The following is a 56293-nucleotide window of genomic DNA, read 5'->3' as shown; positions in this document are numbered from 1 at the left end:
GGCTTCTCTGATCGCTCAGAGCTGATTCGAGTTACTAACAACCATCTCCGTACTTCGGTTAATATCGGCTGCCAGCGCACAGAACGGATTCTGTGGTTCAAAAGCAAGGAGAAGCTGATGCCCAGACAGGCCCGGGTGTAGTAGCCCGGTTTTCACCGCCAAATTTAAAGCTCTGCTTTTTCCCCGGCCGTTTTTTGTGGCATCAGAACATGATGGTGCCGCCTACGGAGATGCCTGAGATTTCAAAGTCATCTTTGTCCAGGTATTTCATATATTCGGCATTGACGAGAAACCTCTCGGTCACAAAAAAGTCGGCGCCAACACCATAAGACAGGTCCGATTCTGATTCCGAAATGGACGCAGAGCCTCCCGGCCCGCTAACAGAAGCAGTTAATTCACCTTTGGTATAACCAATGACTACGTATGGGTAAAAGGGGGTTTCGTTAGGAATGCCTCCAACTGCGTACCCTCCAACCAGATAGTCCAGCTCAAGTTCTCCAGTAAAACCATTAGCACTTACAGATTCGTCAGCAACGCCAAATCCTGCTCGCAATTCAGCCGCGAAATACGGTGTTAGCTTGGCACCAGCTTTTCCCACGAGGGCGCCCAGATCAAAGTCCTCGGAAAAGCCGTCTTCTTCATAGGTCAGAAAAATATAATTGGCGCCAAGATATCCCTGGTCAATCGGTTTTTGCGCTTGGGCAGGGCTCACCGAAAAAATTATCGCTGAAGCAGAAATGGCGATGAAAATTCTGTTCATATTACCTCCATGTGAATAGGTCTGCCTCTGCAACTGCTGACAGCGGTCGTTTAATGAGGCGAGAAAGATTAACGGTAATTCATTTTTAGGCGAAAGGCACGCGGGAAAGACGCGGATAAAAAAAGCAATAAAAACCGGCACAGATTTATTTTCCACCGGTTTTCCGCATGTTGTTGCTGAGTTTTGGGGAAGTGGGGGTAGACTCGTCTTTGGCACTGCCGCGATGTCGGGAATCTGGAAAGGCTGGAACTGAGAAAACAGGGAAGCATCAAGTGAATCAGAAAGGCGCACTCACCTCATGGAACGACGCGAAGGGCTTCGGCTTTATTACGCCGGAAAGCGGTGGTGAACGTGTATTCGCTCACATCAGCGCCTATCAGGGGCGGGGCAGGCCCTCGGCCAGTCGCAGGGTGGTTTACGCCCAGACGAAAGACAGCCAAGGGCGGTTACGGGCGGCCCGGTTCCAGTATCCCGGTGCTGTACGGTTGGGCTCAGCGCTGGCGCCTGGTGTCTGGATCGCGTTGCTGATTGCGGCCGCTGTTGTGTGTGCGCTCTCAGTGCTGTTTGCCCAGGGCTATGTGCCCTTGTATTTGCCGGGCGCCTACGGGGTGATGAGCCTGATTACCTTCCTGATGTACGCGGTAGACAAAGGCGCAGCCGAGAGCGGCAACCGGCGTGTGCCTGAGGGGCGCCTGCATCTGTTTGAGCTTCTGTGCGGCTGGCCGGGGGCTCTGGTGGGCCAGCAATTCTTTCGCCATAAAACCCGCAAGACCTCCTTCCAGGTCTCGTTCTGGTTCAATGTGATTCTGAATCTGGCGGTGCTCGGCTGGTTACTGGTGTGGCCAGATGCCGAGTTTGCCCGGCAGGCGCTGGGGATTGAGCCCGTCATGCTTATCAGGATTTGACTGTGAAAAACGTCTGCTCAGAAGAAGCCTTATCGGAACTGCTAGAGTCCAGCCCGGCTGTTCTTCTGCTCTTTGGCGGATCGCACTGTGGCGTCTGTCAGGCCATCAAGCCTCAACTGGAAAAACTTGGCAGCGAGGAATTCCCGAAACTGATGACCGCTTACATCGATTGCCAGGGCGCCGCCGGCCCGCTATGCGCTGCTCGCGGTATCTTTTCTTTACCTGTTGTCCAGCTGTGGCTTGAAGGGCAACGATTCTCGGAATTTGCGAGGGTGTTCTCCATTGGCGATGTGCGTGCTGCGCTGGTGCGGCCTTATGGGCTTTTGGAGTGAAAGAAAACCGGGGCAGATCTATTTTTTTTCGGATCTATTTTCCGCGCGTAAGCCGGGGCGGCCGGCAGCTGAAAAATAGATCTGTCCCGGTTTTCCAGGAAGGTTCGGTTGTGGTCGGGGCTCAGGGCACAGCGGCTGCTTGAATTGCAACCGCCGGAGGATCAGATTTTACCATTCACGCGATCCCAGAACTCCTCACGGTGATTGGTTCGGGGAAAATCGTTGGCCGGAACCGGCACTTCGAGAAATTCGCAGAGCGGGTTCCAGCCGTCTTTCACATTGAAAAGAAGTAAACGGTTGGCGGGGATGGCTTCTTTCACCGCAGCATTGTGCGCGATAAATGCCTGGATCAGTTGCTCGCGATCCAGACCGGCGGGAAACCCGGTTTTGGCGACGACGTCAGTGGACATGTCGAGCCAGGCCTGCATATTATCAGGTGCCTCATCTCGGTCAGAAAGCAGCCTGTAGATGGTTGTGCCAAAGCTATCCGCCCACTTTTCCGGGTCCCGCTGTGTTAAAACAAACCTGGATGATGGAAACTCCTGCACCAACTCGCGGAAAAAACACGCGGTTGGCCAGTCCACGGCACTTTGATAACCGTCGTAGATCCGGCTCCAATCCGCTTCGCCCGCAGTCGCCGCCGACCACAGTGGCACCTGCTCCGGCATTTTATGGAGAACCTCTTCCATATGGTGACAGGGCCCGAATCCAAGTTGATTGATTGCCAGCTTTAATGAGTAGGTGCCGGTGCGTCCGACGCCTGCTCCAATGACCTGCATGCTCATCTATAGCGCCCCTGAAGGTTGTGTTTTTTCGTGGATTATCCAAAGCTCGAGGGCCGCTCTGGGTCAGACGCTTAGACTATATCTATTACACCGATTAATTCTGCGGCTCAAGTAATTCTGAAAATCAAGCGGTGTGTTTTGTCTTTTTGGTCCCGATCTTGAGTGTTCCGCTGAAGATACGTGTCATGCCCGCTAAGGTAAGGCAAAGCGCTCGCCATTATTACCTGGATTAACCCGGCCTTGTCGGCGTGGGTGTAATGTTGATCCGACATTCAGCGGGAAAGGGAAGGCACCAGGAAAACCGGGACAGATCTATTTTCTATTGGTTGCGATCCTACCTGGTTTCTCGGCGAATTCGCCAATTCATGGACAGGCCTGAACGTCGTCCCCAAGGGCAATGTTACCCCCTTCAATCACCCGCGTCGTAATGCCCCATGCCAGCGCATGGCGTTGTAACCGCCGGGCCCCAGCGACGTTTCCATTGTGCTGAAGGGGTGGCAAAGGCCGGTGTATTCCAGCACCACATTTCCAATTCGGAATCGCTGATACCGCCTTCGATCATCAGGTCGTCACTCATCTCAAAGCCCTCAATGGTGCGGCCCACGTCGTATACGATGCCCGTGTAAAACCCGGGACAAATCTATTTTCCGCGGTTTTCGGAAACCCTGGCCGGGCTCGTTTCATGATGATCTATTCTTCGGGTATCTGTTCAAACAGTCGGCCCAGCCCCGACTGGGGCGCAAGCTTTCCGCACAGTCGAAGGGCCTCCCAGAAGCTGACCTGATTGGCGGTTAACACGGGCTTACCGGTTGCCTGCTCCAGATCGGTAAGCCAGGCGGCAGAGTGGAGCGCCGTGTCAGGAATAAGCAGCGCATCGGCATCTTCCCTTACGTTTGCCAGGGCAAAGTCGATAACCTCTTGCTTCTGAAGCAGGCCGACCTCCGCCGCTGTTACAATACCGCGGCTGGCAAGATGCACCACCTCAATGTCGAAATGGTCGAGAAACTCCCGGAATCGATACGCGACGTCCTCCGGATAGGTAGCCGCAATGGCTACCTTCTCGGCACCAATGGCCTTGATGGCTCTGGCAAACGCCATGGCGGTTGTTGAAGCCGGCACGCAAAGGATTTTCTCCAGTGTTTCTATCTGTTGCCTTATGCCATCCAGGCCAAGCACAAAGCTGGCGCTGGTAGAGGTCCACATCACCGACTCAATCCCTGAGCCAGCCAGGGCTTCCGCACCTTTTGAAAGTCGGCTGAGGCTGCCCATCTCACTGAGAGCTTCAACAGTGTGAGCGTCTTCGATGAAGTCCGTATGGACAAGGGTAACCTGGGCTGGTGGTTTTACCATGGAGCCCATCAGGGGGTAATCGTCTTCGGCGGCGTGGCCCGGGTAGAGGAATCCAGGTCTGGCTGGAGCTGGCGCGTGGCTCATTGATCGCTTCCTCTCTTGCAGTGGTTGACGTGCCTCTACAATAGACCAAAACTGGGCACCCCACGTAAGACGCGAGACCGGGAGAGATTCGTTTATGCGTCATCGTTTTGATCAAACACCTTTTGCCCGGATCCCGAAATGATCAAGCCTGGTTGTTACAGCTGTCGGAAAAAGTTTGAGCCATCTGCGCTGAGGATTTCTTACTCGAAAAACTATTGTGAGGGCTGCGGCGTCGGGCTGTTTGGGGAGGATTACTTCAGTTTCGCCAGAAAGCCCGCCCCAACCACCCATAAGAACCTGGCTGTGCATTTTGCAGTGCTTCTTTTTGGGGTTGTCTGCCTGTCGTTATGGTTATGGTTTTGGTGAAAGCGGACAGACTTATTTTCCGCTTTCCCTTTGCTTGAGTTCTGACGGGGATGGAGTAGCATTAATTTATGAGGCTCAACAGCCCACTGCAGCGCGGCTGCCAGCGTGACAGGGTTCTGGGGCGCCTCTGATTCCTCTGTTAGAGCCCGGTTTCCTTGCGATGACGCTCTTGCCGTCAGGGAATCCTCCGAACGTTCAGCTCAGTGCTGTTAAGGAGGGTTGTCGCCATGAGTGAAGGCATAAAAATCCACACCAGTCTTGTTGTTGTGGCGGTGCTCGTCTTCGCCGCTTTTTTTACTTACATGATGCTGAGCAATTCCGGGCCGGGTGTCTTCAAGGTGGAGACTGAAGGCGGCAATTCGCTGGTTCTTGATTTCAGCGGTCGGGAATACGAGCTGACCAGCCTCTTTGAAAATGTGATGGCGGACGAAGAGCAGGCGGACATCGTGCGGGCGATGCTGAGAAAGCGATTCGGCCTGTATAACGTTCAGAGTACCGAGTTTGTGGATTACTTGCGCAGGCTCTCGCCACAGGACGAGGTTTCCAAAGAGATCATTGGCCTGCTGGTGGATGGTGCAGGCCCGTTTGATCATCAGTTCCACACCTACCGGAACATTCATACGCTGAGTGCCGCCCTTGAAATCATCGAACTGGATTACGATTCCCCGGCCGCTGCGCGCCTGAGGGATGCTGCGACCCGGCAGGAGGGCATTTTCCGGCAGGTTGGCATACCGGTTCAGCTAACCTTTGTCCCCGTCTCTCAGCTTTCTGATAATTACGCTGCCGTCTGTTCCGCGCGCCCGCACAAGTTCATCGGCCATGACCTGCTTCTGACCAGTGGCGAGCGGGCGCAGAGAATGGTGTCCGTGTACGCGGAGAAACCCTTTCACTGCACCCCGGTACCCGAGCCGGATGCCAGGGAAATCATCATGATCAATACCAGGACCGCTGAGGCACTATTCGGCAGTGCTGGGGAGGCGCGGCCCCAGCAGGCCATACTCTACATCGTCCCCCTGGGCTATCAGGTAAAAACGATCATGAGCCAGGACACGGTTGTTTCAATGGTTTTAACCGGCAATGGGGGTGAAAAATGAGAGCACTTATTCTGGTGGCAAGCTTCTTTCTCGCATCCGCGGCACTGGCGGACTGTGTCTATAACGGCCAGACCTACCCGGTCGGCACAGTGATCGGACCTCTCGTGTGTCAGCCGGATGGCACCTGGAAATAGTTATCCTGTGTGATAGTTATTCTGTGTGAATGTGCAGGGAGCTGGCATGAGAACCGGGGCGGATCTATTTTCGCAGCTTCTCTGATGCCCAGACAGGCCAGGGTGATAGTGCCCGGTATTCATAACACACGGACGACTCATGCTCTGGATTATTGCTGCCATTATTCTGTTTATCGTTGCTGCAACCCTGCTTTTGTTCCGGCTTGAGGATCTGTCTCACCTGGACCGGGATGATTACCCGGTAAAGGATACAATACCAAGCGAGGCGAACCGGGAAGTGCTCGGGCGTATCCGCGAGCTGGGACAGGCCTCCCGTGGGCTGCGTGGCAAGGCACGGCTGACGGCTCTGCGCAAGCATATGGATGGCCTCAGCGAGGGGGTGGAGCTGGCCTCCGAATTCCGTCCCTGTGATTCACCCCGGGGCGAATGGGTGATCGCACCGGGCTGTGATAGCCGCCGTCGGGTACTCTATATTCATGGCGGCGCCTGGGCGGCCGGCAGCCCCAGAAGCCACAGGACGATTACCGACCGGCTTGCACAAATCACCGGCGCAGCCGTGTTCGCCGTGGACTACCGGCTGATGCCCGAAAACCGCTTTATGGACGGCGTGCGGGATTGCCGGCAAGCCTATACCTGGCTTCTGAACCATGGCCCGGACGGTGCCGAGCCGGCTGATTTCATGGTGGTCGCCGGGGATTCTGCCGGCGGCAGCCACGCTCTGGCATTGATCGCCTGGATTCGGGATAACGGGGTGCGCCAGGCAGACGCCGCCATCGCTTTCTCACCGTCCACCGATCTGACCCTGACAGCGCCGAGCAACCGCAACAATATCGGTACTGACCCTCTGCTTGGCCCCGCGTTCGGTGGTCTGTCGAAAATCCCCCTGCCGGTCATCTGGTGGGCCACTCTTGCGGCATTCCGGGTCTCACCTGCCAGCCCTGTTGCCTCACCACTGCGGGGCAACTTACAGGACCTGCCGCCCACCCTTATTCAGGCCAGTGATAGCGAGATGCTGCTGGACAACGCCCGGCGATACGCGGCACGGGCCCAGGCAGCAGGCTCCCCGGTCACCCTGCACACCTGGCCTGGCATGGTGCACGTATGGCAGATATTCGTGCCGCTGCTTCCGGAAGCGCAGGAGGCCTTCAACGACATTGAGGTTTTCCTGGAGCGAGTGGAGTCCCGGGCCCGCACACAGGTTTCAGCTTGAGCCCTCAAGCCTACTCATAGACATCCCGCAAGGAAAGCAAGGCAAAGTCTGGTACCACGCCGAGCCCCGGGCGATCACTGAGCCACATTCGGCCGTTCGCCACTTCCGGGGCTGCCGTGTCTGTTGAAAGGGCAACAACCGTGGTTTCAAAACCCTGATGGGAGCGGCCGCCACTGAGAGACGCCCAGAAGCTCAAGGCAGACGCACTACTGGCAGGTGCAGGATTCTTCCACGCGGATTATTAACGTTCGCTCACTATTTTGGGCGGGTGTATTGCAACGCCCTCGACATGGACTTGCAAATAGGGAGCTGCCAATATGAGTGAATCAATACGGGACAGAAATCATGGATCTGTCAACCAGCTTTCTGGTTTACGCTACCCTCTTCCGGTTGGCAGTTATTGCTGCCGGCGCCCTGATTATTGTGCTTGGCTATCGCTTATTCCTGCAAGGTCTGGCGTCCGGGGATCAAACCGATGCCTCCCTCGAGGGTGGCGGGTTCAAACTGGCTCTGAAAAATGCAGCTCCGGGTACCAGTTTTGCTCTGTTCGGGGCGGTGTTGATTTCGGTGATGGTTATTCAGGGCAGTCCGGAGCTGGATATCACTTCCACTGCGCCTGGCTCTGCTGCAGTTCCTGTGGAACTGCAGCAGAGCGCCGGAAGTTTGCGCTTACGGGGTGACGGCAGCGGCGCGGTTGTGCCGCCTGCACAGCCGGAGGTGGGTGATCAGTTGCCTGCACTGGCCGCTTCGGCCAGTGAGCAGTTACTGCAAGCCGGTATCCAGAGGGAGCTGCAAGAAGACTTTTCAGGCGCGCTGGAGGCTTACCTCCTGGCGTTGTCGATGCCGGGTCTGCCACTGCCACATCTGGCTAGCCCGCTCAACCAGATGGCCTGGGTTTACCACCAGCAAGCCGAGCCCGATCTGGCGTTGCCCTTGGCGCTCCTCGCCCATCAGATCAATCCAACCAGCATTGTGGTGATGGACACTCTGGCACGGGTTTATGTGCAACTGGAACAGTTCGACAAGGCGCAAGCACTGTTGAACCGCGTGTTGCAGATCGATCCTGATAACAGCGATGCCAAAGCAATAGCCAGGTTGATCAACCAGAAAAAGGCCCGCTAGCAGCCGGTGGAGGTTTCCCGTCCCCCTTTCGCGACAACTCTAGTGCGGGAAAAATACAAAGTCGCCGGCTTCATGACCCGCCATGTGAATGGGTTCGTAGGTGGGTATCTGTCTTACATTCAAATCGAACGCGGCGCCGGATACGCGTTCGCGGATGGCGAGAAACAGGCGCTCGGTTTCGAGAACCTGGCCATTTTCCTGCAGTACATCAAGAAAGACCTTGGTAAACACCGAGTGACCACTTCCCCCGGAATCAAGCACTGGTTGTACGCCTCCGGAGGTGAGCGCGGTGCGCACCCTTGAACCGGCAAAGGACTGCAGTAATTGCAGACGCTTTTCGTTGGAGATGCCAGGCTTCAATCGGGATAGCGAGCCGCGGGAGATTGTGCCCGCGTAACAGGAGTCGGCCACCACAAGGACATGTTTGGCAGACATGATTTTCAGTTGACCGGTGATATTACGAGTCGAAATCCACTCTGTGTTGTCATCCTGTCTGGCATCCACTGGAATCCAGTAGCCCTCATCCAGTTGCTCTACCAAATGCCCATGGCCCGCGTAATAAATGAGTAAGTTATCTTTTTCCGTCAATTGCTTCCGCAGGTTGTTGATGGTCGACAGGATGGCCGACCGCTCGGCATTGTAGAGCTCGGTGACCTCGAAATCGTAGTGTTGTTTTAGTAGTTGCGCTACCGCGCGGGCATCGTTCACCGCATTCTCGAGTGGTGTCCAGTAGAGGTACTTGTCGTTACCGATGACCAGTGCATAGTACCGACCGAAGCCTTCAACGAGTGAATTAGGGCTCGATAGCTGTGCCTCGCCCCGAGACCCCGCGGTGACAATTATCCGCAATGTGGCGCGCTGGTTGTGGTTGTCGATGGCGGCAATTTGTAAGCTGATCTCGTTTCCGCTACTGCGGTATTTGGGCAGCTCGGTCTTGAAGAAACCATTTTCGGAGGTGGGTACGGATTGGCCGTTTACCGTTAGCGACTGCAGTCCAGCTGGAGCGATCACCCGGCCGGAAATCTGCTGGCGTTCGCCCTCGGGGAGCGCTAAGCGGATCGACCCTCCACTAATGGTCAATGGTGGGTCAATCAGGTCGATGATCGGTGCGTCAACCGTTCCAGTTGACCGCCTTGTTGCGCCAATTCCGTCGTGCGAGGTGTTTTCCGGGTTCTGAGTCGTGCTTTCAGCGCCGGCCAGAGCGGCCTGTTCCACTAATAATGCATCACTGTTTTTGTCCAGCCCGGCTGCCTGTTGGTAAAGACGCACGGCTTTTTCTACATCCTGTTCAACGCCCAGGCCTTGCTCGTAAAGTCGACCGAGGTTAACTGCGGCGCGCTTATAGCCCTGGCTGGCCGCTTTTTGATACCAGGCGGCCGCCAGTTGGTAATCCGGCTTCTGACCGGCCAGTCCCTTTTCGTAAATCTCACCGGTGTAATATTGCGCCTCGGCGTCGCCTTGATTGGCGGCTTCCTGCCAGATACGCAGCGCCGTCTGATAGCTCGCCGGTTCATCAAGGACGTACTCACCCCCACGTAATTTGCATTCACCAACGGTTGTTTTTAGTGGTTTCCGTTGGCCTATGTAGGTCATACCTCCCAGCCGGCGGATCTGACCGGGCAGTAAACAGTTAACTACGGAGTATTCCTCTGCGTCATCAGCGTGGGCAATCGATGGGGAGATGACTCCCTGTCCATTGGAATCGAATTGTGAGGGGGTCCCGCAGCCGATAAGCAATAACATTGCAAAAATACAGGACCCGGATCGAAGCAGAGTCGTTAGGAAGAGTTGGAACATAATCGTTACATTCCATGAATAAAGGGTATAAGAAAAAAGCCCCCGACAACTAAAAATATTCGAATAACGGTCTGGTATATGACTATCTCAACTATACTCTATAAACATGCATAAGCTATATAAGTAGGGTTTTTAGCTGATTGCCATACGTCACAGCAGAGCCGTTCACTACTGTCGTCCGTTGTAGCAGGAGAGCGCACACCCGGCTTTTCAAGGGAAGGCAGATCCTATGAATGTCATCAACGCTCCCAAAATACCTCGGCAAGCGGTTACTACCGGTCCTGGACTTTGCCCGGACATCTGCGCACTGACACAGGACGCGGTGCGCGGCAGCAGGCTGACGCTTTGCATAGCCTTGCTGGCTCCGTCACTCATGCTCGCGCCAGCGGCATTTTCAGCGCAAAGTCTGGATGCTGCGGTCAATAGCGCCGTGGAGTTTGGCTGTGGGAACCTGGATCCGGTGAGCGCTAATCTGGCTTCATTTTGTAGCAATGGCGGTGCGGCGGATTCAAGTACTGGTGGCACTACAACCTCGCAAATCGGCACCGTTGCATTGGATAAAGTTGCATTGGATAAACAAGGTGCCACCCGGGACGATTTGGCACGAGTGGACCTCGGCCCTGTAAGCGCGTTTCTGTCGTTGGACTTCGAATTTCACGAGAAAGGCGCCACCGACATTGAAGGCCGGGGGTTCGAATCAGATGGAACTGCGGTATTGGCGGGTGTGGATTACCAGGTCAACGATAATTTCAGCCTTGGTGTCGCCGTGAATTACGCCACCGTTGATGGCGACTTTGATGGTGAGATCCAGGACGAGGACAGCGGCGGATTTGATAACACCAGGTATGGATTGGCGGTTATTGGCGAGTATGGTTTTGCAACCAACGCCTACATGGGGTGGTCGCTGGGCTACAACAACCACGAATACGAAACCGATCGGTATTCAACCGTTACCATGGGCGGCGGCGACGCCAACGGTGTGCTGGAAAGTGAAACCGACGCGAGTGAAATCAATGCCGGATTCGAACTCGGCTACGATATGCCAATGAGTGCCCTCACTGTTGGCCCGCGTTTCGCGCTGCGGTACCGGAAAACTGATATTGATGGTTACACGGAAAGGGTGAAAAGCAACAATCCATCAGGCACTGATGATCCGCTGGCGTTAATCGTTGACGAGCAGACTGAGAAATCTCTCACGTCGCATTTGGGCATGCAGCTTTCGAAGGCGATTAGTTGGGACTACGGCGTTTTAGTGCCACAGCTGTACCTCGATTATGTGCACGAATTCGAGGATGATCAGCGCGACATTAAGTTTTCCTTCGTGGGTGACGATCCCAGCGCGGGAAATACGTTTATTTACAACAACGATGCTCCTGATCGCAATTACGGTCATGTGCTTGTAGGCCTGGCGAGCGTATCTGCGGGTGGCCTGCAATCGTTTATCAGTTATGAGCGCCTGTTGGCTTACAGCGATCATGACAACGACAGATTCAGCGTGGGCGTAAGGCTGGAATTTTGAAAACCGGGCCAGATTTGTTTTCGTGAACACCTGAGAGGTTCAGGATGAGCGACAGATTGTTTGGCGAGGATGTGCTTTTCTTTCAGCGTCTGCTGAAGTCAGAGGGTTTTTATCGCGGCGCGTTGGACGGATTGTGGGGGCCGATCTCCGAGGCCGCCGGCAACGCCTTCGATACCGAATACGAAAAGCTGAAGCACGAATTCGGCACGTTTGACCGGCGTACAGAACAGAAGATTTCTTCCCTGTCCATCCGGGCTCAACAGGAGGCTCGTGAGTTCATGGCTCGGGCATTAAGCCAGGGTGTGAATGTGAAAATCATCTCCGGAACCCGCACTTATCATGAGCAGAATCAGCTCTTTCGCCAGGGGCGCTACGGCAATCCCGGCCCGGTTGTCACGCGAGCGCGAGGTGGGCAGAGCAATCATAATTTTGGTATAGCCTGGGATATTGGTATTTTCAGAGAGGATGGCTCCTACTCAACGAATCAAAGCGATTACGACGCCGTTGCTGAATATGCCGCCGGACCACTGGTGTGGGGCGGTAACTGGCGCTCGTTCAAGGATTCACCACACTACCAGCTGGCGACCGCCAAAACCCAGATTGCCTGGGTGCGGACGCGCTTTGAGCAGGGTGAAGCCTATGTAGTCTGACCAGGAAAACCGGAGAAAGCCCGGACAGTTCCAGTTTTTGGCTACAGTTAACAGTAACGGCATCTGCTAATATGGCCGTCTTTTCCTCCTGAAAACGATCAAGCCCTGCAAAATGAATGCTCCCTTCAAACTGCGGCCTTACCAGCAGGAAGCGGTCGATGCCACGTTGAGGCATTTTCGCAAATCCGATGATTCTGCCCTTATTGTGCTGCCAACCGGTGCCGGTAAGAGTCTGGTCATTGCCGAGCTGGCGCGCCTTGCCCGGCGCAGGATTCTGGTGCTGACCCACGTAAAAGAGCTTGTGGAGCAGAATCACGCCAAATACCAGAGTTACGGGTTAACGGGCGGCGTCTTTTCCGCCGGGCTGAAGCGCAGGGAAAGCGAGCACCAGGTGACTTTTGCCAGCGTGCAGTCGGTATCGGCAAATCTGGATCAGTTCCGGGATGAATACTCGCTGGTCATCATCGATGAGTGTCATCGGGTCAGCGGTGATGAAACCAGCCAGTATCAACGGATCATCGAACTGCTACGGCAGCAGAACGACTCCCTCAAGGTGCTCGGGCTCACCGCCACACCCTATCGTCTGGCCATGGGCTGGATCTATCGCTACCACTACCGGGGCTTTGTCCGAGGGTCTGGTGAAGAGCAGGACAAGCCCTTTCAGCACTGCATCTATGAACTGCCCTTGAGTTATATGATCAATCGGGGGTATCTCACCCGACCTGAGCTGGTGAACGCGGCGGTGGCGCAATACGATTTTTCTGCGCTGCCTCAGGACCGCTTTGGTGAATACGCCGAGAAAGACGTCAACCAGCTGCTGGGCAAACACAGGCGTGTGACCCGCGCCATCATTGAGCAGGTGATGGAGCTGGCCGTCGAGCGCCAGGGGGTGATGATCTTTGCGGCCACGGTGGATCATGCGCGGGAGATCACCGGCTATCTGCCGGAACATCAGACAGCACTGGTGACCGGCGCGACCGATCTGAACGAGCGGGCGTCGCTTATTCAACGCTTCAAACAGCGGCAGTTAACGTATCTGGTAAATGTGTCCGTGCTCACCACGGGCTTTGATGCGCCTCATGTGGACTTTATTGCCATTCTTCGTCCTACCCAGTCGGTCAGCCTGTACCAGCAGATCGTGGGCCGCGGTCTTCGTCTGGACGAAGGCAAACAGGATTGTCTGGTGATTGATTACGCGGGCAACAGTGTGAATCTGTATCACCCGGAGGTGGGGGAGGCGAAACCGAATCCCGGCACTGAGCCTGTGCAGGTGTTCTGCCCGGGCTGCGGTTTTGCCAATATCTTCTGGGGCAAAACCGACAGTGAAGGCGTTGTTATCGAACACTACGGGCGCCGTTGTCAGGGACTGCTGGAGCCTGTGGAAGAGGATAAACCCGCCGCTCAGAACGGGCGCCCTCAACAGTGCGATTACCGTTTTCGGTTTAAGGAGTGCCCACACTGCGGTGGCGAGAATGATATTGCGGCCCGCAACTGCCACCAGTGCCACAAAGCCATCATCGACCCGGATGATCAGCTGAGAGATGCGCTGAAGCTCAAGGATGCCATGGTGATCCGCTGCGCCGGAATCACGTTAGGTGCCTACGCCTCCAGGACCGGCAGCAAACTCAGGATCACCTATCACGGTGAAGATGGTGAAGAACTCAGCGAGTCGTTTGATTTCAGCAGGCCGGCGCAGCGCCAGGTCTTTAACAGACTGTTCGGGCGTCGTTTCGCGAGTGGCCAGACCCCGAAAGCGTTCAACAGGGCGGATGAGGTGCTTGAGAGCCAGGCCCTGTTGCCAGCGCCGGATTTCGTGATTGCCCGCAAGCAGAAGCACTACTGGCAGGTGCAGGAGCGGATTTTTGATTATCAGGGTAACTATCGAAAGGCGAATGAGGCCTGATGTCCGGTTTTCCTGTGCTGGTTTTTCCGTCCTGCTTTCTCCTTCCTGCACTCAACGCCGCCACTGGTTATAATGCCGTACTTTGAACCGTCGCAGAGAATCCTATGCCAATCGAAAAGAATCAGGTGGTCCTGTTTCACTACAGTGTCAGTGATGACCAGGGCAAGGTCGTTGAAAACTCCCGAGGCGGCGAGCCGAACGCCTACCTGCATGGCCACGGCGGCATTATCCAGGGCCTGGAAGAAGCCCTGGAAGGTCGCGACGCCGGCGAAAGCTTCAGTGTCACCGTCACTCCGGAAAAAGCCTACGGTCCGCGCAAGGCCGATGCCATGCAGCGCGTGCCGATCAAGCATCTGACCGGGGCCAGACGCTGGAAGCCGGGCATGATCGCGCAGGTGAAAACCGAGCAGGGCCCGCGCCATGTGCTCGTCGCCAAGGTCGGCCACAAGTTTGCCGATGTCGACACTAATCATCCGATGGCCGGTAAAACCCTGACCTTCGATATCGAAATCATCGACGTACGCGCCGCCGATCCGGAGGAGATAGCACACGGCCACGCCCATGGGCCGGGTGGGCACCATTGAAGGATTAGAAGGGGCGCAAGCATGCAAATCGGCGTTATCGCAGACACCCACAGCAAAATGCGTCCCGAAGCGCTGGAGGCACTGAAAGGCTCGGACCTGATCCTTCACGCCGGTGACGTCGGGCGGGACGAGGTTCTGGAAGCGCTGGAGGCGATCGCGCCGGTGATTGCGATTCGCGGCAATATCGACAAAACAGGCTATGCGGCGGACCTTCCGGATGTGCAGGATCTGGAATTCCTCGGCCACGCTTTTTATATGCTCCACGACGTCAAAACTCTCGATTTCGATCCGCAAGGCCGCTACCGCGTGGTGATCGCCGGCCATTCCCACAAACCCCGTAACGAGTGGAACGGCGACGTGCTTTACTTCAATCCCGGTGGCGCCGGGCCGCGGCGCTTTACTCTGCCGATCACGGTAGGGCGGCTGGCGGTGCACGAAGACCGTGTGGCAGGTGAAATCATCGAACTGCCGGTTTGATCAATTCGGCTCTATTGCTGGCTGGAAGTTGAGGCAGGGTGCGCGCACCCCGCTGAGATGGCACGGGTTCGCCGCCTCCTGATCAGGATCTTGTGCAACTCCTCCACAACGAGAAGGCTCATGGCGAATGCGAGCAACTGCAGCCATTCCTCCAGTGAAATCGGCTGAATCTGCAGGACATCAGAGAGCCCCGGGGTATACATGGCACCAATGTGGGCCAGTTGCGCGAGGGGAACAGCCAGCATCAGGAACGGGTTACCAAGCAGGGAGATACTGAAAAGGGAGCGGAATTCCGAGCGGCTGTTCAGCGCGTGGATGTTGCCGAAGAGGACCATCAGCATCAGTGTCAGGTTACGGGCTTCTTCAATGCTTTGGCCCTGTTCGAGCGTCCACTGGAAATTGAGGAAGGCGACAAGCCCCATCCAGGATCCCACCACCAGGACATGCTCAATGATAGGTTTATCGAACACGGGCTCCTGGGGTGAGCGCGGCTTTACTGACAATTCGCCGCCTTCCTTCGGTTCAAATGCCAGCGCCACGTCCTGGAAGCCGTTCGCAACCAGGTTAAGCCAGAGTAGCTGTACCGCGATCAGGGGCATTGGCAGGCCGGCCAGTACACAGAAGAAGAACAGCAGAATCGCCGAGAAACCGGTGGCAACCAGCAGCCCGATAACCTTGCGGATATTGTTGTAAACCACCCGCCCCTGCTCGATGCCGTCGACAATGGAGGAAAAATTATCGTCGGTAACGATCAGGTCTGCTGTTTCCTTGGCCACATCCGTGCCGCGCTTGCCCATGGCGATTCCCGCATGGGCCTGCCGCATGGCCGGTGCATCATTGACGCCATCACCGGTGACCGCGACAAAATGCCCGTCCCGCATGAAACTGTCCACAATCTGGGCTTTTCTGGCGGGTTCTATGCGGGCGAATACCCGGGCCTGGCGAATGAGCCGGTCGACAGCCACCCGGCCCCGGGCGCTTGCTTCATCAAGCATTGGGCCCGTAACAACCGGAGCGTCCGCGTCACACAGGCCCAGTTCCAGGGCGATCGATTTGGCGGTAGCAGGATGGTCGCCCGTAACCATGGCCACCTCAATGCCGCCAGTGCGGCATTTTTCGATGGCGTCAAAGGCTTCATGACGGAGGGGGTCGATCATGGCGACCATGCCGAGAAAGATCATATCGGCCATCTCATGGTCGTCGGATGAAGAGGTTTTCTTCGCCAGGGCTATAATCCGATAGCCCCGGGAAGCGAGCTCGGTGAACTGGATTTCGAGGGCTGGTTTGTCGATTTCTGTAGAGCCGTCAGTGGTTGCCATCCGGTTGCACATGGCAAGCATCTTTTCAGGGCTGCCTTTGGCGTAGATGACGGTTTGATCGCCAATCCGGTTGACCACACCGCTGTAGGCCTTTTCCGACTCATAGGGGATCAGGGCGACCTGCTCCTGCCGGCTTCGCAGGTCGGTGATAGACATGCCCAGCTTCTTGGCCATGACCAGGAAGGCGATGTCCACGATATCGCCCTGGGAAACCCACTCCCCGCCGCTATAGTCCAGGTGGCTTTCATTGGCGAGAACGCCTGCGACACAGAGCTCCCTGAGTGTGCCCTCGTCCGTATCCACCTGGGCTCCGGCATGGCCTGTGATCTGCCCTCCCGGGGCTACGCCCTCGCCAGTGACCTCGAACTGGCGTCCATCAGGCAGCATCACCTTGCGAATGGTGAGTTCGTTGACTGTCAGGGTGCCAGTCTTGTCGGAACAGATGAGGGTGCAGGACCCCAGGGCTTCCACAGCCACGAGCTTGCGGATGATCACATTGCGCCTTGCCATCCGGGTCATGCCGATGGCAAGGGCAACGGTAAGTGCGGCAGGCAGGCCCTCGGGAATCACCGAAACCGCCAGGCCGATGGACATCAGGACCATCTCTTCCATGGAATAGCCGCCATCCAGGATCATCAGGCCTGCCAGGGCGGCAATGGCCACCAGAATGCCGAAGGCAACCTGGTAGGTGAACTTGCGGATCCGGATCATTAGCGGCGGTTCGGCAGAGGTTTTGCCGGTGACTCCCTGGGCAATCCTGCCAAGCTGGGTATCCGAGGCGGTCGCTATCACCCGGCCACGTCCGCGCCCATGGGTAATGATGCTACCTGCAAAACACTGGTCAACGCGCTCTGTGAGCGGCGTGCTGTCGTCACTTGGCGCACCGGCATTCTTGGCAACCGCCAGGGATTCCCCCGTCAGCATGGACTCATCCACCGCCAGGCTGCTGGCGCTGAGCAACTGGATATCAGCCGGCACCTTGTCGCCGGAGGAAAGCAAGACAACATCGCCTGGAACGATCTCTTCGACTTCAACGGTTACAATCTGGCCGTCCCGAAGCACATGGGCTGTACCTTTCATCATTTGCTTCAAGGCGGCTGCCGCCTTCTGGGCCGAGAACTCCTGGACCGTACCGATAATTGCATTGATCAGCAGGACGATCAGGATGAAAACCCCGCTTGGGGTCTGGCCGAGTGCAAATGAAACCCCGGAAGCGATCAGGAGGATGTAAATGAAAGGGCTGAGGAATTGCCGCGCAAAAAGCTCTACCAGACCTGGCATGGGAGGGGCGGGCAGCCGGTTGTAACCAAATTTCTCCAGGCGTGCACTGGCTTCCTGGCGGGATAGCCCGTTGTCAGAGGGATGGGGTGTGGTGGGTGACTCTGGGGCTGGGCTGTTCATGGTTTTATAGGGCCATGCAGGATAGGGAGTGCCGTGTACAGGAAGTATAAGCCCCCCTTTTTACCCCAGTCCATCAACAGCTCTGACCGCAGGAGCTGCTGAAGTCAGTGCTGCCACTGGTTATAATGCCGTACTTTGAACCATCGCAGAGGCCCCTGTGCCAATCGCAAAGAATCATGTGTCCTGTTCCACTACAGCGTCAGTGACGAGCAGGGCCCGCGCCAGACACAAAAGGGAACTGACACACTGTCGGCCCCCGTCTGGTTTTTTACTCAAATGTTCTTGATCGAACGGTATCCGGTTTCAGGAACGGCTTCTCGCCGAGGTTGTTGTGATCCCCCAGCACATGGCCGTCGGTTTCCCTGGTCCGCCCATACATCGAGTGTTTGTGGAAGGGCTCCCTGGTCTGCTCCAGGGTTTCCTTTACATCACCCGTGTAGCGGGGGTCCTGCGGGCGTTCCTGATTGCTCATGTAGTAGGCAATGTCCCAGGCTTCCTGATCATCAAGACTGTTGGGCTGGCCCAGCGGCATGTTGTTCTTGATGAATCCGGCTGCCGTGAAAACCCGTACGATGCCGGCACCCCAGTTATTGGACATATCGCCCCAGGTGGCCGGGAAAACCGTCTGGCCGCCCACCTGCAGGCCCTCGCCATCGCGACCATGGCAAACAGAACATTTCTCCTGGAACCCGGCTTTGCCACGGGCATAGCTCAGTTCTTCAGGGCGCTCCGGGGCCGGAAAACCGCGGCCGTATATGGGCTGTTGCGGATATACCGGCACATCTTTGGCCAGCCACTGATGATACGCAGACAGTGCAAGCATGTTATCACTGCCGTACTCGGGAGGCTTTCCGTTCATGGAGTAGGTGAAACAGCCGGCAATGCGTTCTTCAAGATTGTTTACGTGGGCGTTCTTTCCACGGAAGTTGGGTAGAGTCACCGCAGCGGGCCAGATTGGGGCACTGAAGGGCATGCGCCCTTCGCCCAGATGACAGCTGGAGCAATTCATGTTGTTGAACACGTTCTCGCCACGCAGTTGCTGGGTGTTGGTGAACAGGTCGTGGCCTCTTCGAATGACCCGCTTGAGCTCTGGGTGAAGGTTGCCGCTTTCAAGGTCTTCCATCGTTGGTGGAATGTGCACCAGCTCGTTTTCTTTCGGAGCTGGGTAGCCAAGCTCCACCAGGGTGTCGATGTATTGTTGGGTTGTTTTGTCTTCTGCCGTCGCATTGGCGGCGAACAACAGGGTTCCGGACAGTGCAGCGTAGATTAATGTGCGAATCATGATGTCGAAATCCTCTTAGTTGGCCGCAGGTTTTTGGCCAGCAAGCCAGGCGGCCACTGCCTGAATATCATCATCGCTCATCCGCCGGGCAATGGAACCCATCAGGTCTTGCGTGTCGTTTGTTCTGGTGCCTGCTTTCCAGGCCTGCAGCTGGGCTTTGATGTAACCGGCGTGTTGGCCGGCAATGCCGGGGAATACCTCTCCTGCACCCCTGTTGCCCGGGCCATGACAGCTTTTGCAGGAAACAATGTATTTGGACCAGTCCCCCCGCTCGGCCAGCTGTTTGCCGCGCTTGAGCATCGCTTCGTCGGCATATTCGCCACCCTTGCCCTGAGTGGCGGGCAGGCTGGCATAGTAGGCGGCAACATCTGCGATTTGCTGTTCGTTCAGCATGTTGGCGAAAGGCATCATGCTGGCATTGCTACGCTCGCCGCTCTGATAGTCTTGCAGTTGCCTTGCAATGTAGGCGGCGTTCAGCCCTGCCAGCCGGGGCCAGGATTGACCACCGGGGACGTTTTTGCCGCTGCCGTCGGCCTGGTGACAGGCCGTGCACACCCCCGCTGCTGCTGCACCTCTTTCAGCATCGCCCTCTACTTCGGCAAGCACCAGACCGGAGCAGGTAACCAGCCCCAGGGCAAGCAGAATTCCTGGAATCTTTCTCACAATCGATTTCCCTCTCAGTCGGCACTAATTCGGAGCGGCTTGTTCTCTCGCTCCTGTCATTGTGCCGGCTTCGACAAAGCGATGTTTGATAAAGATCAATTTGGCGAGGGTTGGCTCAGTCATCATCCGCAATACCCGTGAATTAACCAATGCCCCGGGCTGGAAAAGGGGGATAGGTGCATCCTATACTCCCTATATTCCCTTCCGATATGCCTTTTACTGAAGGCAAGCAGTCCGGTCCGAGCATCGAGAACAGGTGGCGGGCGCTTGATGACCAGCCCGTCTGAACAATGTCTGTCGCCACGGCGTTCCGTACCTGACAGGCCGGCGCCGCCATAAACGGAGTCGTCTCCCGAGCACTGGCGGACAGCGACAACAAGGGGGCTCCACCATGGAAGAACAGGCGCCAGCGGAAGAAACCCGCGACCGACTCAATCCCACTGTATTCTACGGCTCAGCCATTGGCATTGTGCTTTTTGCGCTCTGGACCATGTTCTTTACGGAGATGGCGGAAGGCGTTATCAACACGGTGCTGGGCTGGGTATCCAATACCTTCGGCTGGTACTACTTTCTCACGGTGGTGGCCTATCTGGCATTCGTGATCATTGTCGCCAGCTCTCGCTTCGGTGATATCCGGCTGGGCCCCGACCATTCCAGACCCGAATTCAACATCGTCTCCTGGGCATCAATGCTTTTTGCCGCCGGCATTGGCATCGATCTGCTGTTCTTCTGCATTGCCGAACCGGTGACACAGTTCCTGGCGCCACCCCAGGGTGAAGGCGGTACCGTTGAGGCGGCTCGCCACGCCATGGAACTGACCTTCCTGCACTGGGGCGTATCCGGCTGGGGCATCTACACCCTCGTGGGTATGTCCCTGGCCTACTTCAGCTATCGGCACCAGCTGCCGCTGACCATTCGCTCCGCCCTGTATCCCATTTTCGGCCGGGGTATCCATGGCCCCGTTGGCCATGTGGTGGACATCGCTGCGGTGCTGGGCACCGTCTTTGGCATTGCCACGAGCCTGGGCATCGGCGTCATCCAGCTGAACTATGGGTTGTCTACCCTGTTCGACCTGCCCGAAAGCACCTGGGTCCAGGCCGTTCTGGTACTGATGATCGTGGTCTTCGCCACCCTGTCGGCGGTGAGCGGCGTGGAGAAAGGCATCCGCCGGCTGTCCGAGTTCAATATGCTGCTTGCCGCCTGCCTGGTCATCTTTGTGCTGATTGCGGGCCCCACACTCTTCCTGCTCAATGCGCTGGTGATGAACGTCGGCGATTACATCACCAGCTTCATCGACCTGTCCTTCAACACCTACGCCTATGACCAGCCCACGGACTGGCTCAACGGCTGGACCATCTTCTTCTGGGCCTGGTGGATTGCCTGGGGGCCCTTCGTGGGACTCTTCCTGGCCCGTATTTCCCGTGGACGTACCATTCGCCAGTTCACAATAGGTACCCTTATTCTGCCCATGACCTTCATGATGGTGTGGATGTCCATCATGGGTAACAGTGCCATCGATATGGTCATGGATGGAGCCGAGTCCTTCGGCCAAACAGCCATGAGCAACCCGGCATCATCCATCTACCTGTTCATGGAAAGCCTGCCTCTGGCGGGCATCACCACGATTGTCGTCTCCATCCTGGCGCTCGTGTTCTTCGTTACGTCCGGGGATTCAGGGGCGCTGGTGCTGTCGAACTTCACCTCCATTCTCACGGATGTGAACCATGACGCTCCGGTCTGGATGCGCATTCTCTGGGCCACGGTTATAGGCCTGCTCACCCTGGCCCTGCTCATGGCGGGCGGGCTGACCGCGCTACAGAGTACGGTGGTGATCATGGGGCTGCCGTTCTCGGTTGTACTTTTCCTGATGATGTGGGGGCTTTACAGGGCCCTTAAGACGGAATCGCTCAAGCAGCGCAGGCCACGTTTGGCCCCCTCCGGTGCCGCTGTCGGTCCGGATGGCAATGCGCCCACCTGGCGTCAGCGCCTGACCCGGGCGATGAGTTTTCCGGATCATAAACAGGCCATGCGTTTTCTCGAGGGGACCGTAAAACCGGCCATGGCCCAGATCGAGCACGAGCTGCGCGAACGGGGCCTGAAAACCGGGATTACCGGCATGGACGACGAACCCCGGCATCTTGAACTGAACGTGGACCTGGGTGAGGAAGGACGGTTCACCTATCAGGTCTGGCCCCGGGCCGCGGCCATGCCAGCTTTCGCCATCCGGCCCCATGCGGAGCACAACACCTATTACCAGCTCGAAGTGCATCTTGAGGAAGGCGGTCAGGGCTATGACCTCATGGACTACACCCAGCACCAGATCGTTGAGGACATCCTGGACCAGTACGAGCGTCATCTGTTCTATCTGGAGCGCCGCCGGGAAGCCCCAGGCGATGTCTCCATGCCGGGCCCCCACAGCAGGGAATAAACCAGCCGCTGGAGGGGAGGCCGCCGGCGGTAATCACCAGGAAAATCCCATGGGCATCGAAAACGCACACCACAGCAAGGTTTTCTCAGGCACCGGATTCGGTTCCCTGATGGGGCTTGTCGCCATGGCCCTCGGTTGGCCCGTGCAGGCGCAGACGGACGAAGGGAACAGCTTCGGCACATTCGGAGCCAGTGTCACCATTGCCAGTGACTACATGTTCCGGGGCGTATCGAACTCCAACGAGGAGCCCCAGATTCAGGGGGACATCAACTGGTCACACGGTAGCGGCGCCTACGTTGGGCTCTGGGCCACCAACACCAACTTCGGTGGCCCGGGTAACAGCATGGAGCTGGACCCCTACATCGGGTTTGCCGGCAGCATCGGCGATGCGGGGCTCAGCTACGACGTGGGCTACTGGCTCTATACCTATCCGGGTTCTGAATCCGACTTCGATTACAGCGAACTTTACGCTGTCGGCACCTGGACCAGGGGAGATCTGAGCATCAGTCCCAGCGTCTGGTACGCCCCGAACTATTTCGGTGAGGACTTTCTGGACGGGGTGGAAGGACTCGCCTACGATCTGACGCTGGGCCATGCCCTGCCCTGGGAGATGGGTGCGTCGGCCCGGATAGGGAAACAGACCTTCCATAGCGGCGGTGATGGGCTGGACTACCTCTACTACGATATTGGCGTAACCCGAGCGGTCGGCGAGTTCAGTCTGGGCCTTCGCTGGCATAATACTGATGACGTCGACGCTGCTCTGATCGGCGACACGGATCTGGCCGACGGGCGTTTCGTCATCAACATTACCCGCAGTTTCTGAGCCCACCTGATGGACAGACCGGCAATTGCAGGAGCAGATCATGACTGAACAGGACTTTGATCGGGAATTCGATTACATCATTGTCGGGGCCGGCTCCGCTGGTTCCGTATTGGCGGACCGCCTGAGCGCGGACGGCGCCCACGAAGTGCTGGTGCTGGAATTCGGCGGCAAGGACAACTCCATCTTCATCCAGATGCCTCTTGCCTTTTCCATTCCCCTGAACAAACCGCGTTTCGACTGGGGTATGCACACCGAAGAGGAGCCAGGACTGAACAGCCGCACTCTCCATCAGGCCCGGGGCAAGGTGATCGGCGGCTCCTCCTCCATTAATGGCATGGCGTATGTGCGGGGCTGCGCCGGCGATTTCGAGGAATGGGTGGAGCTTGGCGCGAAAGGCTGGAGCTACGCCGATGTCCTGCCCTACTTCAAGCGGGCCGAGGACTGTGTCTACGGTGCCGATGCCTACCGGGGCGCTAATGGTCCAGTGGGAATCTGCAACGGCAACAATATGCAAAACCCACTTTACCGGGCATTTATCGAGGCCGGAGAAGAGGCGGGTTACGGCAGGACGGACGACTACAACGGGTACCGCCAGGAAGGTTTCTGCCGCATGGACATGACCGTACGCAACGGCGTGCGCGCATCCACTGCCAACGCCTATCTCAAGCCTGCTTTAAATCGCGCCAACCTCCACCTGGAAATGCATGCGCTGACCCAGCGCGTGATCATGGATGGCCAGAGTGCTGTTGGCGTGGAGTATAAGCAGCGGGACAAGACCTTCCGGGTACGTGCACGGAGGGAAGTCATCCTCTCGGCCAGCGCCTTCAACTCGCCAAAGTTACTCATGCTCTCCGGTATTGGACCGGCGGCGCAACTGCGAGAGCATGGTATCGACGTCGTACATGACCTGCCCGGGGTGGGCGAGAACCTGCAGGATCATCTTGAAGTCTGGGTCCAGCGCCGTTGCACTCAAAAGATCACCCTCAACGGCTGGCTCAACCCGATCGCCCAGGGCTGGATCGGTGCCCGGTGGCTGCTTACCAAAACCGGGCTCGGAGCGAGCAACCAGTTCGAATCCAATGGCTATATCCGCAGCCGCCCCGGACTCAAATGGCCCGATCTCCAGTATCACTTCCTGGCGGGCGCCATTGCCTACGACGGCTCAAGCGCGGTAAAGGGCCATGGCTTTCAGGCACACCTGGGGGCAAACAAACCCAGGAGCCGGGGCCGTGTCTGGCTGCGCTCGGCGGACCCGGCCGACCCGCCCCGGATGTTCTTCAATTACCTTGCCGAGGAAGCGGACAAACAGGCCTACCGTGACGGGCTTCGACTCACCCGGGAACTCTTCGCCCAACCCGCATTCGACCCCTACCGCGGCGAAGAAGTCTCCCCCGGGAAAGACGTACAGAGCGATGATGAAATCGACGACTGGGTCGCCGAAACCGCCGAGACCGCCTATCACCCCTGTGGCACCTGTCGTATGGGGGAGGACGACATGGCTGTGGTGGACACGGAATGCCGCGTGCGCGGCGTGAACAATCTGCGTGTCGTGGACTCGTCCATCATGCCCACGGTTACCAATGGCAATATCAACGCCCCCACCATCATGATTGCCGAGAAAGCTGCCGATCACATACTGGGACGCGAACTCCTGACTCCCTCCGACGCGGATTTTTATTCTGCTGACGGATGGGAGAATCAGCAGAGAGAGGGTTCACCGGAAAGGAAAGCAGGGCCGGATGGCTGACAGCTGGGCGTGCGGCGCCTACTGCCGGCCAGGGTCATTGCGGCCATATTGATCATGGCTCGATACCCAGTCCAGGGATGAAATCGCAGCCGCCAGGGAGATTTCGCCGGCAAGCACGGTGCCGGCAATGATTTCGGCGAATTTCATCACTTTGCCAACGCCCGCGCAGTCCATGATTTTCAGGCCCTCCTGCTGAGTGGGCAAGCCTGTTCCGCCGCCACAGGTACCAACGATCAGCGAGGGCAGTGTGATCGAAATGTACAGGTCTTTCTCAGCCGTGAGCTCGGTGTAAAGCAGGCCGGTTGAGGATTCAGCCACATTGGCGACGTCCTGTCCGGTCGCGATGAATATTGCTGTAATCGCGTTAGCTGCATGACAGCCGTTGTTGTTGGCGCCGGAAATCAGGGCGCCGATATTGGCTGTTTTGGAGTGCTGGTAAAGGGACACGGTGTCGGCATCCATTACGTTACGCAATACGTCACGCTTGACGGTGGTTTCCGCTGTCACGCGCTTTCCCCGGGTGCGCATCGTATTGATCATGGACGCTTTCTTGTCAGTGGCGAAATTTCCTTCCAGGAAAAACTCTACAATCCTGTCCTGCTGGTAATTGCTCATGATCCAGTTGCAGGCTGCAAAGGTGGCCTTGCCGACCATGTTCATGCCAGCAGCGTCGCCGGTGGTAAAGTTAAAGCGCGTAAATGCGAATTTGTTGGCCAGATAGTAATCGACGTATTTCAGCTTTACGAATGGGTCGGACTCACCACAGATTTCCCTGATTTCGTCTGTTTTCCCGGCCAGCCAGTCGGCAAAGCGCCTGGCGCTGGCTGCATCCTCGAAAATGAAAACCGGCGCCCGCTGCATGTGGTCGCCAACCACCGCGCATTTCACTCCGCCGCTCTCATTGATGACTCTCATGCCACGGTTATAGGATGCCACCAGCGTTCCCTCCGAAGTGGCCAGCGGCACGTAGAATCGGCCCGTGGCGTTCTCTCCCTCTACCCGTAGTGGACCGGCAAGACCCATTGGCACCTGGGCGACCCCAATGAGATTTTCTATATTGCCCCGGGCAGCATGGGGATCAAATGAACAGGCAGAGATATGCTCAAGCGCAACACCGGTCCGGTCGCGCACGAATGCCTGTCGTGTCTCGACGATGGAGCTGTCGTAGTCGTCTTCATCGTCCCGTGGAATGGCGTCGGCGGGCCTTTTACGGCCACCGAGTTCGGCCTCCACGCTGAACTCAAGGGGGCCAAACTCCTTGGTTTCAAATGCAAACGTCAGCTGGTGGCGGCCTTTCTCAAGCGGCTCCGTGGCGAGATCAATGATCAGCAGGGTGCCGAGCGGAAAATTCATGGGGTCATCTGCGCCGACTTTTTCCGCGTCGAGGACATCGCCCGAGTCAGTGGTGACCTGTATCCGCTCTGGACCAAACACCTCGCCGTTGAGCTCGATCCGGTCGATGCGTGTCAGTTTTACTGGAGCCAGGCGGTTCTTGAGGGACAAGCGAACCCCGCTAGCGGAATTCCTGAGGCTGGAACGGTTATAAAGTTTCTCGAGGTTTACTTCGGAGTTGAGTGACATTTCCCTGTCCTCCTTCGCTGCGGCGGCAATCGGAATGCAGTCCCGCGCTTGTTATTCAATCCTACATCAAGGAATCTGAGCCGGGAATCCTCAGGGAAAGGTTAGAACCAGTTAACATGGCCGAAATCTGTCGACGGTGGCTCAGAGCCCTGTGAAGATGAAGCCAGAAAAGCAGAAAAACTCTGTGCCCCACATGCGAGGACAAGCTGATGCCCAGACAGGCCAGGTTAAGCATGCCCGGTTTTTCTCCTTCATCGCACACACTGGCCCTGCTGGTTTTTCTCGGATTTTCCGGGTTTGCCGTGGCCGGAGACTGCGAGATGGATGAAACCGATCGGGCTCTGCTGGATCGTGTGAATGAAGCCCGCAGCCAGCCCCGGCAATGCGGCGATGAGTACTTTGAACCAGCGGAACCTCTGGCCTGGAACTGCAAACTCGAGGATGCTGCCCGGGCCCACTCAGAGGATATGGCAGAGCTGGAATACTTCAGTCATACCAGCCTAGAAGGTGTTCAGATCGGAGAGCGGGTGCGGGCCAGAAGTTACAGCTGGTCGGTGGTGGGGGAAAACATCGCAGGGGGCCAGAGCTCAGTCGACGACGTGATTGATGGGTGGCTCTCAAGCCCGGGGCACTGTGCCAATATCATGAGTGCCAGATTCACCGAAATGGGCGCGGCGAGGGTCGAGGCGCCGGGCTCCGAATATTCTCCGGTCTGGACCCAGGTGTTTGCCCGACCGCGCTAGCCCGGTCTTTGTGATTTGCGACTGAATCTGTGCCTACCAGACGAGCAGAATTTAATCTGAACAAAAATTAATCAACAAAGGGCGATCATCAGGGTCCGCAGGCGTCGGATGTCCGTATACAGCTTGGTATTCAATCGGGATACACAAGAGGATGATGAGATGAAACACGCAGGGATTATTAAGTCGTATGCAGCTTCCATGCTGATGTTGGGCAGTGCCGTTGTGGCCTTGCCTGTTCTTGCCGACAATCATGGCATGGACGAAAAAGCGAAAATGACGATCGTTGAGCGCGCCTCAAAAGCCGACAACCTCAGCACGCTGGTTGCCGCTATCAAGGCCGCCGGGCTGGTAGAAACACTTTCCGGCCCAGGGCCGTTCACGGTCTTTGCGCCGACCAATGCCGCCTTCGAAAAACTGCCCGCCGGTACGGTCGATACGCTACTGAAACCGGAGAACAGGGAGCAGCTCCAGTCGATACTGACCTACCACGTGGTGCCCGCCTCGGCAACCTCATCGGCTGCCATTCAGATGGTCCAGGATGGTGGTGGAACCGGCACTGTGAACACTGTGCAAGGGGGCGAGCTCACGCTCAGTCTGGAGGGTGATTCCTTGATGATAGGGGATGGGAATGGAAACATGGCAAAGGTGGTTGCGGCTGACATGATGCAGTCCAACGGCGTAGTGCACCTGATTGATACGGTGCTGATGCCGTAGCATCCGGGCCAGTAGATCGGAAATAAAAAAGACGGTCGTTCCCGGCCGTCTTTTTTATTGGCAGGTTTCAAAAGTAAACCGGAGCCGATCTATTTCCGCTCGCACTCCCGGGAAGAGCTGGCCTTCACGACTGATAAAACCGCCGAATGGCGTCCAGCAACCGATCCACATCCTGCCGGTTCACATCCAGGTGCGTCACAAAACGGATGGGATTCCCCGCTGTGATCAGTATGCCCTGGTCAGCCAGGTAATCCCGCAGCTGCGCGGCCCTGCCAGAGCGGCAGCGGGCATAGATGATGTTGGTCTGGGTGCTGGCGGGGTTTATCTCCAGTTCCGCAATTCCGGCCAGGCCGGCACTCAGATATTCGGCGTTTTCGTGATCTTCATGCAGCCTCAGCGGCCCGTTCTCCAGGGCGATCCGCCCCGCAGCGGCCAGTATGCCGGCCTGGCGCATGCCGCCACCGAGCATTTTGCGCAGACGTATGGCGCGTCCGATAAAGTCTTCCGGGCCCAGCAGCAGCGAGCCGACTGGCGCCCCCAGCCCTTTTGAGAGGCATACGCTAACGGAATCATAGTGTCTGGTTATCTCTGTCACATCACACCCGGATTTCACCGCGGCATTGAATACCCTGGCGCCATCCAGGTGTAGCAGCAGTCCGTGGTCGTCGCAGAAGGCCCGGGCGTGGCGCTGGTAGTCCAGAGAAAGCACTTGGCCACCGATGGTGTTTTCCAGCGAGAGCAGGCGGGTGACAGCGAAATGGATGTCGTCGGCCTTGATGGCGGCTTTGGCTTTTTCAAGGCTGATGCTGCCGTCCGGCTCGTTCTCGATCGGTTGCGGTTGCACGCTGCCCAGCACGGCGGCGCCACCGCCTTCATAGCGGTAATTGTGGGCCGACTGGCCGCAGAGGTATTCGTCGCCCCGGCCGCAGTGGCTCATGATTGCCAGCAGGTTGGCCTGGGTCCCGGTGGCGGTAAACAGGGCGGATTCGAAGCCCAGCCGCTCGGCAGCCCGGGCCTGCAGGCTATTAACGGTTGGGTCGTCACCGTAAACGTCATCTCCCACCTCGGCGGTGGCCATGGCATCACGCATTTGTGCTGTAGGGCGGGTAACGGTATCGCTGCGGAAGTCGATCATGAAAGAGTCTCGTGGGTAATCCGGGTGGCTGCATTGTACAGGACATTCATCAGGGTGTTGGCTACGCCACTTTCCCGGTGAAAGCGGCCAATGGGTATGAGAAGGCTGCGTTTGCAAGATTTCCCGCCTGGCCCGACACTGGTGTCAGGCAGTCCCCATGCACGGCCACCCGGAGAAGGTCACCGGGATTCTGATCAGAAGGACCAGCACATGCGCGCACTCAAGCCTATACTGATTTTCATCCTGCTCGTACTCATCGGCTGCGCCGTACTGATTTACTCAGGCACTTACAACGTGGCGGCGGATGAGCCCCACGCTGGCGCTGTGAAAACCCTGCTCAATGTAATCCGGAACCGGTCCGTCCATGTTCGTCTCGATAACATCAGCCCGCCGCCGGATCTGAACAGTCCGGAGAGGGTCGAGCGGGGAGGGCGGCTTTATGGTGCCAACTGTGCGGGCTGCCATCTGGGCCCCGGTCAGGAAGAAACGCCCTTCTTCAGGGGACTCAACCCGCAGCCGCCGAGGTTGACGCTTCACGGTGGCCACCATGACCCAAAGTACCAGTTCTGGGTGATCAAGCACGGCATCCGGATGACCGGTATGCCAGCCTGGGGCGTGACGAAAGCCGATGATCAGCTCTGGGATCTGACGGCCTTCCTCAGAGAACTGCCGGAGATGTCAGCGGAAACTTTTCGCACCAGGACAGCACCTGAGGACAATGCTGGATCGTGAACGAGGGCGGCTATCGGACGCGATGCTTCCCCAATCGGTGTTTCACTGCAAACCCGTGAGGGCAACGATCGGTTAATACTATGCCTGACGTCGCTTACTCTCGTACCGAGGCCTTTGCAGCTAAGGCCGAAAACCATAAAGGCAGGCCATTTCGATTGGTAGCAGGCGGTACTTCTTGAGCCATTCACCCGGATGCTCTACCATCAACCTCCTGTTCATCAAGGAAGAGTTCCACGTGCAAAGGAAGACTGCACAAACACTACCTCTTTTTGTGTTTTTAATGGCTGTAGTATTTTCCGGTCCTGCGTTCTCCGTGGATGTATCCTTGTTGCAGGGCCGCCTGGAGCATGGATCTTATGTTAGCCCGTCCCGCCAGATTCAGTGCGACTTGCGGGATTACCTCGTGCTCCAGAGCTTCTTCATCAACGACTCTTATGATCCTGGCGAATCGGAAACCGTGAGCTTTGGGCTGGACGCTGGGACTCATTTCGAGCTTTGGACTGTCAGACGTCAACGAAATAATCGTCTTGAATATACACCGATGTCAGAGGATGGGTTCCCTGTTAACGGTGATACGTTTATCCCGTATTTTTACAGTGAGCTTCCTTACGAGATAAGCAGTATCTATAAAGAAGAGAGCTCTGAAGGCCGCAGTGAAATGTTACGGGTTAGTTTAGACGAACAGTCCCAATTACATGCCTACTGGCTCAAGCGGGAGCATAACTCGCTCACCAGCATTCAGTTCATCCCGACCCTGACCCTTTTACAGGAGGATGTTCTGGGTCTCGAGGAAGTGGAAAAAGCGCTCAGGGAAATGCAAAAGCGCTGTCAATTCAGATGAATATAGGGAGATAGAAGTATGTCTGATTTTGTAGATTTAATACCATATGAAACCACCGACAGCCCAAAGGAAGTGGCATCCCGACTTGCCAGGATCATAGGGATTCCTGAAGCGGTGGTTCCCCGCGACGCTGATCATGGCCTGGTCGTTGCTTCTATCGCTGGTCTCATTATCTTTCGGCACATTGAAACGCATCAACGCCGCGAAGTGATGCTGCTTATTGATCGGTTTAAAGATTCCCATCGGCCATTTTATGGACAGCTGCAGGGCAAAGTTGCGTTAGTTATCGCCCAGCCCCGGTGGGAAAAGTGGTCTCTCTCGAATAAAGAGCTTCAGGAGATCGTTGATTTTCATCAGAGCCTTGGGCGTTTCAGTGGCATGGTTGGGGCCAACCCGGGAGCCTATGGCGTTGGTGCCACCGTCTGGCAAATAATCAAGCATGGTCTGACGCGAGGCAACGTTGCTGGCTTTGTTGCGTCCGTCGTTTTAGTGGGTATGGGTGAAGCGTCCCATGCCACCGAGGAGGCGGCGAGTCGTGAACTGGCAAGGCGAACCAGGCAGACGCCTTCAAACCCTTCTTCGCCATTTAACTGATATAGGCCGATGGAATGCGATCAGGCGATAAAACTGAATCTGTGAGAACTCCCCGCTCGTGGCTTACGGATATCGCGTTTTATGTCGTCGCATTCGTCGCACTTTCGGCCATCATTCTGGTTGTAAATCTGGCTACAAACACCGCCAGGGGGTTGTCCGGAAACGCCCTGGCGACCGTTTTGGCGGGGTTGATGCTGCTACGCTATCGCTGGCACAGCTCCGTTCCAGGTTTGCCAACCATACTGGCAATCTCGCCCTTTGGCGGGCTGAGCGCAGTGCTGTTTCTCTTCATGCTGCAGTGGGTGGTTCTTTTTAATACTAGCTATTCTTTTGAGCCAGCGAGTGGCTATGAACTGCTGGCGGCCTTCCTCCTGAATTGGGCGGTGCTCGCGGCGACTTTGTTAATCCGGCGCAGAGGCGGTCGTGCCAGCGCGTAATGGGAGAAGCCTAGGATGTTACTGGCTGCAACTGTCCCGGTTTAACGTTCCAGGTCTTTAGGTCGAGCGCTTCAGGTCTTTGAGAATCTCGGTATCTTCAATCCGGCGACCAGTGCCCCTCAGGCGGTCGCGGTAAGCAGAAAGACCGGGTAGTGCCCGTTTTCTGTGTCAATCACGCTGACGGACCTGACCTGCACGTCACTGAATTCGGCTTCTCTTGCGGCCGCGGCAATTGCATCCTGCTCGAACCCGAAATGGAACACGCCGGTATCCTCGGTATGGAAGGTGCCGTCCTCTTTGTCCAGATCGGCAATGGCGATAAACCCGCCGGGTTTCACGTGCTGGTGAAAGCGTCGGAACATGGCGCCGACGTCACGCACGTGGTGCATGGTCATGGAAGAGATGATGCCGTCGAAGCGGTCCTGCAGGTCCTGATTTTCCAGGTCCATCTCCAGGATCTCCAGTTCGCAGCCCAGATTTTTCCGCTTGGCTTCCAGCTGTCGGTTCATGGAGGGGGAGATATCGACCGCGGTGATTTTCCCGGCATGGGGCGCCAGCCGTTCCAGCAGAAGGCCGGTGCCGGAACCGAAATCAAGCAGGTGCATCGAGCGGTTCAACTCAACCTTCTCAAGGATCGCATTGGCAATGTTTGACACGTTATCGACGCGGTCGGGATTCTGCCCGTAGCTTTGCGCTTTTTGCGCGAAATAGTCGTTGCTCATGTTTGAAGCTCTTTGTTCTGGTTAAATGGGTGGGCCGGAGATCACGGCCACGCGGGACACTACTCCTCGTAAATCATCTTGCGGGTCATGCCGCCGTCCATCACGAAGTTCTGGCCCGTCACAAAGCGGGCCTCAGGTGAGACCAGGTAGGCTACCATAGCCGCCACATCGCCGGGTGTGCCGACGCGCCCACTTGGGTGCTGCTCGTGATCGGCTGCCGACAGGGGCTCCGGCTCGGAGGGCGTATGAGCCTGCCAGGCACGGACGTCAATCCAGCCAGGGCTGATGCTGTTGGCACGGACATCTGGGCCCAGGCTGACAGCCAAAGCGTGGGTGAGGGCGATCAGGCCGCCCTTGGTGGCGGCATAAGCCTCACTGTTCGGCTCGGATTGCAGGGCGCGGGTGGAGGCTATGTTGACGATGCTGCCCTGAGTTCCGCGCAGGTGTGGCACCGCATGCTTTGCCATCAGGAAGGCGCCGGTCAGGTTAACGTCGATTCGCCGCTGCCACTGGGCAAGCTCAAGCGTTTCGATGGGGCCGGTGTCCGGGTCCGCGAGTCCCGCATTGTTGACCAGCGCATCCAGCCGCCCGCCCCATTGGGTGGCCTCCGCCACGGCGGAGGCCACTTCTGCTTCCCGGGATACATCCATGTCGATCAGGAGGAGGTTGTCCGGCCTGCCAAAATCTTCCCGGCAGGCCCGATTTGCTTCTGCATCCTGATCACAGACCACAACTTGCCAGTTCTTTTTCAGGAAATACGAGGCAATGCCTTTGCCGATGCCCTGGGCGCCGCCGGTGATGAGGATGACTGGGGGTTTCTGTGTCATGGGTCCTTCTCCCTGTGATCGGATAACGGAAATGGGCGGTGACCTTGATCAAAATCCGGTGCTGGTTTTCAGGTCGAGCGCTTGAGGTCCTTGAGAATCTCGGGAACCTTGAAGGGCAGCACTTTTGCGGCCGCTTGCAGAAGGCTGATAACGACATGCATCCGTTTGTACCAGAGCACCTGACGAATCTTTTTCTTCATGGGGCGGTAGCCCTCCATGTAAAGCTCATCGATACGGTCGGCGTTGTTGGTGAGGCTGTAATCGCTCAAATCCAGCGGTACCGCTATGTCTGCCTTTTTCAGCTGTTTGCGGGTATTGAAATCGATACCAATATTGATGGCGTTGCTGATTACATCAAAGCTATCCACCGGCTTGGGGTATCGACCGACATGGCTCAGGTCCACAGCCACGATGATACCCGCGCCCATTTTCGCCAGCGGTGATATGGGGACGTTTTCCACCAGGCCTCCGTCTACCAGAATCCGGCCATTTATCTCCACAGGAACAAACAGCCCGGGCACAGCCATGGACGCACACACGGCATCCGCCAGGTTGCCTTCTCTGAAGATCAGCTGCTCCCCGGTTTCGATATCCGTGGTGCAGATGGCCAGAGGAATCCTGGCATCTTCAATTCGGCAATCTCCCAGATCCCGGTGGATCATCTCCCGGATGGCGTTCGTACTGAACAGACCGCCGCGCTCCAGGGTAAAGTTGATGATTTTCGACAGGTTGAGTGTGGAGCAGATCGAGAGTATGGATTCTGCCGGTCGGCCGAAGGCGTGATAACTGGCGACCAGGGCTCCCACACTGGTTCCGGAAATACAATGGATCCGGATCTGCTCTTCCTCGAAGGCCTTCAGAGCGCCAATGTGAGCAATGCCCTTGGCGGCGCCGCCTCCCAGCGCCACGCCGATGCGGGTATTAAAGGGGTTGAGTTTCATGCATGAGCCTGTTGATGTTACGAAAGGAAAGCTATGAAGGGATATTAACAGACCAGAGCCAGGTCACTCTTCATTTTCCGCGATTGAACCTGCGCCGGTTTTCCGTTAAATCTACGCCTTCACTTAAAGCTCACCCGTCCCCCTCATCCCATAGACCAGGAGCCCGACAATGGCTGAACAATCACTAAAGGAACAACTGAGCAGCGCGGTAAAAGACGCGATGCGGAGCAAGGATAAACTCCGACTCGTGACCCTGCGTATGGCACAGGCCGCGGTCAAACAGATCGAGATCGACGAGCGCCGCGAACTGGATGACGAGGAAGTTATCAAGGTGCTGGACAAGATGCTCAAACAGCGCCGCGATGCCGCCAGTCAGTACGATGCGGCCGGTCGCGAGGATCTGGCCGACAAAGAACGGGCGGAAATGGTGATCATCGAGGAATTCATGCCCGAAGCCCTGACTGAGGATGACCTGGATGCCCTGATCCGTCTGGCCATCAGATCAACCGACGCCAAAGGTATGCAGGATATGGGCCGTGTGATGAACGAGCTGCGCCCGCAGGTGCAGGGCCGGGTCGACATGGGGCATCTGAGCAAGAAGGTGCGGGCTGCGCTGGCGGCCTGAGATCCGGAATCACTCTTGCACAAAAAAACCCTCCCGACTGGGAGGGTTTCAAGGCGCTACAGTACTGAGGCGTTTTACTGTTGCTTTCGGCGACGGCTCATGGCGAGACCTGCCATGCCCAGCCCCAGAAGTGCCAGGGTACCCGGTTCCGGAACCGGGTGGACAAAGTTGACCCGGGCGACGAAGTCGTTGAAGTCACGATCCGATTGAACACCACCATCCTGATCATCCCAGAACAGAATGTACCGGCTGCTGCTGTCTGCATACTGGAATACAAGCAGGTGATCCAGACCATCAGAGTTCAGTGAGTTCTTGCTGAACCAGTTCAGCCCTGTGCCAGTATCCAGGAAGAAAACGAAGGGGTCGGGGGCAGCGGCAATGCTGACCCATGAGCCTGGGCTGCCAGCCTCGTTCAGAACGGTGGTCGCGCCAGAGCCATCGGTGTTGGCGTAGCCCATCGCGTTGTTGTAGCCGGAAATCTCGGCCTTGAATTTGACCTCAGCGCCAGACTGTTTGGACCAGACTTCATCAAAGGTAAGGGCGGTGTAGTTGAAATTGGACTTGGTAATGTTTCCGCCGTCAGCATTGGCCTGATCCGCCAGCGTGTCGAAAGTCGGAATGGCAAAGACTTGAGCGCTCAGCACAATCGACGTGACAGCGACTAATCCCTTAAACATCTTCATTTTTACTTCTCCGGTAAGGTGCCTGATTGCATGCGCCTGAGTCGCAGCAGCGTATGTCCACAACAAGCAATTGTGATGCCAGTGATCCTAAGATCATGTTAAATAGGAGGTTTGTATTCTTTTTATGATGGGGAAAATCAGGACATGTAAGAAATATCGACACAAACCGGAGCAGAGCTATAAAACTGTAAAGTAATCCGACATAGAGGCTTTACGACCATCCTTGCGTTATTGCTGCACACATTCACTGGGTCCACGCCTTCAAATCCATGGTCCCGGAGTATGCGTTTTTTCTCCGCGACTATGGCCTCGTGCTCGTCTCTGGAAAAGAAGACTTCCGGGCCGGCAAGGTAGACGCGTTTTGGGTGGGTCATCGGGACTCCTGTCTGGTCTGCTAAAGTGTGCAGATCGGCCATAATCGTGAGGCGTAGTCTGAAGGGCCGTGACTTCAAAGAACAGGAGAGCCACCATGGCATCGCCTACTGAAAGCCCCCGGAATCTGTCAACAACACATCCCTGGATCATGTTCCTTGCGCACCTGTTTATCATCCTCGTGGCCTGGACCATTTTCATCAAATATCTGTTCCCGGTTGCTTTTGCGGTAGCCAGCGGGGAGGGGTGGGCAACCTGGATCTACTGGGATTTCTGGCCGGTTGCCCACCTCTGGCTGGCCTGGGCCCTGCTGGCGCGGCCAGCGTATACGCGCGCACTGTCCATTGGCATGTCTCTGGTGGAAATCCTGATCATCACCACCCTGTTCGCGAGCTTTCTCGCGGACCCTGAGTGGTCTATCTGGCGCACCAACTGGTTTGTGAACAAGGTGTTCGTGCTGTTGGCGTTTGTTCTGGTGCTGGGGACTGCTCTGTTGCGGCCGGAAAACATGAAGGGGCGGTAGCAATGACCTCTCCAGAATTGTGTCTGATTTAATATAAGCGTCCGCTGATAATCTTGTAGTATTGCGAGCTTGTTGGTCTTTCCACAGCGAAGCGGACAGGTATAGTCCAGGTTCAATTCACTACTAAGGATGGTAGTAATGCAAGCTCAATTTTATGAAGAGTACGCAAATCTAATAAGTACTCAGCTCTATTTCAAAGACCCTGTCTCCGCGTTGAACAGAGAGCTTCATCGTTGGACCCGCCAACATAGAACCAACAGCAGGGTTATCCGCCAAATCAATTACGGGGGTGTTGTTGATGCGGACAATTTGATCCGCCGGTTCGAGGTAAAGTTGGTATTGCTGTGCACGATCGAGACCGAGAGAGCTGATAGTGAGCGACTCACCAATATCGGGCTGCAAAGTATTAGAGAATCTTTCGAGTAACTGAGTGTGTAATCTATTCAGCTCGGTGCTTGTTAAAAAGGTCTCAACCTGGCTTTCAACTCGTACACTTTCTGGGGCACCATTCGGCAATGCATCGTCATTAAACTGCTCTGAAGCGGTTTGAAAAGGTTGGCTAGACGGGTAAGACGAGGTTTCTGCTGATGGCTGACTTGTCTCGATGATGTTGATGTTTTCGGTCCCGGAGATGTGTTTGGCCGCCTCAGTACCGGCCTCGTGCTCGTCATCACGAAGCTCGAAAATCCCAAAGGTGAGTAGCACTATTCCAGCCAAAGCAAACAAGCTCACGAAGATGACCTTCAATTTGGCGGCTCCTTGCGAAAAAAGGTTTACGGTAAAAGACCGGCAGGAAACCTGCCGGTCTTTTGAGAAACAATGTCAGGCGTCAAAGGGCGCAACGAGAGCGAGTGCACTGCACTGAGCACTGCCTGGCATCGTTAACGTCTATAACTCCATTGCCATCAATATCCCTTGGATCACCAACTGCCGCAGGGGTATTGCGTGCGGATGAGATAATGCCGATATCGTCCCGGTCCACATCGCCATCACCGTCCAAATCGCACATAACCTGCCCGGAGACACTGCTGACGATGATGTCGGAAAGTATTGGGCTGTCCTGATCGGTATTTGGCATCAGCACCGCTCGAAGCTGGATGAACTGCCCCATCAGACCAATACCGGCGACCCCATTGCTGACCGGTGTATAAACCTCAAAGCTAAGGTCGGCGACGGTATTTGCGGAACGAGCCTCCACAGTAATAGAGGCTCCCACTGGTATTGAACCTTGGGGCTCCGTGTTCCAGCGAATCTGATCCCAATCCGTATCAGGCGTCCCGCTGTCTACGACGCGGATAAAAGTGCCGGTGGGGTTGGCGATCTGAAAGCCGATACCAGTAGCATCACTGTAGGTGTAGGGGCCATTACCCACTGGAACCGTGTTGAGGAACTGGCCGTCGGTACCCCTGAATTTGGTGACGTTGTTGGCGCTCAGGTTAACCGCCCATATGTTGTTGTTGCTATCGGCAATAATGCCACGAGTAGCACCGGTGCCGCTGGGATTCGAGGTCGCCCAGATCAACGTATCGGTATCACCGTCGTATTTGCGGATAATAGTGTTACCCTGAACCACATCACCGTTGCCATCAACGCCGATACCAAGGCTGCTGCTGGCAAATACCGCGGGCGTGCTAAAGGTTCCTGTTACCGGATCGCCGTCCGGTTCGCCAGCACCGCTATTGGGATCATAGATCAGGTAAGGGGAACCGGCGCTGGCTTTGTAGACCTTGCCATTTCCCGCAGCAATTCCATAGTCCGAGCCATGGGTGCGTACACCCAGAAGCGTGTGGGTATTGGTGTCGATAATTGGCATCTGACTTCCGAGCGAAGCACCAAAGAGAATGCCGTCACCGTCGATTACACAGCCGTAGTTGCTGGTTCCTGTTGATATAGGGCCATTCTGGACAGTGCCGTTGCCTGGATTCAGCTCATAATAAGCTCCCGAAAAATAGGTGCCCACCCAAATATCTCCCTCATTGTCGAGGCAAAGCGAGCGCCCCAACAGGCCTTGGGTATTGGGAATCTGCTCCACAAACGCGACTCTTTCGTCCGCCAGTTCGTTATCTTCAAGTACTCCGTTGCCGTTGGTGTCAACCAGGGGAATCATCTCTCCGGGTTGGATGACACAGTCACCGTTTGTATCCGAGGATGTATCGATAACGCCATTGCCGTTTCGATCGATGCCCCCCTCAAGAAGGATTTTCAAGACTGAAACGTTTTTGTTGTCGAAATGTCGGTTTGCGACAAAAACATTCCCGTCACCGTCTACGGCTGTTCGGGAAGGTGCTGGCCCCCCGAACGCCCCGGTAATTCCTGCGTCGAACCAGGTTTCGTATCGAGCAGTTTCGCAATCATTGTCAGTATCGATTCTGGACACGGTGTCTTCACCCGCGTTCGCTATCCAGAGCACTGGAAAGGTCGATACGGTCTGGCTGATCTGAAGCTGATCATTGTTAGGGGCATCGTGATTGAGGCTCTGCAGTATGCCAAGATCAAAATCCGCGTCACTCGTAATCACGTAATCCGCTGCCTGGACTGACAGAGGGAGAGAAACCGCCAGAGCTATTGCTACTTTAAGTGGGAGTGGGTGTCTCATTTTTCTATCCATCATGTTGATTGGTTGTGATCGAACGACGGATACGGCTATCGTCCTGTGTTTCTCAGGTTCCACGTTTTTTCAGTCCTGGCCGTTCAGCTGTGGGGCCTGAATACAGGGGTTAGATGCGCTCGGTTGTATTCCGGCGCGATTTTTTTCGTCTTGTAATTCGACAAATCCATCAAATAGGTATGGAAGAAACGGTTCTCAAAGCGCACGAAGGCCAGTGAGGTCCCACCTGGCGAGAGAGAAAGATGCATCTCCTCCTGTCCGGAGTCCGACAGCCTTACCGGACCGTCAGGATTGTCGAGATTCAGTCGGTAGATTTGCGCGCGATCCTGGGCGTCTCTGGCGCTGAGGAAGATCAGTCCCTTGCCATCCGGCGTAAAGACAGGATGGTTGTCGGCCCAGCGGGTGTCGGTTAACTGACGCCGCTCTCCCGACTCTAATTCCGTGAGGAAAAGATTGATCTTGCGACTCTTGCGTCCTGCATAGGCAATCTGATTCGAGTCAGGTGACCAGTCGAAACTAATGACGTTGTATTCATCTTCAAGATTCTCTTTCTCACTGCCATCCAATCGCATTTTTCTGAGGCGCTGCTTGCCATTATCCAATTCCAGGTAGGCAATGTGCTGATTATCCGGAGAGACTCTGGGGAGGGATACGCCGGCTTCACTCTTTGTCACTTGCGCTTCGGTGCCGCTTTCGAATGAATACCTGAAGATTTGTTCGGGTCCGTTGCGGGAAGACACATAAAATAGCTGTTTTCCGTCGGCAGCCCAGGACGGTGTCATGTCCATATACTCATTGGAGGTGATTCTCTTTTTTTCAGAGCCATCACTGTTCATCACATAGATTTCATAGAGCCCGTGTTCAGAGGATGCATAGGCAATGCGATGACCATCGGGTGACCAGACTGGCTGAATATCGTCGCGGTCGTTCTGGGTCAGTTGCTTTGTCTGACCGTTTTTTAGATCAGTCAGATAGATATCGAGGTCCCCATCATCATGGCCGACGAAGAGCAAGCGGTCGGGCTCCTCAAGAGTTGAAGCTTGTGGCGCCGAGGAAAATGCGGTAGCCAGAACAACTGTAATAACTGATATTACGGAAGCCCTGCCTGCTGATCTGAACGTTCGAAAAGTCATAATGCGTCCTTACTGGTTGCTAACGATTTGACCAGTTTTGCGGACAGCGACTGCCTGGCTGTTGTCCAGTTTGACGATTCTTGCGGGACAGCAAACCCGCTTTTTCAGCACATGCTCAATCAAAGAGGTCTATATTTTTTAAACTTTCTGCGAACGCCAAGGCCTGCCAGGGCCAGTATCAGCACAGAGAGGGTAGTGGGTTCAGGAACACTAATGTCGCAATCCGCGCTACCAATACAGATTTGGCCATTTGCCAGACCGGGGATGAAACCGTTGCCAATTTCGTCACCGAATGTTGATGCGCCGAAGGTGAGTTGAGAAATACCGTCTGCGATACCGACAAACTCCAGCGTGGCAAGCTTGAAAGCGTTGCCCAGCGAGTCCTGGTTATTCTTCAGATCCACAGGGGTGTCGAAAGACACTTCATAGAGATCAATGAGGCCTGCAATACTAAAGTCGCCGCAGTCGAAACAACCAAAAGAATCGACGCCAAAATAGAAGGTGCTTCCAGAGTAAGAAACGACGGTATCATCGTAGGCCAGGTCAATATCCCAGTCTCCGATATAGTTACTGCCATCCCCATTCCACAAGATGTCGACAGACACGACGTCTCCAACGGCTCCGTAGGAAGTGGTCGGGTTAATGCTCACCATGGGCATCGCCTGAACCAGCGTGGTGCCTGCGAGAAATACTGATGCTCCTATAAAAGAGCTCAACATTTTTGCCATTTTCATTTGAATTCTCCGTTGGTTGTGGTTGCCAGAATGAGCCATTATCGATGGCGCACAGACAACGTTAAAACAGTAAAGGTCTCAGGGGATGTCAGCTTTTTATGCACTTGTTTCGGGATGTTCTGGACGTGTGTAGAAGAGGTACCGGCGTGGCAATAACGGGACTCACAGGACGACATGCCAAAGACAGCAAATGCCTCGATAGCGTCAATCAAGCTGGAAATGATGGGAAAATCTATTATGTATCTACTCATCATGATTCATTCCCTATGAATACTGATGACTGATATCGATTCCGGTTTTACTGAACCGTCAGTTGCGAGGCAGCTATCGGATCTGCGTTAACTGACCCGAACTTTAACCGTACTATGGAGACAGCAAAAAGCAGGCCAATAGGTGGCCGCTCTGGGAGGCTAGAGGCAAAGATAACAAAAACATTTAGTTAATGGGCTTTTGACAGGATTCCTATAACACCCTGGTTTCAGAAGCTTTAACTACTGACTTTGTGCTGATAGAGAAGAAGTGTAATCAAAACATTGCGATGGGGCTTTTCGAGTTTACGACTAGATGTGTCAGTTTTTTTTACACAGTTGCTCAACACCCAACTCGAAAAATAGTTGTCTAAACTTATAAATCCTGCAAACCTGAAGCAGCTCGCCAGCCTTTTCACTGATGCGCTACTGGAAGCTCCAACCTCATTGCTCCCGCCAGTGCAATCCAGCGAATTTCTGTAATGAAAAATCAGACCACCCCGTCCCTCGAAAGCGCCTGAAAGATGAATCATCTTTGTTCCTGCCTGCTATCCAGTTATGCGCTCCAGCTGATCAGCTTGTGGCTGAAGATCGCCCGCTGGGCTTCAGCCTCAGCGACATCTGAAAGGTAAAAGCGGACCGCAGCCCCTGGCCCTCTCTGGGCAAGCTGACCTGAATCCAGTCCACTCAGACAGCCAATTTTCGGGTAGCCGCCGATGGTTTGCCGGTCTTTCATCAGTACGATGGGCTGGCCGTCGCTGGGCACCTGAATGGCGCCGTAGGCGATGCCTTCGGAGATGATGCCGTCCAGGTCTGAATGAATAGGCTCCCCCGTCAGTCGGTAGCCCATGCGATCGATCCTCTGGCTGACCTCGTAGGTGCCTGAAAAGAACTTCATCCGTTCACCGAGGGGAAAGCTCAGGTACTGGTAGCCGGGCAGCACACCGACATGGAGGTCCCGGCGGTAGTCGGGAATCTCCCCGGCCGGCACTCTGGCCTCCGGCTGATGCCCACCTGAGTCGAATCGGATCCGGTCGCCTTTGGCCAGTTTTCTGCCCCGGCCATCCAGTCCACCCAGGCCTTCGCGAAGGACGGTGGCGCAGCTGCCGAGTCTGGTGGCAGGTTTAAAACCTCCGGCGACGGCAAGGTAGGCTCTTAGTCCTGTAACTGGCATGCCGAACTCAATCCGGTCTCCACGACGGACTCGATAGGTATGCCAGGGCGGAGCATCCCGGCCGTTGATCCGCGCCCCAAAATCCGCTCCAGTCAGGGCAATGCAGGTATCGTCATGGGCAAGCAGACCCAGTTTGCCGATGTTGATTTCGATCTGCGCCGCATTGGCCGGGTTGCCAAGCAGGCGATTGGCCCAGAAGAAAGCGTGCTCATCCATGGGACCGCCCGTGGTCACCCCTATGTGCTGATAACCATGTCGTCCCGAATCCTGCAGCAATGCCAGCATCCCGGCCGCAATAACTTCAAAGCTCACTGAAGTCGCCCCCCAGATCAACAAACTCCTGTTGGTCTATGGCACGGAATTTCACGCGGTCACCCACCTGGACCAGTGCCAGTGATTCACTGTCCCAGTCGATCATCTTTCGCGGGGTGCGGCCGATGATCTGCCAGCCACCGGGGGTGGAGCTGGGGTAGATGGCGGTCTGCGAGCCGGCAATGCCGACACTGCCGGTGGGTACTTTCTGCCTGGGCGTTGCTTTTCGGGGCAGGGCAATGCGGGAGTCTGTCGTGCCCAGGTAGGCGAATCCGGGGCTGAAGCCGATTGCATACACTCGATAGGTCTGCTCACTGTGAATACGGATGACTTCTTCCCGGCTGAGCCCGGAATATTCACACACATCGTTCAGGTCCAGGCCCACCTCGGCGTCATAGCAGACCGGCAATTCGATGGTTCTGGAGTCGCTGTCCGTTTCGGCTCGGTACTCCAGCCGGGTCAGCGTGTACTGCAGTTGGGAGACAATGCCAAAGCGGTCAGTCTTTCCGGCGTTGTAGCAGACCATCACTGAGGTGTATGAGGGCACCAGATCGGTGATCAGATGCGCCATGTTCTGGCGAATAGCCTCGGTGGCCTGCTTTACCAGATCGGCGGTCTCATCCGAGATCCGGTCGCCCAGGTAGACGATGCAGGTGCACTCGTTGACGGTCTCAATTCTCATAGGGATTGAACAACCTTCCTTCGGTTGTAAAACGCGCCTAACGCTTCTCGCCAGGGTTTCTTTGAATCCAGGGGGTGCCCTTCTGACCGTCAGGGTGTCAGCATACCGGATAAATTTCCACAAAGGCCGGCAGGTCACACACCGGTACTACACTACGCACGGCAGCTCCCGCACCAGGTCCAGTGAATGGCATTAAACCGGGGAGGCGCGGTGGCTGAAGAGATGGCTGTAATGAGAGGAAAATCATGACTATTTGCGGAGTAGAATTAACCGGCAGCGATGCGGTGGTGTGTATGCTGAATCTGGATCGAGGGCAGTTCATCCTGCCAGAGTGCAGAGTCCGCAAGCTGTCGCTGAACAAAAACCACACCAGGGAAGACCTGAAACAGTTCCAGGCGGCTTTTGCGGAACTGATGGACGAGTACGGCGTGACCAGCGTTGCGATCAGGGAGCGGATGCCCAAGGGAAAATTCGCCGGGGGTGCCATAAGCTTCAAAATGGAGGCAGCCATTCAGCTGATATCCAGTGCCGAGCTGGAAGTAAGGTTGCTGCCCCCTGCGCTGATCAAATCCACGCTGGCCGCCAGGCCGCTGCCGATTCCTTTTGCCGAGACCGGACTAAAAGCCTTTCAGGAAACCGCCTTTGCCGCGGCGTACGTGGGGCATATGGCGAGGCCTGAGTCATAGGGCGGCAGGCCGCTTTAACTAGCCTCCGGCCGCCGGAGAGCCATTTCCTTTCCGTTCACTGGGTTTTTATCACCATCAGTAAATTTCTGGCGCGCAATGCGTCTTAAGGGTACAAAGAGCAAAGGAAAGACCACCTGGAGGTAGCCCATGACTCACCCGGAAAGTCCATTGGTTCTCAAGAGCACTGAGGATGGCATTACGACCCTGACGCTCAATCAGCCGGAACGTCGAAACAGTCTGTCCATGGCAATGCTGCAGGCGTTATCCGGCATCCTGGAGGAGGTTGCCAGCGACGAGGTCACTCGCGTTGTTGTCCTTGCGGCGAAAGGAAATGTCTTCTGTGCCGGTCATGATCTGCGGGAGATACGAGGCCAGCTTGACCACAGGGCAGCGCTGCAGGAGGTGTTTCGGCTCTGCAGCAAGGTCATGCAGCAGATTGTACAACTGCCTCAGCCGGTTATTGCCAGAGCATCCGGCGTGGCTACGGCTGCAGGCTGTCAACTGATTGCGAGCTGTGACCTGGCGGTTGCTTCGCAGTCAGCCAGATTCGCGACCCCTGGGGTCAACATTGGTTTGTTCTGTTCGACACCCATGGTTGCCCTGTCCCGCAATGTTTCCCGGAAGCATGCAATGGAGATGCTGTTAACCGGGGAGATGATCGGTGCTCAGCGGGCAGAACAGATGGGCCTCGTTAATCGCGTGGTTGCCGAGGAAGACCTCGACCGGACGATTCACGAAATGGCATCCACCATTGCCGCCAAATCCAGCCATACGCTGAAAATTGGCAAAGAAGCTTTCTACCGGCAACTGGAAATGGGGCTGGCCGACGCCTATGAGTATACGTCCGAAGTTATGACAGCCAATCTTGGCGCTGCGGATGCACAGGAAGGCATCTGCGCTTTTCTGGATAAGCGCGCCCCTGAATGGAAAGATCGATAATCCGGGTGCTGCAAAAGTGGGGCACATGACGAAATAGTCGATGATGACCCGGCGACTCATTCTGCTCTGTGTTTTCCCTACTTGGTTTGAGGCCGGGCAGCCCTCATTATCAGCCAGACGATATCAGGAGGGCATCTTATGGCAGATTCAGAAAGCACCCGTCAATCCGAAGATCAGACGCGCGAGCAACGTCGTGACCGCAAGTTCTCCGTGTCCGCAAACCGGGGCAGGGCCAGTCATAAAATCCGTTATGTTGAAGCGGGAGGGGCTGCTGTGGATACGGAAGACTGCACTTTCTGTCAGTCGGTCCCGGAGTTGTCCAGTGACGAGGAGGAAGAAAAGCCCGGTAAATCCGGATGATTGAGCATCTTCCCCACTGGCTACCCGCTGAGACTTCACGCGCCACATTAAACATCATCCTGCTGGGCGTTATTCTGTCGGTGAGTATTTTCGCCGACACCCTTGCCCGACGCACAAGGGTTCCGCGGATTTCCGTTCTGATGCTGGTGGGCCTCGGGATTGCCTTCGTTCAACAGGTCTGGATTGGCTCCCAGAATACGGATGTGCTGGGTGGGCTGAGCGAGCCGCTGATTCAGTTGGCCCTGGTGATGGTGGCTTTTGTGCTGGGCAGTGAGCTGGAGTTACGCCGGCTGCGCAATACCGGCCCCCTGATTCTGGCTGTTTCCCTGTTCGTGATTATCGGCGGCGGCGCGGTGGTTGGTGCCGGCTTGCTGGTGCTGGGGTTTCCTCTTGTGGTTGCGGTATCGCTCGCTGCAATTTCAGTAGCAACGGACCCTGTCGTTGTGAGCGAGTCTGTCCGGGATAGCAAAAGTGCCGGACTGGTCCCCAGGGTTCTGCTGGGGGTTGTTGCCATTGACGATGCCTGGGGCATTGTCGTTTTCGGGCTGAGCATGGCGATTCTCGGCTGGGCGATTGGCAGCGATGGCCAACTGGCTTTGCTCCATGCCATCTGGGAGCTGGGCGGTGCCATACTGATAGGGGTTGCTGTTGGCCTGCCATCCGCATGGCTCACTGGTCGCCTCAAACCCGGCGAGCCCACTCTTGTTGAAGCACTAGCGGTAATACTGCTACTGGCCGGCCTCTCCTCATTGCTGGGTGTGTCCGCCCTGCTGGCCTCCATGATTGCCGGCAGCCTGGTTGCGAACCTGTCCTATCATCATACCCGCTCGTTCCGGGAGATCGAACACATTGAGTGGCCGTTCCTGGTGTTCTTCTTTGTACTCTCCGGGGCCAGCGTTGATTTGTACAAGGTCGACGATGCCATACTGCTGACCCTCGCTTACGTCCTGCTACGCCTGGCTGGCCGGGTCCTGGGGGGTTATCTTTCAGCGATATTCGCCCCGGGAAGACACAAACCGCTGCCCCGCAATATTGGTCTGGCGCTGACGCCGCAAGCAGGTATAGCGCTTGGCATGGCGCTGCTGGCGGCGGAACGATTTCCGGAATTCAGCGCGTCCATTCTTCCGGTGGTGGTGGCCTCCACCGTTATTTTTGAGTTGATGGGGCCGGTGCTGGTAGGGCGGGTTCTGCGTTAAGCTGCAGCCGGTATCGCCTGTAGCAGTACGTCGCACCAAAGGCTTGATCGCCCTGGCTATAAGGGAGCTTTCCCGGCATGCGTCGGCGACCAGGCGGGTTATCGGGCCAGCTCTCCTGCCTTTCTCAGCCGCCATCGCACAAATACAGGGCCAAGCAATTCGAAAATGATGGTAGAGCCAATTACGAGGGGCAGGATTTTGCTCCCTATCTCCGGAAACCGTTCTTCCACCAGCAAAGCAAGACCAAGCGCCACACCGGCCTGTGATAAGAGACACCAGCCCACGTTCTGCCGCACAACCGGATCAGCACGAGCTGCTGAGGCGGCCAGCATCCCACCCCCGATAAGCCCGATGGATCTGGATATGATGTAAACCAGTCCAATAAATCCCAGTGACGGCAGCAGGCCGATATCCATTTTAAAGCCTGCCAGGAGAAAAAATATCACCAGGAAAGGCTCACTGGCACCATCGATATCCCTGAACGGCCGCTTGTAGTGTCTGGCTCGATTGGCCACCGTGGCACCGAGTGCCATGCAGGCCAGCAGGTAGGAGAGGTTCAGCCACAGAGCCAGGCCTCCACACAGAAGAACAAAGCCTGATGCTTCCAGAAGTGTGGGTTCGCCTTCACGCATACGTCCGGTCATCCATGCCATCGGAAAGCCAAGCAGCACGCCGAGAGCTATGCCGCCGAAGACTTCCCACATGCCCGAAGCAAGCCACTCCAGGGGTGCGGCATCACTGTGCAGAGCCTGAGCAACGACCAGCAGCAGGCTAAAAAGAATCACGCCCCAGGCATCGTCGATAGCAACCACCCCCAGAACGGTGCGGCTGAGTGGTCCGGAGGCACCGGTTTGATGAATGACGTCAAGCGTCGCGGCCGGAGCGGAGGCGGGCGCCATGGCAGCCAGCAGCAGGCCCATGACCGGATCCAGGCCAATAAGCTGGGTTGCCGCAAAAACGAATGTCGCCGCGGCCAGAACTTCTCCCAGGGATATGATCAATACGGACCGGCCCGAACGCTTAAGCTCCCGGCCCATGAAACTCTCACCAAGCAGGAACCCAACCATGGCCAGCGCGAGATGGGTGATTTGATCAAACCAGCTCACCACTTCAGCAGGTACGAGATTCAGCACAGCGGGACCCGCCAAAACGCCAATTACCAGCAGCACAGTAACCCGGGGAATACCCGTTTTCTCTCCAGCGACATGAGCGAACCAGCCGGTCAGAAGTAAAACACCAAAAATCAGGGTATCCGGGATACGCTCCGCGAAGTGGAAGATCCCATGTTCCATGTTTGCCTCCCTGAAGAGATCGAAACTTATTAGCGTACCTTTATGCCGTCGGGGTGTCTTTTCAATGCGACGCCGGCGCCCAGTAGTTTCGGGTCATCTGGCGAAGCCTTTTCAGTTGCCGCTTGATGAGTGAAGGCTCCTCGTTCATTTGAGCGATCGGTGTTTCTGGCCTGGGTGGTTGGCCATCCTCCATTTGTTTCAGAACATAGGTGTTTTCCCGCTCTATGTACCGCCTCGATTTTGCGGGCGAGTCGATGCAGTTTGGGTAGTTGCTGAAGATGACCGACTTCGTAGCCGCGTAAAATGAGCTCCAGCAGGACGTCTGTGTCCAGATCCTCGATGGGTGCCTGTTCCATCACCGTATCAAACAGCTCCTGGCATAGCCGCTCCGGATTCATACCGGCAATGGATGTCACGATTTCAATGGTTGTCTGACGGTGAGCGCCAATCTCTGCCACGTGCTTGCGCAATACATTCAGTGTTTTTGGATACCGGCTGGCCAATTGGGCAATCAGTCGCTCTGCCTGAGTCCCATCTCCCAGAAATCAATCTCAAGCCGGGTCGCGTCACTGAAGATCCGGGCGAGCTGCTCGAACCTGGCGGGAGAAACATCGGCCAGTCTTTCATCCAGCCAGCGGATTTCCGCCTGCATGGCCTGCTGGAATTCTTCGCTTTCATACATGGCGATCCAGGCGTCGTAGGGGTTTTTGTCACTCCGAATGGTTTCTGCCCGGCTGTTCAGCCAGTTGGCAATCTCACCGTAACCCACCATGCAGGGCGAGAGCGCAACGTGCAGATCCAGCAGATCACCCCGGTTGCCGGTATCCAGCACATAGCGGGTATAGGCGAGAGTAGCCCGGGCTTCCGGAAGGGTGGCGAGCTCCTCCTCAGAAATACCCCACTCCTTGCAGTAGCTGATGTGCAGATCCAGTTCCACATCAATGATTGCGTGTAGCCCCTCTTTGGCCTGCCGGAGATCCGCCAGGGTGGGGCTTTTGTAGGCCGCCAGAGCATACGCCCGGGCGAACTGGATCAGAAACAGGTAATCCTGTTTGAGATAATGCCGGAAAGCGTCCGTTGCAAGGGATGCGTCACCCAGCTGCTGTACAAAGCTGTGTTCGATGTAAGCACGCCATTGCGACTGGCAGCTCTTTTTGAGGTCTTCAAACTGGTACGGCATTTTGCCTCTCGTTGCTAAAGAGTCGGTATTCGGTTCAGCCAGAGGTTCGTAACAGGATTCAGTAGCAGGAATTTGGCGATGAAGCCGGATTGATTTCCCCTGCCACTTCCTCCGGATCAATCCCGTGACTGACCAGAACCTCCCTCACAAAATTCACCTGGGCCAGAATTCTGTTGGCATCCTCACCGTATTCAAAGCGGTTGATCTCTACTGGTTGGGGCATGAAGGTGAAGGCAATCTTAAGGGCATTAAGGGTATCTTCGTCGGCCATGGGGAATATTCCTTGTCAAGGTTTGTTTTGGAGTATGAGATAAAGAGTATACGTAAGCCCTCCAGCCCCGGACAGGCGCCATTCCTTGACCGGGAGTTCCATGATTCCGAACAGCAGCTCATCCAGGTGGGACGATCAGCCTGGCTTTGTCTGCTTGAGGTTCGGCCGGACCAGCCTTTACCAGCGGACCAGTTGCTGGGTTATGACATAGGTCTGAGGCAGGCCGAAGGCGCGGGGGACTCCTGGCAGTGGCTGGAAAATACCGCACCCCACCTGCGTTACCCTGGCAGTCCGTCCCCCAGCTTTGTACTGAAAAACCGCATTAACCGCCTCTACCACGGCTCCTGCCGGCGGCCCCATTCTCCCTGTGAGGACGGCCTGGTCCGGCTGGATCAGGAGCTGGCGCGGCAGACCGCGCCGCGTTCATGATGATGACCGGGCACCGAGCCGCGCGATAGTGTCGAGCTATTCAGGCATCGCCATACTTATTACCACCGCGATCAACTCTTGCCCGAAACCGAATTCAACGAAGATATGACCGACCGCCTGTTCGGAGGTGTCCGCAAGCCGGTGTTTACCACCGCCAGTGCCGGCAATCACCTGGTCACCCTTGCCGAGGTACTGGCCATGTACCTGCTTGTGTGGTCGCCGGAGCCCTGGCTCATGTACCCACTTACATGATCTTCGACGATCACGACATCACCGATGACTGGAATCTGTCGGCGAGAAGGCCATGAAGCGACTCCACCAGTGCCCTGAAAGCGATAGGGAAGATCAACTGTCGCTTTTGTTGCTTTGTTGTCTGCGCCACCGCACCGGCGGCAATCCAGTCCAGCGCCTGAAGGCGCGATAGAAAGTACTCACCTCCGCGAAGCCCAGTGATTCGGCGATCTCGGTCAGGGAAGCACGTGTGTCAGCTACGGCCTGAAGCGCCCGGTCCCGACGCATCTCATCCAGCAGGTCATCGAAGGTGGTTTCCTGTTCGCGGAGCCGCCGCGCCAGTGTGCGTTCACTGATTCCCAGCGCTTCTGCCGCTTCTCCCCGGCGCGGGAGAAGGGGGCCCAGCCGGCCGGCCAGCCATCGCCGTATTTCCGGTACTGACGCACTGTTCATGGAGAGAGCGGCCAGGCGGGCCCGGGTATAACGCTTGTGAACCTGCGCCAGTTGGGGATCCGCCTGGGGCAGGGGGTGATCCAGCAGAGCGTTATCCATCAGCACGCCACTGAAAGCCTGTTCAAATTCCACCGGGCAATGAAAAGCTGTCTGGTACCCCTGCAGCGGTCCAAGCCGGAGCTGGCTGAACTGCACCCGTAGTGGTTGCATCCGGGTTCCTGTCACCCAGCTGGCGAAGCCGATTACTGCCGCGAGAACGGCTTCAATCTGGTGAGGGCTGAAGGCGAGCTTTCCCTGCCGGGGATGATAGACCAGCCAGGTGGCGGAATCCCCCGCAAGCACCTGAAACCGCCCGCCGTCGGAGATCAGCCGCTGGAATCGCTGAACCATCACCACGGCCTCACGCAGGGTGGCGGCAGACTGCAGCGCAAACCCCACACCCCTTATGCTCATTGGGGTGAAGTCGACTCCCACTTTGAGGCCGAAGCCCGGGTCGCCGGTGCAGCGCTCTGCTGCATGCCAGAGCCGGGTAATGTTATCGATGGGCCACCGCTCGTGCTCGCGCTCCGCAGCAGGTATTCCCGCCGCGGCCAGCAGACTGTCCGCGTCGACAGCCAGCCGTTGCGCCGCTGCAATCACCGTATTTACCCAGCCAATGGAAACCGTGGCCTCTAAAGTCAATCTGTCTGGCCTCTTAAGTCAATTTTAAAGCCATGGTAGCGGTATATCGTTGAATCTGACAACAAAGCTCACAAAGTCGGATGTACACTATGGCGAAGGTGATTGCCTCGGATATTCTGGTGGTTGGCGGAGGGCTGGCGGGTATCGTCACAGCCCTGGAAGCCCTGCGAGGGGGAAAGAGTGTCACCCTGGCGGACCGGGATACCGCTGACAGAATGGGTGGGCTGGCCCTCTGGGCCTTTGGCGGCATGATGCTGGTGGGTACGCCCCTTCAGAAACGCATGAAGATTGCGGATTCGCCGGAGGTTGCTTTAAATGACTGGCTCAGTTTCGGCGAACTGGCTCCCGATGACGAATGGCCCCTGCAATGGGCGCGGTACTACGTCGAACACTCCCGCTCTGAGGTATATGACTGGCTGCGCAACGAAGGCATCAAATTCCTGCCCGCCGTCAACTGGGTGGAGCGTGGCCGGCTGGGAGAGGGTAACCGTCTGCCCCGTTACCATGTGGTCTGGGGCACTGGCCGGGAGCTGGTTCGCTGTCTGATGGCGGCACTGCACCGTGAGAACACGGCCGGCAGGCTCACCCTGCTGCACCAGCATCGCATAACCGGACTGGATCATACCGCAGGAAAGGTTTGCGGCGCCCTGGCCATCAACGAAGCAAGCAGCGAGGAAGTTCGGCTGTCCGCCTCGGCGGTCGTACTGGCCACCGGTGGCATCAACGGCAGCCATAAAGAATGTCGCGCCAACTGGCCATCTGACCGTCCCCAGCCTGCCAGCATGCTCAATGGCGCGCACCCCAACGCGGACGGCAGCATGCACCACTGGGTTGCTGATAGCCTGGGCGGCCAGATCACTCACGCCGGCGAGATGTGGAACTACGCCGCCGGCTTTCCCCATCCGTACCCCCACTTTCCTGGCCATGGCCTGTCCACCATCCCCTGCAAATCCGCGCTGTGGCTGAACCATCGCGGCGAGCGCATCGGTCCGGAGCCCCTTGTTACGGGATTTGATACCCACTGGCTGTGCCAGCGCGTGGCGGAACAGGAAAAACCCTGGACCTGGCACCTGCTCAACTGGCGCATAGCCGCGAAGGAATTTGCCATCTCAGGAGCCGAGCACAATATACGGATACGGGACAAGCAGTTCCCCCTGTTCGTAAAAGAGCTGCTGCTGGGCAACCACGCTCTGGTTCGGCAGATGCAGCGCGAAAGCCGGGATTTCCTGTTGGCAGACAGCCTGAATGAGCTGGCACTTGAAATGAACGCGCTGACCTCCTCCCATGACATCGATGCCGACACGCTTCAGGCTACAGCGGATAACTTTGATGCCAACTTTACTACCGGCACCCAGCTGCACAATGACCCCCAGATCCGTCTGATCCAGCATGCCCGGGAGTGGAAGCCGGACCGCCTGCGTACCTGCAAGCCGGCGCCCCTGCAGAAGTCTGGCGCCGGGCCCTACATTGCCATTCGGATGCAGCTGATCACCCGGAAAAGCCTCGGCGGTCTGCAGACTGACCTGCAAAGCCGGGTGCTTGACGCCAGCGGCGCTGCGGTTAAGGGTCTTTACTGTGTAGGGGAGGCCGCCGGCTTTGGTGGTGGTGGCGCCAACGGCAAACGCTCGCTCGAAGGTACCTTCCTGCCCGGCTGCATCATGACGGCCCGGGCAGCGGTGCGATCCATTGTGGCAGGAGACTGATGTCCATGAACCCGAAATTTGGCTACCCGGCCACTGCTGATGACTACCGTGAAAAGGCTCGTGCCCGATTGCCCGGATTCCTTTTTGATTACCTGGAGGGCGGAGCGACCGATGAGCAAACCCTGCGCGCCAACGAAAGCGACTGGGCAAACATATTGCTGCGCCAGCGGGTGCTGGTAGACGTGGACGAAGTGGATACTGCCACCACGCTGGTGGGACAGAGCTGTTCCATGCCGGTGGTACTGGCACCCCTGGGCCTGGCCGGAATGATGGCACGGCGGGGCGAAGTCCAGGCGGTACGTGCGGCCAATGCCTCAGGCATTCCTTTCACCCTGTCCACCGTAGGTATCTGCCCGGTGGAGGAAGTCCAGGCCGCTGCCACCGAGGCCGCCTGGTTTCAGCTCTACATGATTCGTGATCGCGCCCGTATAGAAGCCCTGCTGAAGAAAGCCTGGTCGGCCGGCTGTCGCACGCTGGTGTTCACGGTAGACCTGCCGCTGCCGGGCATGCGCCATCGGGACTTCCGCAATGGCCTGGCCAGCCCCGGCCCGCGATCAAAGCTGCTGAAGATCCAGCAATTGCTGGCGCGCCCCGGCTGGATATGGCATGTCGCCCTGCGCGGCGGCCCTCTCAGCTTCGGTAATCTCAGTGATGCTTTGCCGGATGCCAGCAATCTTGACGCCTTCAAGGAGTGGATCGATACCCAGTTTGACCCGACGGTCACCTGGGCTGATATCGAATGGATTCGCAGTCACTGGCAGGGAAAACTGCTGATCAAAGGCATTCTGGATGTGGAAGATGCCCGACAGGCCGTGCAGCTGGGGGCAGACGCGATCGTGGTGTCCAACCACGGTGGCCGTCAGCTGGATGGCGTCGCCTCTGGCGCTGGCAAGCTGCCGGAAATCGTCGCCGCGGTCGGTTCACAGATTGACATCCTCGTCGACGGTGGCGTTCGCAGTGGCGTCGACATATTCCGTGCCCTGGCTCTGGGCGCCCAGGGCGTGATGGTCGGTCGCCCCTGGGCCTGGGCACTGGCTGGTGCCGGTGAAGCCGGGCTGACCAGGCTGCTGACAAGCTGGCAGCAGGAACTGCGGCTGGCCATGACCCTGACAGGGGTCACCCGAATTGCTGATATTGGTAACGATCAACTGGACAGACCCCATAAACCGAAATATCCGAAGGCTGGAGAACAACAATGACTAACGGCGCACAAGCCCTTATGAAAACCCTCGTGGACGCCGGTGTTGAGGTCTGCTTCAGCAACCCTGGTACCAGTGAAATGCATTTCGTGGCGGCCCTGGACGATGAGCCGAAAATGCGCGCTGTCCTGGCCCTGTTTGAAGGCGTAGCCACCGGCGCGGCAGATGGCTATGCGCGCATGGCCGACAAGCCCGCCGCCACTTTGCTGCATCTGGGCTGCGGCCTGGGCAACGGCCTGGCCAACCTGCATAACGCCCGCAAGGGCAAGGTCCCGGTGGTGAACATTGTCGGCGACCATGCCACCTATCACGTGAAATACGATGCCCAGCTGCAGTCCGACATAGAGACTGTCGCCCGCAACGTTTCCCCCGGATTTGTGCGCACAGCCACAAGCACGGAGACCCTCTGTCAGGACGCTGTTGAAGCCATCGCCGCTGCTCGCACCGCGCCCGGCCAGGTCGCCACACTGATTCTGCCGGCAGACGTGTCCTGGGGTGAGGGGGGCGTACCCGGTGCACCCCTGGCGCCCCCCACACCGGAACCTGCAGACGATGCCACGGTAGACGCAATCGTCTCAGCCATCCGCTCTGGCGGGAAAACGGCTCTGCTGATGGGTGGGCACTCGTTACGGGAACCCAGCCTGCTGGCGGCGGCAAAGCTCGCTGCACACAGCGGCGTGATTCTGCTGGCCGAAACTTTCCCGACCCGCATGGAGCGGGGTGAGGGCCTGCCTCCCGTGGAACGCCTGGCTTACCTGGCCGAACTGGCCATGGTACAGCTGACGGATGTTGATCATCTCATCCTGGTAGACGCCAAGGCGCCGGTATCCTTCTTCGCGTATCCGGGCAAGCAGAGTTACCTGGTGCCGGATACCTGCAAGGTGCACACGCTCGTGGCGCCGGATCAGGACATTACAGGAAGCCTGAACAGGCTCAACGGAGCCCTGGGTGCAGGCAAGGCGGAGCCGAAGCTGCAACCGGCCAGAAGACCGGGCCGGCCAAGGGGAAAGCTTACCGCCGAAAAAGTCTGCAAGGCCGTAGGCCACCTGATGCCCGAAAACGCCATTATTGTGGATGAAGCCATTACCTCCGGCCTGATGCTGTCGGTGATGACAGCCGGGGCGCCGAGGCATGATCTGCTCACCCTCACCGGTGGTGCCATTGGGCAGGGCCTGCCCAATGCCGTCGGTGCCGCCGTTGCCTGCCCGGATCGCCCGGTCCTGGCGCTGATTGGCGATGGCTCAGCCATGTACACCATTCAGGCCCTGTGGACCATGGCCCGTGAACGGCTCAACGTCACCACCATCATCTTCAATAACGCGTCTTACTCGGTGCTGAACATAGAGCTTGAGCGGGTAGGGGCCGAAGAGGCGGGCACCAAGGCCAGATCTCAGCTGGACCTGCGGGGCCCGGTGCTGAACTTCGCCGAGATGGCCCATGGTATGGGCATACATGGGGTGAGAGTTGATACCGCGGAGGATATGGCAAAAGCACTGGAATATGCTCTGCGCATGCCTGGACCTCACCTGATCGAAGCCATGATTCCGGAATCACTGAGTGGGGTAAAACGCAGAATACTGCCCTGGATGCTGCGCTCGTTGCCAAGCCTGCCGCTGCCAGTTACCAGGGCGCTGAAGCGGAAGCTGGCGCCGTGAGCATGCAGCGGTCATACCGTTGCCTGTGCCCGAACCCGGGATAGCGACGGATGTGCTGACAGGGGGCGATTTTTGCGCGACTACTGGTCATTGGGTTAGCTCCCTCGTTCAGGACATTGGAGCTCTGAGGCCGGCTGAGTAATGTGACTCCGGGTCCTATTCTCCCTGTATGCTCCCGAAAGTGTGTTCAAAAGAAGCAAGTTCGCCTTCCTTCTGTGTATACCCCTCCCATTCAGAGGAGGTGAAGCTGACATTTTCGATGGCTGGTCGTGAATGGTCCTGGGCATGGGTCAATTTCGCTACTGGCGGCAGTTTCAGACTTCCACTTCGTCAAACAGCTCCGGCACTTCGGTATCCCAGCCGAAGCGGTCGCGGATGCGTTTGCGCATGACGTCACTGGGCACGGCCTCGCCGTGGCTGATGTAAACCTTTCGGGGATTGAGGCTGCCCTGGCTGAGCCATTCGAGAATTTCGCGGTAGTCGCCGTGGGCTGAGAGCGAGTCGATGTTGTGGACTTCAGCCTTTACCGGCCAGTACTCGCCATGGATCTTGACGGATTCGGCGCCTCTCATCAGGGAGTCCCCGCGGGTGCCGGGGGCCTGGAAGCCTGCGAAGACGATGCTGTTGCGCGGGTTGGGCAAAAGAGTTTTCAGGTGGTGCAATACCCTGCCACCACTGGCCATGCCGCTGGCTGAAACAATGATACATGGAAAGCGTCTGTTGTTCAGTTCAATGGATTCGTCCGCAGTACGAACATACTCGGTATGTTCGTCGATGAGCTCGCACTCGGCCCGACTGAGTTTGTGTTCCTTGTGATGGCGCATGAAAATCTCGGTGGCGCGGATGGCCATCGGGCTATTGAGATATACCGGCATCTTCGGAATCTTGTGCTGTGCCATAAGCCTGTGTACCAGATAGAGGA

At 56.8% G+C, this 56293-nt stretch carries 56 protein-coding genes and 1 pseudogene (1 of these 57 cut by a window edge); 31 read left to right on the top strand and 26 right to left on the bottom strand.

Features of this window, described 5'->3' with window-relative positions:
- Positions 1 to 202 precede the first annotated feature (202 nt).
- Positions 203 to 1051, bottom strand: coding sequence for a porin family protein (locus tag LG327_RS19270; protein WP_404364513.1), 849 nt, complete (start codon positions 1049 to 1051; stop codon positions 203 to 205).
- Here LG327_RS19270 and LG327_RS19265 point away from each other — a divergent pair.
- Positions 1033 to 1665, top strand: a complete 633-nt coding sequence (locus LG327_RS19265) for a DUF1294 domain-containing protein (RefSeq protein WP_404364512.1) — start codon at positions 1033 to 1035, stop codon at positions 1663 to 1665. The two genes, LG327_RS19270 and LG327_RS19265, sit on opposite strands and share 19 nt — an antisense overlap.
- A 2-nt stretch (positions 1666 to 1667) precedes the next feature.
- Positions 1668 to 1997: a thioredoxin family protein gene (locus tag LG327_RS19260; RefSeq protein WP_404364510.1), complete on the top strand. Its 330-nt coding sequence runs from the start codon at positions 1668 to 1670 to the stop codon at positions 1995 to 1997.
- Between the two features lie 161 nt (positions 1998 to 2158).
- Here the strand turns inward: LG327_RS19260 and LG327_RS19255 are convergent, their stop codons facing one another.
- The 3 genes from LG327_RS19255 to LG327_RS19245 form a co-directional block, all read right to left on the bottom strand.
- Complete coding sequence (locus tag LG327_RS19255) at positions 2159 to 2782, bottom strand: sulfotransferase family protein (protein WP_404364508.1); 624 nt, start codon at positions 2780 to 2782, stop codon at positions 2159 to 2161.
- 409 nt (positions 2783 to 3191) lie between these two features.
- Entirely contained in the window at positions 3192 to 3359 is a 168-nt protein-coding gene (locus LG327_RS19250; RefSeq protein ID WP_404364506.1) for a hypothetical protein, read from the bottom strand.
- Between the two features lie 113 nt (positions 3360 to 3472).
- Positions 3473 to 4216 carry a maleate cis-trans isomerase gene (locus tag LG327_RS19245; protein ID WP_404364504.1) on the bottom strand — a complete coding sequence of 248 codons (744 nt, stop codon included), beginning with the start codon at positions 4214 to 4216 and terminating at the stop codon, positions 3473 to 3475.
- A gap of 593 nt (positions 4217 to 4809) precedes the next feature.
- Here LG327_RS19245 and LG327_RS19240 point away from each other — a divergent pair.
- From LG327_RS19240 to LG327_RS19225, 4 genes are all read left to right on the top strand, one after another.
- A complete protein-coding gene (locus tag LG327_RS19240) occupies positions 4810 to 5676 on the top strand; it encodes a hypothetical protein (protein WP_404364502.1) in 867 nt (288 codons plus the stop codon).
- The gene (locus LG327_RS19235) at positions 5673 to 5810 is read left to right on the top strand and encodes a hypothetical protein (protein WP_404364500.1); all 138 of its coding nucleotides are present in this window, start codon (positions 5673 to 5675) and stop codon (positions 5808 to 5810) included. Before LG327_RS19240 ends, LG327_RS19235 begins: the two co-directional genes overlap by 4 nt.
- A 139-nt stretch (positions 5811 to 5949) precedes the next feature.
- Complete coding sequence (locus LG327_RS19230; protein WP_404364498.1) at positions 5950 to 7020, top strand: alpha/beta hydrolase; 1071 nt, start codon at positions 5950 to 5952, stop codon at positions 7018 to 7020.
- Positions 7021 to 7365: 345 nt separating this feature from the next.
- Complete coding sequence (locus LG327_RS19225) at positions 7366 to 8142, top strand: tetratricopeptide repeat protein (RefSeq protein WP_404364496.1); 777 nt, start codon at positions 7366 to 7368, stop codon at positions 8140 to 8142.
- Positions 8143 to 8181: 39 nt separating this feature from the next.
- On the opposite strand, the gene LG327_RS19220 is transcribed toward LG327_RS19225, so the two are convergent.
- Positions 8182 to 9735: a caspase family protein gene (locus LG327_RS19220; protein ID WP_404364494.1), complete on the bottom strand. Its 1554-nt coding sequence runs from the start codon at positions 9733 to 9735 to the stop codon at positions 8182 to 8184.
- Between the two features lie 433 nt (positions 9736 to 10168).
- On the opposite strand from LG327_RS19220, the gene LG327_RS19215 reads away from it, so the two are divergent.
- From LG327_RS19215 to LG327_RS19195, 5 genes are all read left to right on the top strand, one after another.
- A complete protein-coding gene (locus LG327_RS19215; RefSeq protein WP_404364492.1) occupies positions 10169 to 11458 on the top strand; it encodes an autotransporter outer membrane beta-barrel domain-containing protein in 1290 nt (429 codons plus the stop codon).
- 44 nt (positions 11459 to 11502) lie between these two features.
- Positions 11503 to 12108: a M15 family metallopeptidase gene (locus LG327_RS19210; RefSeq protein WP_404364490.1), complete on the top strand. Its 606-nt coding sequence runs from the start codon at positions 11503 to 11505 to the stop codon at positions 12106 to 12108.
- 112 nt (positions 12109 to 12220) lie between these two features.
- Positions 12221 to 14011: a DEAD/DEAH box helicase gene (locus LG327_RS19205; protein WP_404364488.1), complete on the top strand. Its 1791-nt coding sequence runs from the start codon at positions 12221 to 12223 to the stop codon at positions 14009 to 14011.
- Positions 14012 to 14115: 104 nt separating this feature from the next.
- Positions 14116 to 14595, top strand: a complete 480-nt coding sequence (locus LG327_RS19200; protein WP_404364486.1) for a peptidylprolyl isomerase — start codon at positions 14116 to 14118, stop codon at positions 14593 to 14595.
- A gap of 21 nt (positions 14596 to 14616) precedes the next feature.
- Complete coding sequence (locus tag LG327_RS19195) at positions 14617 to 15072, top strand: metallophosphoesterase family protein (RefSeq protein WP_404364484.1); 456 nt, start codon at positions 14617 to 14619, stop codon at positions 15070 to 15072.
- Between the two features lie 11 nt (positions 15073 to 15083).
- On the opposite strand, the gene LG327_RS19190 is transcribed toward LG327_RS19195, so the two are convergent.
- From LG327_RS19190 to LG327_RS19180, 3 genes are all read right to left on the bottom strand, one after another.
- Positions 15084 to 17792 carry a cation-translocating P-type ATPase gene (locus tag LG327_RS19190; RefSeq protein WP_404364482.1) on the bottom strand — a complete coding sequence of 903 codons (2709 nt, stop codon included), beginning with the start codon at positions 17790 to 17792 and terminating at the stop codon, positions 15084 to 15086.
- A gap of 268 nt (positions 17793 to 18060) precedes the next feature.
- The gene (locus tag LG327_RS19185) at positions 18061 to 19074 is read right to left on the bottom strand and encodes a c-type cytochrome (RefSeq protein WP_404364480.1); all 1014 of its coding nucleotides are present in this window, start codon (positions 19072 to 19074) and stop codon (positions 18061 to 18063) included.
- A 15-nt stretch (positions 19075 to 19089) separates the two neighbouring features.
- Positions 19090 to 19737: a c-type cytochrome gene (locus tag LG327_RS19180; RefSeq protein ID WP_404364478.1), complete on the bottom strand. Its 648-nt coding sequence runs from the start codon at positions 19735 to 19737 to the stop codon at positions 19090 to 19092.
- A gap of 391 nt (positions 19738 to 20128) precedes the next feature.
- On the opposite strand from LG327_RS19180, the gene betT reads away from it, so the two are divergent.
- Genes betT through betA form a run of 3 tightly spaced genes read left to right on the top strand, consistent with a single transcriptional unit; the run spans position 20129 to position 24735 of the window.
- On the top strand, positions 20129 to 22165 hold the full coding sequence (betT, locus tag LG327_RS19175; protein ID WP_404364476.1) for a choline BCCT transporter BetT: 2037 nt from the start codon (positions 20129 to 20131) through the stop codon (positions 22163 to 22165).
- 49 nt (positions 22166 to 22214) lie between these two features.
- Positions 22215 to 22988, top strand: a complete 774-nt coding sequence (locus LG327_RS19170; RefSeq protein WP_404364474.1) for a TorF family putative porin — start codon at positions 22215 to 22217, stop codon at positions 22986 to 22988.
- A 40-nt stretch (positions 22989 to 23028) separates the two neighbouring features.
- On the top strand, positions 23029 to 24735 hold the full coding sequence (betA, locus tag LG327_RS19165) for a choline dehydrogenase (RefSeq protein WP_404364472.1): 1707 nt from the start codon (positions 23029 to 23031) through the stop codon (positions 24733 to 24735).
- 18 nt (positions 24736 to 24753) lie between these two features.
- Here betA and LG327_RS19160 read toward each other — a convergent pair whose 3' ends face one another.
- Positions 24754 to 26316, bottom strand: coding sequence for a hydroxymethylglutaryl-CoA reductase (locus LG327_RS19160; RefSeq protein WP_404364470.1), 1563 nt, complete (start codon positions 26314 to 26316; stop codon positions 24754 to 24756).
- Positions 26317 to 26525: 209 nt separating this feature from the next.
- On the opposite strand from LG327_RS19160, the gene LG327_RS19155 reads away from it, so the two are divergent.
- Together LG327_RS19155 and LG327_RS19150 are read left to right on the top strand one after the other, a co-directional pair.
- Positions 26526 to 27059, top strand: a complete 534-nt coding sequence (locus LG327_RS19155; RefSeq protein WP_404364468.1) for a CAP domain-containing protein — start codon at positions 26526 to 26528, stop codon at positions 27057 to 27059.
- A gap of 159 nt (positions 27060 to 27218) precedes the next feature.
- Positions 27219 to 27773, top strand: a complete 555-nt coding sequence (locus LG327_RS19150; protein WP_404364466.1) for a fasciclin domain-containing protein — start codon at positions 27219 to 27221, stop codon at positions 27771 to 27773.
- Between the two features lie 124 nt (positions 27774 to 27897).
- On the opposite strand, the gene ltaE is transcribed toward LG327_RS19150, so the two are convergent.
- Positions 27898 to 28908: a low-specificity L-threonine aldolase gene (gene ltaE / locus LG327_RS19145; RefSeq protein ID WP_404364464.1), complete on the bottom strand. Its 1011-nt coding sequence runs from the start codon at positions 28906 to 28908 to the stop codon at positions 27898 to 27900.
- Positions 28909 to 29118: 210 nt separating this feature from the next.
- Between ltaE and LG327_RS19140 the strand changes: the two genes are divergently transcribed.
- The 4 genes from LG327_RS19140 to LG327_RS19125 all read left to right on the top strand — a co-directional run bounded on the left by LG327_RS19140 (position 29119) and on the right by LG327_RS19125 (position 31512).
- Positions 29119 to 29640, top strand: coding sequence for a c-type cytochrome (locus tag LG327_RS19140; protein ID WP_404364462.1), 522 nt, complete (start codon positions 29119 to 29121; stop codon positions 29638 to 29640).
- Positions 29641 to 29815: 175 nt separating this feature from the next.
- Positions 29816 to 30481 carry a hypothetical protein gene (locus tag LG327_RS19135; protein WP_404364460.1) on the top strand — a complete coding sequence of 222 codons (666 nt, stop codon included), beginning with the start codon at positions 29816 to 29818 and terminating at the stop codon, positions 30479 to 30481.
- 18 nt (positions 30482 to 30499) lie between these two features.
- A complete protein-coding gene (locus LG327_RS19130) occupies positions 30500 to 31075 on the top strand; it encodes a hypothetical protein (protein WP_404364458.1) in 576 nt (191 codons plus the stop codon).
- A gap of 14 nt (positions 31076 to 31089) precedes the next feature.
- Positions 31090 to 31512 (top strand): hypothetical protein, encoded by a 423-nt coding sequence (locus tag LG327_RS19125; RefSeq protein WP_404364456.1) that lies wholly within the window; start codon positions 31090 to 31092, stop codon positions 31510 to 31512.
- A 119-nt stretch (positions 31513 to 31631) separates the two neighbouring features.
- On the opposite strand, the gene LG327_RS19120 is transcribed toward LG327_RS19125, so the two are convergent.
- The 3 genes from LG327_RS19120 to LG327_RS19110 form a co-directional block, all read right to left on the bottom strand.
- Positions 31632 to 32234: a class I SAM-dependent methyltransferase gene (locus LG327_RS19120; protein ID WP_404364454.1), complete on the bottom strand. Its 603-nt coding sequence runs from the start codon at positions 32232 to 32234 to the stop codon at positions 31632 to 31634.
- Between the two features lie 59 nt (positions 32235 to 32293).
- Positions 32294 to 33061 (bottom strand): SDR family oxidoreductase, encoded by a 768-nt coding sequence (locus tag LG327_RS19115; protein ID WP_404364452.1) that lies wholly within the window; start codon positions 33059 to 33061, stop codon positions 32294 to 32296.
- 68 nt (positions 33062 to 33129) lie between these two features.
- On the bottom strand, positions 33130 to 34002 hold the full coding sequence (locus tag LG327_RS19110) for a patatin-like phospholipase family protein (RefSeq protein WP_404364450.1): 873 nt from the start codon (positions 34000 to 34002) through the stop codon (positions 33130 to 33132).
- Between the two features lie 169 nt (positions 34003 to 34171).
- Here LG327_RS19110 and LG327_RS19105 point away from each other — a divergent pair, with 169 nt between their 5' ends.
- Positions 34172 to 34627: a GatB/YqeY domain-containing protein gene (locus tag LG327_RS19105; protein ID WP_404364448.1), complete on the top strand. Its 456-nt coding sequence runs from the start codon at positions 34172 to 34174 to the stop codon at positions 34625 to 34627.
- Between the two features lie 74 nt (positions 34628 to 34701).
- On the opposite strand, the pseudogene LG327_RS19100 reads toward LG327_RS19105, so the two are convergent.
- A pseudogene (locus LG327_RS19100) lies at positions 34702 to 34815 on the bottom strand (PEP-CTERM sorting domain-containing protein); the annotation flags it as partial.
- A gap of 964 nt (positions 34816 to 35779) precedes the next feature.
- Between LG327_RS19100 and LG327_RS19095 the strand changes: the two are divergent.
- Complete coding sequence (locus LG327_RS19095; protein WP_404364446.1) at positions 35780 to 36205, top strand: hypothetical protein; 426 nt, start codon at positions 35780 to 35782, stop codon at positions 36203 to 36205.
- Between the two features lie 171 nt (positions 36206 to 36376).
- Here the strand turns inward: LG327_RS19095 and LG327_RS19090 are convergent, their stop codons facing one another.
- The 6 genes from LG327_RS19090 to pxpB form a co-directional block, all read right to left on the bottom strand.
- Complete coding sequence (locus tag LG327_RS19090; RefSeq protein WP_404364444.1) at positions 36377 to 36952, bottom strand: hypothetical protein; 576 nt, start codon at positions 36950 to 36952, stop codon at positions 36377 to 36379.
- Between the two features lie 82 nt (positions 36953 to 37034).
- A complete protein-coding gene (locus LG327_RS19085; protein WP_404364442.1) occupies positions 37035 to 38723 on the bottom strand; it encodes a hypothetical protein in 1689 nt (562 codons plus the stop codon).
- Between the two features lie 173 nt (positions 38724 to 38896).
- Positions 38897 to 39946: a DPP IV N-terminal domain-containing protein gene (locus LG327_RS19080; protein WP_404364440.1), complete on the bottom strand. Its 1050-nt coding sequence runs from the start codon at positions 39944 to 39946 to the stop codon at positions 38897 to 38899.
- A 119-nt stretch (positions 39947 to 40065) separates the two neighbouring features.
- Positions 40066 to 40680 carry a PEP-CTERM sorting domain-containing protein gene (locus LG327_RS19075; RefSeq protein ID WP_404364438.1) on the bottom strand — a complete coding sequence of 205 codons (615 nt, stop codon included), beginning with the start codon at positions 40678 to 40680 and terminating at the stop codon, positions 40066 to 40068.
- Positions 40681 to 41484: 804 nt separating this feature from the next.
- Positions 41485 to 42414 (bottom strand): biotin-dependent carboxyltransferase family protein, encoded by a 930-nt coding sequence (locus tag LG327_RS19070; protein ID WP_404364436.1) that lies wholly within the window; start codon positions 42412 to 42414, stop codon positions 41485 to 41487.
- Entirely contained in the window at positions 42404 to 43096 is a 693-nt protein-coding gene (pxpB, locus tag LG327_RS19065) for a 5-oxoprolinase subunit PxpB (RefSeq protein WP_404364434.1), read from the bottom strand. The genes LG327_RS19070 and pxpB overlap by 11 nt, the downstream gene beginning before the upstream one ends.
- 245 nt (positions 43097 to 43341) lie before the next feature.
- On the opposite strand from pxpB, the gene LG327_RS19060 reads away from it, so the two are divergent.
- From LG327_RS19060 to LG327_RS19045, 4 genes are all read left to right on the top strand, one after another.
- Entirely contained in the window at positions 43342 to 43782 is a 441-nt protein-coding gene (locus tag LG327_RS19060; RefSeq protein WP_404364432.1) for a DUF3010 family protein, read from the top strand.
- Positions 43783 to 43929: 147 nt separating this feature from the next.
- Positions 43930 to 44721, top strand: a complete 792-nt coding sequence (locus LG327_RS19055; RefSeq protein WP_404364430.1) for an enoyl-CoA hydratase — start codon at positions 43930 to 43932, stop codon at positions 44719 to 44721.
- A gap of 138 nt (positions 44722 to 44859) precedes the next feature.
- The gene (locus LG327_RS19050; protein ID WP_404364428.1) at positions 44860 to 45081 is read left to right on the top strand and encodes a hypothetical protein; all 222 of its coding nucleotides are present in this window, start codon (positions 44860 to 44862) and stop codon (positions 45079 to 45081) included.
- Positions 45078 to 46277 (top strand): cation:proton antiporter, encoded by a 1200-nt coding sequence (locus tag LG327_RS19045; protein WP_404364426.1) that lies wholly within the window; start codon positions 45078 to 45080, stop codon positions 46275 to 46277. Before LG327_RS19050 ends, LG327_RS19045 begins: the two co-directional genes overlap by 4 nt.
- Positions 46278 to 46375: 98 nt before the next feature.
- Here LG327_RS19045 and LG327_RS19040 read toward each other — a convergent pair whose 3' ends face one another.
- From LG327_RS19040 to LG327_RS19025, 4 genes are read right to left on the bottom strand one after another with little or no spacing between them, the layout of a single operon-like run.
- Positions 46376 to 47569 carry a cation:proton antiporter gene (locus LG327_RS19040; protein ID WP_404364424.1) on the bottom strand — a complete coding sequence of 398 codons (1194 nt, stop codon included), beginning with the start codon at positions 47567 to 47569 and terminating at the stop codon, positions 46376 to 46378.
- Between the two features lie 29 nt (positions 47570 to 47598).
- On the bottom strand, positions 47599 to 48072 hold the full coding sequence (locus LG327_RS19035; protein WP_404364422.1) for a hypothetical protein: 474 nt from the start codon (positions 48070 to 48072) through the stop codon (positions 47599 to 47601).
- Positions 48073 to 48080: 8 nt separating this feature from the next.
- Positions 48081 to 48749, bottom strand: coding sequence for a thiaminase II (gene tenA, locus LG327_RS19030; protein WP_404364420.1), 669 nt, complete (start codon positions 48747 to 48749; stop codon positions 48081 to 48083).
- Positions 48750 to 48807: 58 nt separating this feature from the next.
- Positions 48808 to 49020, bottom strand: a complete 213-nt coding sequence (locus tag LG327_RS19025; protein ID WP_404364418.1) for a penicillin-binding protein — start codon at positions 49018 to 49020, stop codon at positions 48808 to 48810.
- 12 nt (positions 49021 to 49032) lie between these two features.
- Between LG327_RS19025 and LG327_RS19020 the strand changes: the two genes are divergently transcribed.
- Both LG327_RS19020 and LG327_RS19015 read left to right on the top strand, forming a co-directional pair.
- Positions 49033 to 49449: a hypothetical protein gene (locus tag LG327_RS19020; RefSeq protein WP_404364416.1), complete on the top strand. Its 417-nt coding sequence runs from the start codon at positions 49033 to 49035 to the stop codon at positions 49447 to 49449.
- A gap of 78 nt (positions 49450 to 49527) precedes the next feature.
- The gene (locus tag LG327_RS19015; protein ID WP_404364414.1) at positions 49528 to 49701 is read left to right on the top strand and encodes a hypothetical protein; all 174 of its coding nucleotides are present in this window, start codon (positions 49528 to 49530) and stop codon (positions 49699 to 49701) included.
- 93 nt (positions 49702 to 49794) lie between these two features.
- On the opposite strand, the gene LG327_RS19010 is transcribed toward LG327_RS19015, so the two are convergent.
- A complete protein-coding gene (locus LG327_RS19010; protein WP_404364412.1) occupies positions 49795 to 50814 on the bottom strand; it encodes an AraC family transcriptional regulator in 1020 nt (339 codons plus the stop codon).
- Positions 50815 to 50903: 89 nt separating this feature from the next.
- On the opposite strand from LG327_RS19010, the gene LG327_RS19005 reads away from it, so the two are divergent.
- From LG327_RS19005 to LG327_RS18995, 3 genes are read left to right on the top strand one after another with little or no spacing between them, the layout of a single operon-like run.
- Positions 50904 to 52517, top strand: a complete 1614-nt coding sequence (locus tag LG327_RS19005; protein WP_404364410.1) for an FAD-dependent oxidoreductase — start codon at positions 50904 to 50906, stop codon at positions 52515 to 52517.
- 5 nt (positions 52518 to 52522) lie between these two features.
- Positions 52523 to 53716, top strand: coding sequence for an L-lactate dehydrogenase (locus LG327_RS19000; protein WP_404364408.1), 1194 nt, complete (start codon positions 52523 to 52525; stop codon positions 53714 to 53716).
- The gene (locus tag LG327_RS18995) at positions 53713 to 55371 is read left to right on the top strand and encodes an acetolactate synthase large subunit (protein WP_404364406.1); all 1659 of its coding nucleotides are present in this window, start codon (positions 53713 to 53715) and stop codon (positions 55369 to 55371) included. The genes LG327_RS19000 and LG327_RS18995 overlap by 4 nt, the downstream gene beginning before the upstream one ends.
- A gap of 314 nt (positions 55372 to 55685) precedes the next feature.
- On the opposite strand, the gene LG327_RS18990 is transcribed toward LG327_RS18995, so the two are convergent.
- Positions 55686 to 56293, bottom strand: partial view of an MBL fold metallo-hydrolase gene (locus LG327_RS18990; RefSeq protein WP_404364404.1) — the 3' portion only. Its footprint extends 754 nt past the window's final position; 608 of the gene's 1362 nt are visible here — the last part of the coding sequence; the start codon falls outside the window, past its right edge; its stop codon occupies positions 55686 to 55688.

Origin of the sequence: Marinobacter sp. (assembly GCF_044799475.1) — a bacterium.
Taxonomy (GTDB): Bacteria; Pseudomonadota; Gammaproteobacteria; order Pseudomonadales; family Oleiphilaceae; genus Marinobacter.
The sequence above is the reverse complement of the archived record's forward strand: the minus strand, read 5'-3'. Positions and strand labels throughout refer to the sequence as shown.

Excerpts from the sequence above, each read along its gene's own strand:
- LG327_RS19000 (WP_404364408.1), top strand. The coding sequence starts at position 52,523 with ATGAACCCGAAATTTGGCTACCCGGCCACTGCTGATGACTACCGTGAA.
- LG327_RS19160 (WP_404364470.1), bottom strand. The coding sequence starts at position 26,316 with ATGTCACTCAACTCCGAAGTAAACCTCGAGAAACTTTATAACCGTTCC.
- betA (WP_404364472.1), top strand. The coding sequence starts at position 23,029 with ATGACTGAACAGGACTTTGATCGGGAATTCGATTACATCATTGTCGGG.
- LG327_RS19060 (WP_404364432.1), top strand. The coding sequence starts at position 43,342 with ATGACTATTTGCGGAGTAGAATTAACCGGCAGCGATGCGGTGGTGTGT.
- LG327_RS19255 (WP_404364508.1), bottom strand. The coding sequence starts at position 2,782 with ATGAGCATGCAGGTCATTGGAGCAGGCGTCGGACGCACCGGCACCTAC.
- LG327_RS19115 (WP_404364452.1), bottom strand. The coding sequence starts at position 33,061 with ATGACACAGAAACCCCCAGTCATCCTCATCACCGGCGGCGCCCAGGGC.
- LG327_RS19110 (WP_404364450.1), bottom strand. The coding sequence starts at position 34,002 with ATGAAACTCAACCCCTTTAATACCCGCATCGGCGTGGCGCTGGGAGGC.
- LG327_RS19140 (WP_404364462.1), top strand. The coding sequence starts at position 29,119 with ATGCGCGCACTCAAGCCTATACTGATTTTCATCCTGCTCGTACTCATC.
- tenA (WP_404364420.1), bottom strand. The coding sequence starts at position 48,749 with ATGCCGTACCAGTTTGAAGACCTCAAAAAGAGCTGCCAGTCGCAATGG.
- LG327_RS19075 (WP_404364438.1), bottom strand. The coding sequence starts at position 40,680 with ATGAAAATGGCAAAAATGTTGAGCTCTTTTATAGGAGCATCAGTATTT.
- LG327_RS19210 (WP_404364490.1), top strand. The coding sequence starts at position 11,503 with ATGAGCGACAGATTGTTTGGCGAGGATGTGCTTTTCTTTCAGCGTCTG.
- LG327_RS19005 (WP_404364410.1), top strand. The coding sequence starts at position 50,904 with ATGGCGAAGGTGATTGCCTCGGATATTCTGGTGGTTGGCGGAGGGCTG.
- LG327_RS19105 (WP_404364448.1), top strand. The coding sequence starts at position 34,172 with ATGGCTGAACAATCACTAAAGGAACAACTGAGCAGCGCGGTAAAAGAC.
- LG327_RS19125 (WP_404364456.1), top strand. The coding sequence starts at position 31,090 with ATGCGATCAGGCGATAAAACTGAATCTGTGAGAACTCCCCGCTCGTGG.
- LG327_RS19220 (WP_404364494.1), bottom strand. The coding sequence starts at position 9,735 with ATGACCTACATAGGCCAACGGAAACCACTAAAAACAACCGTTGGTGAA.
- betT (WP_404364476.1), top strand. The coding sequence starts at position 20,129 with ATGGAAGAACAGGCGCCAGCGGAAGAAACCCGCGACCGACTCAATCCC.
- LG327_RS19025 (WP_404364418.1), bottom strand. The coding sequence starts at position 49,020 with ATGGCCGACGAAGATACCCTTAATGCCCTTAAGATTGCCTTCACCTTC.
- LG327_RS19185 (WP_404364480.1), bottom strand. The coding sequence starts at position 19,074 with ATGATTCGCACATTAATCTACGCTGCACTGTCCGGAACCCTGTTGTTC.
- LG327_RS19050 (WP_404364428.1), top strand. The coding sequence starts at position 44,860 with ATGGCAGATTCAGAAAGCACCCGTCAATCCGAAGATCAGACGCGCGAG.
- pxpB (WP_404364434.1), bottom strand. The coding sequence starts at position 43,096 with ATGAGAATTGAGACCGTCAACGAGTGCACCTGCATCGTCTACCTGGGC.
- LG327_RS19225 (WP_404364496.1), top strand. The coding sequence starts at position 7,366 with ATGGATCTGTCAACCAGCTTTCTGGTTTACGCTACCCTCTTCCGGTTG.
- LG327_RS19205 (WP_404364488.1), top strand. The coding sequence starts at position 12,221 with ATGAATGCTCCCTTCAAACTGCGGCCTTACCAGCAGGAAGCGGTCGAT.
- LG327_RS19045 (WP_404364426.1), top strand. The coding sequence starts at position 45,078 with ATGATTGAGCATCTTCCCCACTGGCTACCCGCTGAGACTTCACGCGCC.
- LG327_RS19240 (WP_404364502.1), top strand. The coding sequence starts at position 4,810 with ATGAGTGAAGGCATAAAAATCCACACCAGTCTTGTTGTTGTGGCGGTG.
- LG327_RS19095 (WP_404364446.1), top strand. The coding sequence starts at position 35,780 with ATGGCATCGCCTACTGAAAGCCCCCGGAATCTGTCAACAACACATCCC.
- LG327_RS18995 (WP_404364406.1), top strand. The coding sequence starts at position 53,713 with ATGACTAACGGCGCACAAGCCCTTATGAAAACCCTCGTGGACGCCGGT.
- LG327_RS19190 (WP_404364482.1), bottom strand. The coding sequence starts at position 17,792 with ATGAACAGCCCAGCCCCAGAGTCACCCACCACACCCCATCCCTCTGAC.
- LG327_RS19120 (WP_404364454.1), bottom strand. The coding sequence starts at position 32,234 with ATGAGCAACGACTATTTCGCGCAAAAAGCGCAAAGCTACGGGCAGAAT.
- LG327_RS19130 (WP_404364458.1), top strand. The coding sequence starts at position 30,500 with ATGTCTGATTTTGTAGATTTAATACCATATGAAACCACCGACAGCCCA.
- LG327_RS19150 (WP_404364466.1), top strand. The coding sequence starts at position 27,219 with ATGAAACACGCAGGGATTATTAAGTCGTATGCAGCTTCCATGCTGATG.
- LG327_RS19080 (WP_404364440.1), bottom strand. The coding sequence starts at position 39,946 with ATGACTTTTCGAACGTTCAGATCAGCAGGCAGGGCTTCCGTAATATCA.
- LG327_RS19230 (WP_404364498.1), top strand. The coding sequence starts at position 5,950 with ATGCTCTGGATTATTGCTGCCATTATTCTGTTTATCGTTGCTGCAACC.
- LG327_RS19245 (WP_404364504.1), bottom strand. The coding sequence starts at position 4,216 with ATGAGCCACGCGCCAGCTCCAGCCAGACCTGGATTCCTCTACCCGGGC.
- LG327_RS19215 (WP_404364492.1), top strand. The coding sequence starts at position 10,169 with ATGAATGTCATCAACGCTCCCAAAATACCTCGGCAAGCGGTTACTACC.
- LG327_RS19235 (WP_404364500.1), top strand. The coding sequence starts at position 5,673 with ATGAGAGCACTTATTCTGGTGGCAAGCTTCTTTCTCGCATCCGCGGCA.
- LG327_RS19250 (WP_404364506.1), bottom strand. The coding sequence starts at position 3,359 with ATGAGTGACGACCTGATGATCGAAGGCGGTATCAGCGATTCCGAATTG.
- LG327_RS19155 (WP_404364468.1), top strand. The coding sequence starts at position 26,526 with ATGCCCAGACAGGCCAGGTTAAGCATGCCCGGTTTTTCTCCTTCATCG.
- LG327_RS19195 (WP_404364484.1), top strand. The coding sequence starts at position 14,617 with ATGCAAATCGGCGTTATCGCAGACACCCACAGCAAAATGCGTCCCGAA.
- ltaE (WP_404364464.1), bottom strand. The coding sequence starts at position 28,908 with ATGATCGACTTCCGCAGCGATACCGTTACCCGCCCTACAGCACAAATG.
- LG327_RS19055 (WP_404364430.1), top strand. The coding sequence starts at position 43,930 with ATGACTCACCCGGAAAGTCCATTGGTTCTCAAGAGCACTGAGGATGGC.
- LG327_RS19170 (WP_404364474.1), top strand. The coding sequence starts at position 22,215 with ATGGGCATCGAAAACGCACACCACAGCAAGGTTTTCTCAGGCACCGGA.
- LG327_RS19200 (WP_404364486.1), top strand. The coding sequence starts at position 14,116 with ATGCCAATCGAAAAGAATCAGGTGGTCCTGTTTCACTACAGTGTCAGT.
- LG327_RS19040 (WP_404364424.1), bottom strand. The coding sequence starts at position 47,569 with ATGGAACATGGGATCTTCCACTTCGCGGAGCGTATCCCGGATACCCTG.